Source organism: Pseudomonas reactans (assembly GCF_013387025.1).
Taxonomy (GTDB): domain Bacteria; phylum Pseudomonadota; class Gammaproteobacteria; order Pseudomonadales; family Pseudomonadaceae; genus Aquipseudomonas; species Aquipseudomonas reactans.
Map to the genome: position 1 here is coordinate 234,206 of NZ_JACAQP010000006.1, position 57,671 is coordinate 291,876.

Genomic DNA, 57,671 nt, shown 5'->3' on the forward strand with positions numbered 1-57,671 from the left:
GGCAAGGCTGCACAAGAATTGAAGAAGGTATGAAGATGTCCCAGGCAGCAAAAATCATCATTGCCGACGCCCCGCTGCGCTGGCAGGACGTCGTCGCCGTGGCCCGCCACGGCGCGGTGCTTGAACTCTCGGGCCAGGCCTGGGGGCGCATCGACAATGCCCAGGCCATCGTGCAACGCATCGTCACCAGCGGTGAGCGCGCCTATGGCGTGAACACCGGCCTGGGCGCGCTGTGCAATGTGTCGCTCAAGGGCGAACAACTCAGCCAGCTGTCGCGTAACACCTTACTGAGTCATGCCTGCGGCGTCGGCCCGGCGCTGAGCGACGAGCAGACCCGCGCGATCATCTGCGCGGCGATCATCAACTACAGCCACGGCAAATCTGGCTTGCATCCGCAGGTGGTGCATTCGTTGCTGGCGCTGCTCAACCACGGCATCACACCGCAAGTGCCGTCCCAGGGCTCGGTGGGTTACCTGACCCACATGGCTCATGTGGGCGTGGCCTTGTTGGGCGTGGGCAATGTGAGTTACCGAGGCCGCATCGTTCCGGCTCAAGAGGCGTTAAGCGCGGAAGGTTTGCATCCGGTCGTGCTCGGCGCCAAAGACGGCCTGTGCCTGGTCAACGGCACGCCGTGCATGACCGGCCTGAGCTGCCTGGCCCTGGCTGACGCCCATCACTTGCTGCAATGGGCCGACGTGATCGGCGCCATGAGCTTCGAGGCACAGCGCGGGCAGATCGACGCGTTTGACGAGGAAATCATCGCCCTCAAACCTCATCCAGGCATGCAGCAAGTCGGCATCAACCTGCGTGCCTTGCTCGATGGCAGCGAAGTGATCGCCAGCAGCAAAGGCCTCCGCACCCAGGACGCGCTGAGTATCCGTTCGATCCCGCAGATCCACGGCGCGGCCCGCGACCAGGTGGAACACGCCACGCGTCAGATCGAGACCGAACTCAACAGCGCCACCGACAACCCGCTGGTACTCGGCACGCCGGACCATTACCGCGTGGTGTCCCAGGCCAACCCCCACGGACAATCCGTGGCTCTGGCGGCGGACATGCTGGCGATTGCCATGGCCGAAATCGGCTCGGTGGCCGAGCGTCGCCTGGACCGCCTGATCAACCCGCACGTCAGCGGCTTGCCGGCGTTCCTGGTGAGCAACCCTGGGGTCAACTCCGGGATGATGATCGTGCAGTACGTCGCCGCCTCGCTGTGTGGGCAAAACCGCCAGTTGGCGCAACCGGCGGTGCTCGACAACTTCGTCACCTCGGGCCTGCAGGAAGACCACCTGAGCATGGGCACCAATGCCGCGCTCAAGCTGCACCAGGTGTTGGCCAACGTGACGCAGATCCTCGCTATCGAGTACTTGCTGGCGGCCCAGGCGTTCGAGTTCCTCAAGGACCAACGCTTTGGCGCCGGCACTGACCGTGCCTGGCGCCTGTTGCGTGAAGTGGTCCCGGCCTACGAGCAGGACCGCTGGCTGGCGCCGGACATTGCGGCCGCTGCCCAACTGCTCAAAGAAACCGACTTACCGAATTTGCACTGAAGACTTATTCAAAAGAACAATTCAAAAGGAGTATGAATGTGACTGCGCTAAACCTGATTCCAGGCCAACTGAGCCTTGCCCAACTGCGAGCCATCTACCAGCAGCCGGTAACCCTCAGTCTGGATGACAGCGCCACGGCGCAGATCGAAGCCAGTGTTGCCTGCGTGGAGCAGATTCTCGCCGAGAACCGCACCGCCTATGGCATCAACACTGGTTTCGGCCTGCTGGCCTCGACCCGCATCGCCAGCGAAGACCTGGAAAACCTCCAGCGTTCCCTGGTGCTGTCCCACGCCGCCGGCGTCGGTGAGCCGATCAGCGATGCGCTGGTGCGGCTGGTCATGGTGCTCAAGGTCAACAGCCTCAGCCGTGGGTTCTCCGGAATCCGCCGCCAGGTAATCGACGCGCTGATCGCGCTGATCAACGCCGAGGTGTACCCGCATATCCCGTTGAAAGGTTCGGTCGGTGCTTCCGGTGACTTGGCGCCATTGGCGCACATGTCCCTGGTGCTGCTGGGCGAAGGCAAGGCGCGCTACAAGGGCGAATGGCTGGAAGCCACCGAGGCGCTGAAAGTCGCCGGCCTGACGCCGTTGACCCTCGCCGCTAAAGAAGGCCTGGCGCTGCTCAACGGCACCCAAGTGTCCACCGCGTACGCCCTGCGTGGCCTGTTCGAAGGCGAAGACCTGTTCGCCGGCGCCCTGGCGTGTGGCGCACTCACCGTGGAAGCGGTGCTGGGTTCGCGCTCACCGTTCGACGCACGCATTCATGCCGCACGCGGCCAGCGTGGGCAGATCGATTCGGCGGCGGCCTATCGTCACCTGCTGGGTGAAAGCAGCCAGGTGTCGCAGTCGCACCAGAACTGCGACAAGGTGCAGGATCCATACTCGCTGCGCTGCCAGCCACAAGTCATGGGCGCGTGCCTGACCCAGTTCCGCCAGGCCGCCGAGGTGCTGGTGGTAGAAGCCAACGCCGTGTCGGATAACCCGCTGGTCTTTGCCGCCGAAGGCGACGTGATTTCCGGCGGCAACTTCCACGCCGAACCAGTGGCCATGGCCGCCGACAACATGGCGCTGGCCATCGCTGAAATCGGCTCGCTCAGCGAGCGCCGTATCTCGCTGATGATGGACAAGCACATGTCGCAACTGCCGCCGTTCCTGGTGGGCAATGGCGGTGTGAACTCCGGCTTCATGATCGCCCAGGTGACCGCCGCCGCGCTCGCCAGCGAAAACAAGGCGTTGGCCCATCCCCATAGCGTCGACAGCTTGCCGACTTCGGCCAACCAGGAAGACCACGTTTCGATGGCCCCCGCTGCGGGCAAGCGCCTGTGGGAAATGGCCGAGAACACCCGTGGCGTTCTCGCCGTGGAATGGCTGGCCGCGTGCCAGGGCCTGGACCTGCGCGAAGGCCTGAAAACCTCGCCTGCGCTGGAAAAAGCGCGCGGGATTCTGCGCGACAAAGTGGCGTTCTATGAAAAGGACCGATTCTTCGCACCGGACATCAACGCCGCCAGCGAGTTGTTGGCCAGCCGCTGCCTGAATGAGCTGGTGCCGGCCAAGCTGCTGCCAAGCCTGTAACCGCAACACCGCTTCCACTGTAGGAGCGAGCTTGCTCGCGAAAATCGCCAACGATGACGCGGGTAGCCTTGCACCCCTTGGCGTTCTCAGGTTCTTCGCGAGCAAGCTCGCTCCTACAGAGGCATCCCGTTTTTCTCAGGATAAGAATAATTAGGGAAGAGAAATGCACCAGCAAGAAAAGGGTTTGAAACGCGGGCTCAGCGCCCGACATATTCGCTTCATGGCACTCGGTTCCGCGATCGGCACCGGGCTGTTCTATGGCTCTGCCTCCGCCATCCAGATGGCCGGCCCCGCCGTGCTGCTGGCTTACCTGATCGGCGGCGCCGCCGTGTTCATGGTGATGCGCGCCCTCGGCGAAATGGCCGTGCACAATCTGGTTTCCGGCTCCTTCGGCCAGTACGCCAGCACTTACCTTGGCCCTATGGCCGGGTTTGTCCTCGGGTGGACCTACGCGTTTGAAATGATCATCGTCTGCCTGGCCGACGTGACCGCCTTCGGCATCTACATGGGCTTCTGGTTTCCCGAAGTCGCACGTTGGGTCTGGGTGCTCGGCATTGTGTTTTTGATCGGCGGCCTGAACCTGTGCAACGTCAAAGTGTTTGGCGAAATGGAGTTCTGGCTGTCGCTGCTCAAGGTCGGCGCCATCGTGGCGATGATCCTCGGCGGGTTTGGCATCATGTTGTTCGGTATTCATTCTGCCGGTGAAACCCAGGCCAGTGGGCTCAGCAACCTGTGGGCCCACGGCGGCTTCATGCCTAATGGCATCGGCGGCCTGATCGCCTCGTTCGCGGTGGTGATGTTTGCCTTTGGCGGCATCGAAATCATCGGCATCACCGCCGGTGAAGCCAAGGACCCCCAACGCGTGATCCCCAAGGCGATCAACGCGGTGCCGCTGCGCATCCTGTTGTTCTACGTGCTAACCCTGTTTGTGCTGATGGCCATCTATCCGTGGCCGCAGATCGGCAGCCAGGGCAGCCCGTTCGTGCAGATCTTCAGCAACTTGGGCATCGGCTCGGCGGCGACCATTCTCAATATCGTGGTGATCTCGGCGGCCGTTTCGGCGATCAACAGTGACATCTTCGGCGCCGGCCGCATGATGTACGGCCTGGCCCAGCAAGGGCAGGCGCCTAAAGGCTTTGCGCAATTGTCCAAACACGGCGTGCCGTGGATGACTGTGGTGGTGATGGGCGCAGCGCTGCTCGGCGGCGTAGTGCTCAACTACCTGATCCCGGAAAACGTGTTCCTGTTGATCGCCTCGATTGCCACCTTCGCCACCGTGTGGGTGTGGCTGATGATCCTGTTCACCCAGGTCGCCATGCGTCGTTCTATGACTAAAGAGCAGGTGGCCGAACTGAAATTCCCCGTGCCGTTCTGGCCCTACGCGCCGGCGGCCGCCATTGTGTTCATGCTGTTCGTGTTTGGCGTGCTGGGTTACTTCCCGGACACCCAGGCCGCTTTGCTGGTCGGTGCTGTGTGGATCGTTCTGCTGGTGGTGGCTTACCTGCTGTGGGTCAAGCCCGCTGCCGGGCAAGCGGCCAAGGTCCATTACGACCCGGCTTTGTCTCATCGTTAATCTAGGGAGGCGTTGATGAAAACGCTTTGGCAACACTGCCACGTCGCAACCATGGCACAGGGCAAATACTCGATCATCGAGGATGCCGCCATGGTGACCGTCGGTTCGCTCATCGAGTGGATCGGCCCCCGCAGCCAGGCACCCACGGCAGATTACGCCCAGGTGCATGACCTGCAAGGCGCGTGGGTCACCCCCGGGCTGATCGACTGCCACACCCACACGGTGTTCGGCGGCAACCGCAGCGGCGAATTCGAGCAGCGCCTCGAAGGCGTGAGCTACGCCGAGATCGCGGCCAAGGGCGGCGGTATTGCCAGCACTGTGCGTGCCACCCGTGCGGCGACGGAAGATGAACTGTTTGCCAGCGCTGAAAAACGCCTGCGCAGTCTGCTACGTGATGGCGTGACCACCGTGGAGATCAAGTCCGGCTACGGCCTGGACTTGGCCAACGAACGCAAGATGCTGCGCGTCGCCCGTCGCCTCGGCGAAGCACTGCCGGTCAGCGTGCGCGCCACGTGCCTGGCGGCCCACGCGTTGCCGCCGGAATACAAGGACCGCGCCGACGACTACATCGAGCACATCTGCGCCGAAATGCTGCCGGCCTTGGCGGCGGAAGGGCTGGTGGACGCGGTGGATGCCTTCTGCGAATACCTGGCGTTTTCCACCGAACAGGTGGAGCGCGTGTTCAAAGTTGCCCAGCAACTCGGCCTGCCGGTGAAGCTGCATGCCGAGCAACTCTCGTCGCTGCACGGCTCCAGCCTGGCGGCGCGTTACCAGGCGCTGTCGGCGGACCACCTGGAGTTCATGACCGAAGAAGACGCCATCGCCATGGCCGCCTCCGGTACCGTCGCGGTGCTGCTGCCGGGCGCGTTCTACTTCCTGCGCGAAACCCAGTTGCCGCCGATGGACGCCCTGCGCAAGCATCGCGTGAAGATCGCCATCGCCAGCGACCTCAACCCCGGCACCTCGCCGGCGCTGTCGGTGCGCCTGATGCTGAACATGGCTTGCACGCTGTTCCGCATGACCCCGGAAGAGGCTTTGGCGGGCGCCACTCAACATGCGGCGACCGCACTGGGCATGGGCGACAGCCACGGCTCCCTGGAAGTGGGCAAGGTTGCGGACTTCGTCGCCTGGCAGATTGATCGTCCTGCCGACCTGGCCTATTGGCTGGGCGGCGAGCTGGATAAACGCGTCGTACGCCATGGCGTCGATGTCACTGTTTGAGGAGTACTGTTCGTGGATAAGGTTCTGAACTTCAAACAAGGCCGTGTGCCGCTGCTGATCAGCATGCCCCACGCCGGTCTGCGCCTGACGCCTGCGGTCGAGGCGGGGTTGATCCCCGAGGCGCAAAGCCTGCCGGACACCGACTGGCACATCCCCACGTTGTATGACTTTGCCGAAGAGCTGGGTGCCAGCACCTTGGCGGCCGAGTACTCGCGGTTCGTCATCGACCTTAACCGCCCCTCCGACGACAAGCCGCTGTACGCGGGCGCCACCACCGGCCTGTACCCGGCCACGTTGTTCGACGGCGTGCCGTTGTTCCAGGAAGGCCTGGAACCCAGCGAGACCGAACGCGCCAGCTACTTGCAAAAGGTCTGGGGCCCGTATCACCGCACGCTTCAAGAAGAGCTGGCGCGGCTCAAGGCCGAGTTCGGCTACGCCTTGCTGTTCGATGCGCACTCGATCCGCTCGGTAATCCCGCACCTGTTTGAAGGCAAGCTGCCGGACTTCAACCTCGGCACTTTCAATGGCGCCGCCTGTGATCCGGAGTTGGCCAGCCAACTGGAGGCCATTTGCGCGGCACACCCGCAGTACAGCCATGTGCTGAACGGGCGTTTCAAGGGTGGCCATATCACCCGGCATTACGGTGACCCGGCCCAGGATATCCACGCGGTGCAGCTGGAGTTGTGCCAGAGCGCCTATATGGAAGAGTTCGAGCCGTTCCGTTATCGACCGGATCTGGCCGAGCCGACGAGGGTGGTGTTGAAGCAATTGTTGCAAGGTTTGTTGGCGTGGGGGCAGAAGCGCTACGGCTGACCGTCTGTCGCCTGGGTGCAAAACCCGGTCGCCACAGGTCGCTTTTATCGAGGTCTCGCTGGGTAAGGTTGTGGATACGGCGCGTCAGACGCCACTCCTACAATAAAGCTGCCGAGTGAGACCTCTTCCATGAAAAAACTGTTGTTGACCCTCACCGGCGCCGCGTTGCTCAGCGCCAACGTCATGGCCGCCGAACCGGCCTCCTGCAAGAACATCCGCATGGGCGTGGTCAGTTGGACCGACGTGGTCGCCACTTCCGGCATGGCCGACGTGTTGCTCAATGGCCTCGGCTACGACAGCAAACAGACCAGCGCCGTGCAGCAGATCATCTTTGCTGGCATCCGCGACAAGCGCCTGGATATTTTCCTCGGTTACTGGAAGCCGGCGATGGACAACAATATCGCGCCGTTCCTGGCGGCCAAGCAGGTCAAGGTGTTCGATACGCCCAGCCTCGCCGACGCCCAGGCCACCCTGGCCGTGCCGCAATACGTGGCCGACGCGGGCTTGAAGACTTTCGCCGACATCGCCCGCTTCAAGGACAAGCTGGGCGGCAAGATCTATGGTATCGAGCCAGGCAGCGGCGCGAACACCGATATCCAGAAAATGATCGACACCAACCGCTTCGGCCTTGGCGGCTTCAAGCTGGTGGCCTCCGGTGAAGCGGGGATGCTGGCGGCGGTGCAGCGGGCGGTGAATCGCAAGGAGTTTGTGGTGTTCGTCGGTTGGACCCCGCACCCGATGAACATCAATATGAAGATGGCCTACCTCACCGGCAGTGAAGACGTGTTCGGCCCCGACGAAGGCCGCGCCACCGTCTCCACCGTCACCGCGCCGGATTTTGCCGAACGCTGCCCCAACGCGAATCGCTTGTTGGAGAACCTCACCTTCACCGCCGCCCAGGAAAGCCAGTTGATGGTGCCGATCATGGAGCGAAAGTCGCCGCAGGATGTGGCCAAGCAATGGTTGCGTGACCATCCCGAGGATTTGCAGCGCTGGCTGGCTGGGGTCAAGGCGCTTGATGGCAGCGATGGGGCGGCGGCGGTGCAGGCGAGCCTGAAATGAGTCGATACCCTATTTCGCCTGAGCTGGCAGCGTTCGTGGAGAAGACGGAGTCCTTCACCAGCGACGACTCGTCGCTGGCGGGGTTGCGCCGAAACTATGACCGCATGTGCCGGGCATTCACCCCGCCGAAACCAGAAAACTTGCAGGTCGAGGACTTCGCCTTGGCCGGCGTAGGCGTGCGCAGTTATCTGCCGGCCGCGCCGATGCCTCCTGACGGTTGGCCATGCCTCCTTTATATGCACGGCGGCGGCTGGGTGGTCGGCGACCTGGATTCCCACGATTTCATCTGCTTCGAACTGGCCACGGTCTTGCAAGTCTTGGTGATCGCCATCGATTATCGGCTGGCGCCTGAACACCCGTTCCCGGCCGCCTACGAGGATTGTCGTACCGTGTGGCAAGCAATCCTGACAGGGCAGGTGCCGCATGCCATCGACGTGCAGCGTTTGGTGGTCATGGGCGACAGTGCGGGCGGCAACCTGGCGGCAGCATTGTGTACGGGGTTGCGTGACGACGGGCAACCGTTGCCGCGAGCCCAGGTCTTGATTTATCCGGGGTTGGGCGGCCCCTCCGACTTGCCATCGCGGGGTGACTGCATGGACGCGCCCCTGCTCAGCAGCGCCGACACCGACTGCTACCTGGCGCTGTACCTGCAGGGCAGCGGCAAACCGTCGCCCTACGCCATGCCGCTGCTGGCCGCAGACTTCAGCGGTTTGCCCAAGGCCTTCATCGCCGTGGCCCAGTTCGACCCGTTGCGCGACGACGGCATGCTTTACGCTGAACGCCTGCAAGCGGCGGGCGTAGCCACCGTGCTGTATCCCGGCAAAGGCCTGGTGCACGGCTGCCTGCGGGCGCGGCGGCAGGTGCCGGAAGTGGATCGGCTCTACGAGTACTTGCTGGACTACCTGGGGAGCGAAGCGCTGACACAGGTCTAAGTGCTCTAGGACATGCTCATTGCACAATTCGGGTTTATAGTGCCAGACGGCAAAATAAAAGACGTCCCCCCAGGGATGAACCCGACCCCTTACGGAGCGCGCAATGCAGACTTGGTTCCCGCAGATCAAACCCCACGCCCGGCACGATCTGGCTGTCGATGACACCCACACACTGTACGTCGACGAAAGTGGCTCCCCCGAAGGTTTGCCCGTTGTCTTCATCCATGGTGGCCCTGGTGCCGGTTGTGATGCCCAGAGCCGCTGCTATTTCGACCCGAACCTGTACCGCATCGTCACCTTCGACCAGCGTGGCTGCGGCCGCTCTACCCCGCGCGCCAGCCTGGAGAACAACACCACCTGGGACCTGGTCGCCGACCTTGAGCGCATCCGCGAGCATCTGGGCATCGACAAATGGGTGCTGTTCGGCGGCTCCTGGGGCTCGACCCTGGCCCTGGCCTACGCGCAAACCCACCCGGAGCGTGTACACGGCCTGATCGTTCGCGGCATTTTCCTGGCACGCCCGCAGGACATTCACTGGTTCTATCAGGAAGGGGCGAGCCGCCTGTTCCCGGATTACTGGCAGGACTACCTCGCGCCGATCCCGCCAGAAGAGCGCCACGACATGATCGCGGCCTACCACAAGCGCCTCACCGGCAATGATCAGATCGCCCAGATGCATGCGGCCAAGGCCTGGTCCGGCTGGGAAGGGCGCATGCTCGGCCTGTGCCCGAGCCCGCAGCATGTGGAGCGGTTTTCCGAGCCGCAACGCGCCCTGTCCATCGCGCGGATCGAGTGCCACTACTTCACCAACAACTCTTTCCTGGAGCCCAACCAGCTGATCCGCGATATGCACAAGATCGCCCATCTGCCTGGCGTAATCATCCACGGGCGCTACGATATGATTTGCCCTTTGGATAACGCTTGGGAGTTGCACCAGGCGTGGCCCAACAGTGAGTTGCAGGTGATTCGCGAGGCCGGCCATGCCGCGTCCGAGCCCGGCATCACCGATGCCTTGGTGCGGGCGACCAGCCAGATGGCACGTCGCTTGCTCGACCTGCCGCCCGAAGAAGCATGAAGGGCCTGCTGCAACGGGTGCGCGGCGCCCAGGTCGAGGTGGCGGGCGAAATCGTCGGCGCCATCGACCAGGGTTTGCTGGTGCTGGTGGCCGTCGAGCCTGCGGATACGCCGGAGAGTGCCGATAAGCTGTTACACAAGCTGTTGAACTATCGGGTGTTCAGCGACGATGAAGGCAAGATGAACCTGTCGTTGAAGGATATCGACGGCGGTTTGCTGCTGGTGTCGCAGTTTACCCTGGCGGCCGATACCAAGAGCGGGCTGCGGCCGAGCTTCTCAACAGCGGCTCCGCCGGCCCTGGGAGCAGCGCTTTTTGATCACTTGCTGTTACAAGCGCAACAATTGCATGGCAAGGTGGCGTCAGGGCGTTTTGGCGCCGATATGCAGGTGCATTTGGTCAATGATGGCCCTGTGACCTTCCTCTTGCAGACGTGAATGTATTAAAAACGACTTTTAATGCCTAAAAACGCAGGGTTTCGCTACAAATACTTCGTTATCCCTGATGCGTTGTTTCGCGGGCTACTAGATAATCGCGCGCTACGGGGATCAGCGTTGTTTGGTCCATTTTTGACTTAGGTAGAGACTTGTCCGACAACCAATGGGGAATCATTTTGCCCCAGGGGAGTCGGAACAATGCTCGCCAACCTGGCATATAGATAGCTGGCCGTTGGTTTTTTGATCTGTTTTCGGCGAGGGTTGCTCGTGATTGTTAGTCCCTGTAATGCACCAAAATTGTCTGCCAAACGGTTACGAAACGCACTGGTGACGGGCTCCGCCCTGTTTTGCCTGTTCGGCGCGGGTCAACTGTGGGCATTCAGTCTGGATGATGTGTCGGCCAAGGCAAAAGAGCTGGCCGGGCAGAAATACGAAGCTCCGCGCAGCAATCTGCCGAACGAATTCCGTGAAATGAAGTTCGCGGACTACCAGAAGATTCGTTTCCGCAACGAAAAAGCCGAGTGGGCCGATCAGAACACCCCGTTCAAGCTGTCCTTCTATCACCAGGGTATGCACTTCGATACACCGGTGAAAATCAACGAAGTCACCGCCGACAGCGTCCAGGAAATCAAGTACGACCCGACGCGCTTCGATTTCGGCGACGTGAAGTTTGATCCCAAAGCTACCGAACAGCTGGGTTATGCCGGCTTCCGTGTGCTTTACCCGATCAACAAGGCCGACAAGCAAGACGAAATCATGACCATGCTGGGCGCGAGCTACTTCCGCGTGGTTGGCAAGGGCCAGGCGTATGGCCTGTCTGCCCGTGGCATGGCGATCGACACCGCGTTGCCGTCCGGCGAAGAATTCCCGCGGTTCACCGAGTTCTGGATCGAGCGTCCAAAGCCGGGTGAGAAACAACTGGTGATCTTTGCCCTGCTGGACTCCCCACGGGCTACCGGCGCGTATCGCCTGATCCTGCGTCCGGGCACCGACACCATTGTCGACGTGAAATCCCAGATGTTCCTGCGCGACAAGGTCAGCAAACTGGGCGTTGCCCCGTTGACCAGCATGTACCTGTTCGGCGCGAACCAACCGTCCAAAGTGCTGAACTACCGTCGTGAACTGCACGACTCCAGCGGTCTGTCGATCCATGCCGGCAACGGCGAGTGGATCTGGCGCCCACTGAACAACCCGAAACACCTGTCGGTCAGCAACTTCACCGTCGAGAACCCGAAAGGTTTCGGCCTGCTGCAACGCGGTCGCGACTTCAGTCACTACGAAGACCTTGACGACAACTACGACAAGCGCCCAAGCGCCTGGATCGAGCCTGAGGGCGACTGGGGCAAAGGCACCGTCAACCTGGTGGAAATCCCGACCGCCGACGAAACCAACGACAACATCGTTGCGTTCTGGAGCCCGGCCGAGCTGCCTGAAGTCGGCAAGCCACTGGACGTTTCCTACCGCCTGCACTGGACCATGGACGAGAAGTCCCTGCACCCGAGCGACAGCGCGTGGGTCAAGCAAACCCTGCGTTCTACCGGTGACGTGAAGCAATCCAACCTGATCCGCCAGCCTGACGGTAGCGTGGCCTACCTGGTGGACTTCGAGGGCCCATCCCTCAAGGCCCTGCCATCGGATGCCCCGGTGCGCAGCCAAGTGAGTGTCAGCGACAACGCCGAACTGGTTGAAAACAGTGTGCGTTACAACGAACACACCAAAGGCTGGCGCCTGACCCTGCGCATGAAGATCAAGGACGCAGGCAAACCGACCGAAATGCGCGCCGCGCTGGTGCAGGACGTTCCGCCACCCGCTCCTGAGCAGGACTCGAGCCACGTGCTCAAGGCTGACAAGGTCCTGGCCAAGCAGCACGAGAAACAGGCCAAGAAAGATGCGAAAGACAAGGAAGCCAAGCAGCCAGAAGCTGCCCCAGCCACACCGGAGCCGATCAAGACCGAGCAAGTCCTGACCGAAACCTGGAGCTATCAGTTGCCTGCCGATGAGTAATTCTCAAGTCCAGCCAGAAACTCTGCAGGAGTATCTGGCGCATCTACCGATGACCGCTGAGCAGCGCGCCGAACTGGCGGGCTGCACATCCTTCACCGAGTTGCACGAACGCTTGTCGTCGTCCACCTTCGACGCACCGGTCGATGCCGCCCAGGCGTCGGTTGGCACGCGGTTGACCCTCAACACGGCCGAAGAGCTGCAAGACGCCGAAATGCTGGCGGTCGACGCCGCCGGTCGCGTGTGCCTGAAGGCCACGCCGCCGATCCGTCGTACCCGCGTGGTGCCGGAGCCGTGGCGCACGAATATCCTGGTGCGCGGCTGGCGCCGTATCACCGGGCGCAGCAATCCTCCGGCGCCGCCGAAGGATGAGCGTGTATTGCCGGCCGCGCGCTGGCGTACCGTCGGTTCGATCCGTCGTTATATCCTGCTGGTGCTGATGCTCGGCCAGACCATCGTTGCCGGTTGGTACATGAAAGGCATCATGCCGTACCAGGGTTGGTCGCTGGTCGACTTCGACGAAATCCGCAACCAGACCCTGCTGCAAACCGCTACCCAGGTACTGCCTTACGCCCTGCAAACCAGCATCCTGATCATGTTCGGGATCCTGTTCTGCTGGGTGTCGGCCGGCTTCTGGACCGCGTTGATGGGCTTTCTGGAGTTGCTCACCGGTCACGATAAATACCGGATCTCCGGTAAAAGTGCCGGTGACGAGCCGATTCCGAAAGACGCCCGTACCGCGCTGGTGATGCCGATCTGCAACGAAGACGTGCCTCGGGTATTCGCCGGTTTGCGTGCCACCTTCGAGTCGGTCGCCGCCACCGGTGACTTGGACCGTTTCGATTTTTTCGTGCTCAGCGACAGTAATGACGCCGACATCTGCATCGCCGAACAGCAAGCCTGGCTTGACGTGTGCCGCGAAGCCGGTGGCTTCGGCAAGATCTTCTATCGCCGTCGCCGCCGTCGCGTAAAGCGCAAGAGCGGCAACCTCGACGACTTCTGCCGTCGCTGGGGCGGTGACTACAAGTACATGGTCGTGCTCGACGCCGACAGCGTGATGAGTGGCGAATGCCTGACCAGCCTGGTACGCCTGATGGAAGCCACGCCGGATGCCGGGATTATCCAGACCGCGCCGCGTGCGTCGGGCATGGACACCCTGTATGCGCGCATGCAGCAGTTCGCTACCCGCGTGTACGGCCCGCTGTTCACCGCCGGCCTGCACTTCTGGCAGCTGGGTGAATCCCACTACTGGGGTCACAACGCAATCATCCGCATGAAGCCGTTCATCGAGCACTGCGCCCTGGCGCCGTTGCCGGGCAAAGGCGCGTTCGCCGGTTCCATCCTGTCCCACGACTTCGTTGAAGCGGCGCTGATGCGCCGTGCCGGCTGGGGCGTGTGGATTGCCTACGACTTGCCGGGCAGCTACGAAGAGCTACCGCCGAACCTGCTGGACGAACTCAAGCGTGACCGTCGCTGGTGCCACGGCAACCTGATGAACTTCCGCCTGTTCCTGGTGAAGGGCATGCACCCGGTGCACCGTGCGGTGTTCCTGACCGGCGTGATGTCCTACCTGTCGGCGCCGTTGTGGTTCCTGTTCCTGGTGTTGTCCACGGCGTTGCTGGCGGTGAACACGCTGATGGAGCCGCAGTACTTCATGGCACCACGCCAGTTGTACCCGCTGTGGCCGCAATGGCATCCGGACAAGGCGGTGGCGCTGTTCTCCACCACCATCGTGCTGCTGTTCCTGCCGAAACTGCTGAGCATCATCCTGATCTGGGCCAAGGGCGCGAAAGAGTTCGGCGGCAAGTTCAAGGTGACCTTGTCGATGCTGCTGGAGATGCTGTTCTCCATGCTGCTGGCGCCGGTGCGGATGATCTTCCACACCCGCTTCGTGCTCGCCGCGTTCCTCGGCTGGGCCGCGACCTGGAACTCACCGCAGCGTGACGACGACTCCACCCCATGGAGCGAAGCGGTCAAGCGCCACGGTCCGCAAACCGTGCTGGGCTTCCTGTGGGCCCTGCTGGTGGTGTGGTTGAACCCGAGCTTCCTGTGGTGGTTGGTACCGATCGTGGGGTCGCTGATGCTGTCGATCCCGGTGTCGGTGATCTCCAGCCGTGTCGGACTGGGCCTCAAGTCCCGCGACGAGAGCCTGTTCCTGATCCCCGAGGAATACAATCCGCCGCAGGCCTTGCTGTCGACCGAGTTGTACACCCACGAAAACCGTTGGCACGCGCTGAACGATGGCTTCGTGCGCTCGGTGGTCGACCCGCAGCAGAACGCCCTGGCCTGCGCCTTGGCGACTTCGCGTCACCGTGAAGCGGAGCCGATCGAGTACCTGCGCACCGAACGTGTGCGTCACGCGTTGAAAGTCGGCCCGGCCGGCCTCAACAACGGTGAACGCCTGGCTCTGTTGAGCGACCCGGTCGCCCTGGCGCGCCTGCATGAGCACGTCTGGAACGAAGGCCATGCAGAGTGGCTCGCCGCCTGGCGTGACTCGATCAAGGCTGATCCGCACGCGCCGTTGCTGCCGCTGCAACCGCTGTCGTCCCAGGCCCAAACGGCCTGATTCAGACGCCCCCGAGGGTTCTCCTCGGGGGCGTTCCAAGCGCTAATCCTACAGCGTTTTCCCCTTCTTCCTCCCTTGCGCCAAGCCCTTGTTTTTTCGAAACAAAAGACCCTTGTTCGAGGCGTATTGCCGTGCCTGTGACTGAGTTAGCATCGCCCCGGATTTGGACTTGCCACTGGGGTATTCATGAGCAAAGGCTATTGTTCGGCGCTGCTGCTAAGCGCTGTCGCATTGATTCACATGGGGCTGGCGCAGGCCGGCGCGGTTGATGATGCCGTTCGACGCGGCGTATTGAAAGTCGGCACCACGCCCACCTATGTGCCCTTCGAAATGACCGACAAACAGGGGCGTATCGTCGGTTTTGAAATCGACCTGCTCAACGTCATGAGTCAAGCGCTGGGCGTGGAACTTGAGTTGGTCGCAGTGCCCTACACCGAGTTGGTGGCGGGGTTACAGGCGAAGAAATTCGACCTGATCGGCAGCGGCATGACCGTCACCCAGGAGCGCAACCTCAAGCTGAACTTCAGCGACTCGTTCATCGTGGTCGGCCAGTCCGTGCTGTTACACCCAAGCCTGGCGGGCAAGGTCAGCAGTGTGGAAGACCTGGACGACGCTAGCTACCGGATCGCTGCCACGCAAGGCACTACTGGCGAAGCGGCGGCGCGACGGTTTCTAGGAGCAGCCCGACTCAGCAGTTTCTCAACACCGGAGGAAGGGGTACGCCAAGTGGTACAAGGCAAGGCCGATGCCTTTATTCATGACGCGCCCTACAACCTGATCGCCTTGAGCCGCCCGGAGAACGGCACTCTACTGGCGCTTGAGCAGCCTTTCACATTTGAACCTCTGGCGTTTGGTTTGAAAAAAGGCGATTTCGACAGCCTTAACTGGATCAATCACTTCCTCAACCAGATTGCCCAGGATGGGACCTACGATCGTCTTCACGATAAGTGGTTCAGGGACACCGAGTGGTTGTCGGAAATCGACTGAAAGTCATAACTGCTTACACATCAATCTGTTGCCACTGCCCTCAACGCGCGCGTCTACGTCTGCCCTCTGCTGCACGGTTGTGGGGCTTTTCCGACATACGCCGACAACAAATAGCCGTGAAACCTTTGTGACAGCAGGCGAGTGGGTTAGGATCGCACCCCGAAATGGTGCAGCCGTTTGCGCGCCGACCTTATAAGAATCGTTCAGGGGACTTGATGATGAAAAAGTATCTTTCGATGCTGCTGCTAGGCGTCACCGCGCTGGTCGCGGTCAATGCGGCCCAGGCCGGCGCCATCGATGATGCGGTCAAGCGCGGCACGCTGAAAGTCGGCATGGACCCGACCTACATGCCGTTCCAGATGACCAACAAGCGCGGCGAAATCATCGGTTTCGAAGTGGACATCCTCAAGGCCATGGCAAAGTCCATGGGCGTCAAGTTCGAGCCGATCTCTACCGGCTACGACGGCATCATCCCGGCCCTGCTGACCAACAAGTTCGACATGATCGGCAGCGGCATGACCCTGACCCAGGAACGCAACCTGCGCCTGAACTTCAGCGAACCCTTCATCGTCGTCGGCCAGACCCTGCTGATCCGCAAGGAGCTGGAAGGCACCATCAAGTCCTACAAAGACCTGAACGACGAGAAATATCGCCTGACCTCCAAGCTCGGCACCACCGGTGAGATGGTCGCCAAGAAGCTGATCTCCAAGGCCAAGTACCACGGCTACGACAACGAGCAGGAAGGCGTGCTGGACGTGGTCAACGGCAAGGCCGATGCCTTTGTGTATGACGCGCCGTACAACGTGGTGGCCGAGAAGAAAGTCGGTAACGGCAAGCTGGTGTACCTCGAAGAACCCTTCACCTTCGAACCCCTGGCGTTCGGCCTGAAGAAAGGCGACTACGACAGCATCAACTTCATCAACAACTTCCTGCACCAGATCCGCAACGACGGCACCTACGATCGCATCCATGACAAGTGGTTCAAGAGCTCCGAGTGGCTCAAGGACATGGAGTAAGGCTTTAGACCGAGTTGCCTGTATCGCAGGCAAGCCAGCTCCCACCTTTGACGGTGTTCACAAATCAAAATGTGGGAGCGGGCTTGCCCGCGATGGCGGCCTCACAGGCAACACAAATCGCGGAAAGTGAAATGAAACAGAAAAAAGCCCAATGGCCCTGGCACCTGCTGACCGTGGTCGTGCTGGTCGGCCTGGCTGGCGCCTTGTACTACGCCACCTCGTTGATGTCCTACGAGTGGCGCTGGAACCGCGTGCCGCAATACTTCGCCTACCAGGCTGAAACGTCCCAGCGCGCCGCTGACATCTCCACGGTTGTCGAGTTGGTACGCAAAGGCGATGTCGCCGAAGTGACCCTGCGCAACGACGCGGGTGCCGAGCAAAAGCTGACCGTTGCCGACAACAGCTTGCAAGTGGCGCGTGGCGACGATGTGGCCGAAGGCGACGTGGTCGGCGTGACCCGCCATTGGGCGTTGGGCCCGTTGATGTGGGGGTTGTGGACAACGCTGTGGCTGTCGGTGGTGTCGGGCATCCTGGGCCTGGCGATCGGTTTGGCGACCGGCTTGTGCCGGTTGTCCAGCAACCCGACCTTGCGGGATCTGTCGACGATCTACGTCGAACTGGTGCGCGGCACGCCGCTATTGGTGCAGATCTTCATTTTCTACTTCTTTATCGGCACGGTGCTCAACCTGTCCCGGGAATTTGCCGGGATCGCCGCGCTGTCGCTGTTCACCGGCGCTTACGTGGCGGAAATCGTGCGTGCTGGCGTGCAGTCCATCACCCGTGGCCAGAACGAAGCCGCGCGGTCTTTGGGTCTGAGCGCGAGCCAGTCGATGCGCCATGTGGTACTGCCGCAAGCGTTCAAGCGCGTGCTCCCGCCGTTGGCCGGGCAATTTATCAGCCTGGTGAAAGACACTTCGCTGGTCTCGGTGATTGCGATTACCGAACTGCTCAAAAGCGGCCGCGAAGTGATCACCACCTCGTTCTCGCCGTTTGAAATCCTGTTCTGCGTCGCAGGCCTGTACCTGCTGATCAACCTGCCGCTGTCGAAAATGGCCAGCCGGCTTGAGCGGAGGCTCGCGCAAAGTGATTGAAGTCCGCGATCTGGTAAAAGTCTTCGACACCCGCGGCCATGTGGTCCGTGCGGTCGACAACGTGACCACCCAGGTGGCCAAAGGCGAAGTGCTGGTGGTAATCGGCCCTTCCGGCTCCGGCAAGTCCACCTTCCTGCGTTGCCTCAATGGCCTGGAAGAATTCGACTCGGGTTCGGTGAGCATCGATGGCCTGCAACTGGCTGACCCGAAGACCGACGTGAACGCCTATCGCCGCGAAGTCGGCATGGTGTTCCAGCACTTCAACCTGTTCCCCCACATGACGGTGCTGGAAAACCTGTGCCTGGCGCAAAAAGTCGTGCGCAAGCGCAGCAAGAAGGAACGCGAGGCCAAGGCCCTGGCGTTGCTGGAAAAGGTCGGAATTGCGCAGAAGGCCAACGAGTTTCCATCACGCTTGTCCGGGGGGCAGCAGCAGCGCGTCGCGATTGCCCGGGCCCTGGCGATGGACCCCAAGGTCATGCTGTTCGACGAGCCCACTTCGGCACTCGACCCGGAAATGGTCGGCGAAGTGCTGGACGTGATGAAGACCCTGGCCCTGGAAGGCATGACCATGGTTTGTGTCACCCACGAAATGGGCTTTGCCCGTGAAGTGGCCGACCGGGTGCTGTTCTTCGACCATGGCAAGTTGCTGGAAGATGCCGCCCCGGCCGAATTCTTTGATGCGCCGAAAGACCCGCGGGCCCAGGCCTTCCTGCGTCAGGTCCTATAGCCTGAATTTGCCCACCAGCGCCTGTAGATCCAGGCTCAACCGGGTCAACTGAACACTCGCCGCCGCCGTCTCCTCACTGGCTGCGGCGGTTTGTTCGGATACATCGCGCACCTTCAGCACACTGCGATTGATCTCCTCCGCCACCGCGCTTTGCTCCTCGGCGGCAGCGGCGATCTGCGGGTTCATTTCCTGGATGATCGAGACGGTGCGGATAATCGCCGCCAAGGCATCGCCCGCGTCGCGGCTCAGGTCGACGCTGTAGTCAGTCAGCGCGCGGCTGCCGTCCATGATATCGGCCACCTGCTGGGTGCCGGTGTGCAAGCCGAGTATCAGCCCCTCGATCTCTTCAGCGGATTCTTGCGTGCGTAAAGCCAGGCTGCGCACTTCATCGGCGACCACGGCGAAGCCTTCGCCTGCCGAGCCAGCACGCGCGGCTTCAATCGCGGCATTCAGGGCGAGCAGGTTGGTCTGCTGCGACACGGACTTGATGACGTCCAGCACCCCCCCGATCTTTTGGCTCTCCTGTTGCAAGGCAATCATCGCCTGGCCGGCGCGCGCCATTTCGTGGGCCAGATGGCCAATCTGCTCCACGGCCTGCCCGACAACCTTGTCCCCGGCAGTGGCTTGTTCATCGGCCTCATTGGCCGCCGCCGAGGCTTGTTCGGCATGTCGCGCAACTTCCTGGGCGGTGGCGAGCATTTCATTCATCGCGGTGGCGACTTGGTCGGTCTCGTCCTTCTGGTTGTTGATGCCTGCACGGGTTTGCTCCGTCACCGCCGACAGCTGTGTAGCGGCACTGGCGATCTGCCGGGCGCTGTCACCAATGCCGCTGATCAGGCTGCGCAGGTTGCTGGTCATGTCGCCCATGGCCTGTTGCAGTTGACCCAACTCATCGCGGCGTTCCACCTGGGTGTCGTGACTGAGATCGCCCTGGGCGATGCGGTTGGCGGATGTCAGCACTTGGCGCAGCGGCAGCGCGATCTGCCGGGCGATCCACCAGGCAGCCAGGGCGCCGAATAGCAACGCAGCCACCGTGACGCTGATGAGCAGCGTCCGAGTGTGGTCCGCTTCGGTGTCGCGTTTGAGTGTCTGGCCTTGGCTGACGGAATCGCTGTGTTCGAGCAACTGGTTGAGCTGCTGTTCGAACTGGTTCTGTGCAGTTTCGGTGGTGAGTTGAGCGTCCTTGAGCTTTATCAACTGTATGCGATAGTTCGCCAGATCGGTTTTAAGCAGGCTGGAATTCACTGGCAGGCTAGTCACGGCGGCCTGGGCGATGTCCAGGGCGTCGAGTGCTTTGCCGAGAGCTTCGGCATAGGCTTGCAGTGACTCGGCCGCCCAGGCGGGGCTCTGGGCACGATCCTCGGCTCGCTCCATGGCCTGGCGCAGGTTCTCAATGGCATCCAGCGCCTGCTCGTCTTGCTGGTCAGGCAAGTCGCTGGCCAGCTGTGTGAGCGTGTCACTGGCTTGCAGTGCTGCCGAATGGAGTGGGGGGCGGGTTTTTTCGCGCTGTTCGAGCAACGGTGGCAGTTCCACCAGGACGGCTTTGAAGCGGGTCACCAAGCGCTGCGCTTGCACGATGTGTTGTAGGTCAGCGGGATCTTTCAGGTGGGTCGCCAGGTAGCTGAGGTGTTGATCGATTTGTGCAATCTGCAGCTTCATTTTGCCCAGGCTTGCGGTGTCCGCAAGCGTTCGATAAACGATACGGTCCGCGCGCAGGGCCTCAGAAACAACCGCCAGTTGGTTCAAGGCCGTCAGATTGCTTGAGCGGAACAGCACGGTGTTCAGTGCTTGCCAGCCGGTCATGGCAATGATGAAGCTGAGTATCAGCACCTGTCCAAAACCCAGGGCGAGCTTGAGACGGACGCTGGCATTGACCAGCAAGCGGGTCAGCCGAGAAAACATGATGAACCTCCGAATCTGAAGAAGCGTTTCGCAACTAAGGAAACGCTAATTCGATTCGGCGTAATGCTGGGCTGATAACTACGTAGGACGTTTCATAAAGTGTGAGTTAGATCCGAAAGCGCCCCACCAGCGTTTGCAGGTAAATACCCAGGCGGGCCAACTCGGCACTGGATGCGGCGGTCTCTTCACTGGCCGAAGAGGTCTGTTCCGACACATCGCGCACGTTCAGCACGCTGCGGTTGATCTCTTCAGCCACGGCGCTTTGCTGCTCGGCGGCGGTGGCGATCTGCGAGTTCATCGCCTGGATGGTCGAGACTGTCCGGGTGATGCTCGCCAGGGCGCTGCCGGCACGGCGGGTCAGTTCGACGCTGCTGTCAGTCAGCCCGCGGCTGTTGTCCATGATGGTCGCCACTTGCTGCGTGCCGCTTTGCAGGCCGACGATCAGCTCTTCGATCTCTTCGGTAGACTTCTGCGTGCGCTGGGCCAGGCTGCGCACTTCGTCCGCCACCACGGCGAAGCCACGCCCGGCCTCACCGGCGCGCGCGGCTTCAATCGCGGCGTTGAGGGCCAGCAGGTTGGTTTGCTGGGCCACGGACTTGATCACATCGAGCACGCTGCCGATCTTGTCGCTTTCGCGCTTCAGATCGCCCATGGCGACCGTGGAGTGGCCCACCTCGGTGGCCAGGCGTTCGATCTGGGCGATGGCTTCGCCGACCACCTTGTCGCCTTCTCGGGCCTGTTGGTCAGCCGCCACGGCGGCTTCAGAGGCTTCCTCGGCGTTGCGCGCGACTTCCTGCACAGTGGCGGCCATTTCGTTCATGGCGGTGGCGACCTGGTCGGTCTCGACCTTCTGGCTGTTGACCCCGGCACTGGTCTGCTCGGTCACGGCCGACAGTTGCTCGGCGGCGCTGGCGATCTGGGTGACGCCATCGCTGATACCACCGATCAGCTCGCGCAGGCCGACGGTCATGCTTTGCATGGCGCGTTGCAGCTGGCCCAGTTCGTCCTGGCGCGTGGAGGTCAGGTTGTGGCTCAGGTCGCCGGAGGCGACGCGCTCGGCCACCTTGAGGGTCTGATTCAGCGGGATGACGATCTGGCGTGTGATTGCCCAGGCGGCCACCAGGCCGAAGATCAGCGCCAGCACGGTCGCCAGCAGCAAGAGTTGTTTGGCCTGCGCGGCGTCGGTGTCGCGCACCACGGTTTGCGAGGTGGTGAGTTTTTCGCTGTGGGCCTGGAGAAGGTCGCCCTGAGCGCTCATGATCTTCAGTGCTTCGGCGGCGGCGGTCTGGGAGTCACGGTACTGGCTGACGGCCGCGCGGTAGGCCTGCAGCGAGGTGCTGGCCTGCTGCAGGTTGGCCTGGTACTGCGCGGGCAGTTGGCCTTCCAGTTCGGTGATCTTCTTGATGGCGTTTTCAATGGCATCGAGGGCCGGCTGTTCAGCCTCGACCTTGGCGCTGTAGGTGTAGCCACGCACCTGGAAGCGCGCTTGCTGAATCAGTTTGCTCAGGTCGACCACGCTGTTGAATTGGGTGACGCTGTCGCCTTGCAGCAGGCTTTTTTCGACCTCGCTGACCTTTGCCACGGCGTTGTCGGCGGTGTCGCCCAGTTTGCTGCGGGCACCTTCACGCTTCAGGCCGGCCTGGACCATGGCGGCAAAGGCCTTTTTGTATTGGTTCAAGGCGTCTTGTTGCTGTTCGACCAAGGCCTTGTCGTCGGGTTGCTCGATCAGGTCGGCGGCGGTTTTCAGGCCACTGTCCAGTTTGGTGATCAGGTTGTTGACCGCGTCGGTGCCTTGTTCGCCGCGCCGCATTTCGAAGTCCAGGCGCGCCAGGCGCAAGTCCTTGGTCAGGCCGTTGAGGCTGGAGATATAGCCCAGCTTGTCACCGCGACTGATCACATCGCCCAGGCCGGTCCAGCCGGTGAAGGTAATCAACAACGTCAGGATCAACACTAAGCCAAAGCCTACGCCCAGCTTGCGATTGACACCCACATTCCCCAGTTTCTCGGCTAACCAACGATACATGCTGCGAACTCCCCTGGAACAAGGCTTGGACTTATTCAAAGGTTATCGGCGGTTACAGACTTTTCTGTAGGAGCGAGCTTGCTCGCGAAAAACGTAAGGACGACGTGTTCATCTAGGATGGACGTGTAATCGTTAACGACCTTCGCGAGCAAGCTCGCTCCTACAGGAGGGCGGGCCCCGTTAGAAGAGCCTGGCGAGCAGGGCGGTGACGGCGGTTTCGACGCGCAGGATGCGCGCGCCCAGTTGAACGGGTTGCAAGCCAGCCTTTGTCAGCAGGTCCACTTCATACGGAATCCAGCCGCCTTCCGGGCCGATCGCCAGGGTCACCGGCTCATCGAGCCCGCGCGGGCAGGCCGGGTAATCACCGGGATGACCGATCAGGCCCAGGGTGCCCGCCGTCATGGCTGGCAGGCGGTCTTCGACGAAGGGTTTGAAGCGTTTTTCGATGATGATCTCGGGCAACACCGTGTCCCGCGCCTGTTCCAGGCCGAGGATCAGTTGTTCGCGAATCGCTTCGGGTTCCAGGAACGGGGTTTGCCAGAAGCTCTTTTCGACGCGGTAGCTGTTGAGCAGCACCACCTTGGGCACGCCCATGGCGGCCACGGTCTGCAGCACCCGACGTAGCATCTTCGGGCGCGGCAGCGCCAGCAGCAGGGTCAGCGGCAGTTTGGCCGGCGGCGGTTGGTCGAAGCTGACGTGCAGTTCGGCTTCAGCCGCTTCCAGGCGCAGCAGCTGGGCATTGCCCATTTGCCCGCCGATGCGGCCGACGCGCAGGCTGTCGCCGACGGCGGCGCGGTGGACTTCCTGCATGTGCACCAGGCGTCGATCACGCAGCACCACACGGTCGGCCGCGATGAAGTCGGCCTCTTCAAGGAGCAGCAGGTTCACGGCTGGGTCGCTGGCGGCTGGTCGTCGTCGGGCTGGTCATCCGGGTGTTCGCCGCGCTTGCTGATCAAGCCGCTGAACAGGATGCCGATCTCGAACAGCATCCACATCGGCACGGCCAGCAGGGTCTGGGAGAAGATGTCCGGTGGCGTAAGGATCATGCCGACCACGAAGCAGCCGATGATCACGTACGGGCGGATCTTCTTCAGGTACGCCACGTTGACCACGCCGATCCATACCAGCAGCACCACGGCCACCGGGATTTCGAAGGCCACGCCAAAGGCGAAGAACAGCGTCATCACAAAGTCGAGGTAGCTGGTGATGTCGGTCATCATTTCTACACCGGCCGGGGTGGCGGCGGCGAAGAATTTGAAGATCAGCGGGAACACCAGGAAGTAGGCGAACGCCATGCCGGTGTAGAACAGCAGGATGCTCGACACCAGCAACGGCACGGCGATGCGCTTCTCATGCTTGTACAGGCCCGGCGCGATAAAGCCCCAGATCTGGTGCAGGATCACCGGGATCGCCAGGAACAGCGAGACCATCATGGTCAGCTTCAACGGCGTGAGGAACGGCGACGACACGTCGGTGGCGATCATCGTCGCGCCGGCCGGCAGGTACTGGCGCAGCGGCGTGGAGACGAAGGTGTAGATCTGCTGGGTAAAGGCGAACAACCCGGCAAAGATGATGAAAATGGCCGCTACGCAACGCAGCAGGCGGGTACGCAGCTCGGTGAGGTGCGAGACCAGCGGCATATGCTGGTCGTTTTCCGGTTTATCAGCGCTCATGGGGCTCGCGGCGGCAATGTAGGGTCATGGGGCGCGGGCGACGCGATGGGCGTCGGCGCAGGCTCGGTGGGCGCGATCGGTGCCACGGGGGCTGCATCGACAACAGGCGCGATGCTGTTTTCAGCCACAGGCGCCGCGGGTTTGGCGGGTTCCTGCAGCGGCGACAGAATTTTGCGGGCTTCTTGCTCCAACGACAGGATGTGCTCGTTGTGCAGTTGCCGGCGGATCTCGTCGGCGCCGATTTCCCGTTCAACTTCCTGTTTGATGGCGTTGAAACTGCGTTTCAGGCGCCCGATCCACAGGCCGGCCGTGCGTGCGGCACCGGGCAGGCGTTCCGGCCCCAGTACCAGCAGGGCCACGAGGCCGACGAGCAGCAGTTCAGAGAAGCTGATACCAAACATTAGTCAGTGCTCACGAGTCTTTGCGGGTCGGCTCTTCGACTTTCTCAGCCTGCACGTCGAAGGTGCGACGCTCGGTGATCGGCTGGGTGGCCTGCGGGTGCACAGGCTGCGCCGGTGGCACCGGGTTGGCGGCTTGGTCGGCGGGTTTCTCGTCGTCATTCATGGCTTTGCGGAAGCCCTTGATCGACTCGCCCACGTCGGTGCCCAGGTTCTTGAGTTTCTTGGTGCCGAACACCAGTACCACCACCACCAGAATGACGATCCAGTGTTTCCAGTCAAAAATGCCCATGCTGCAAATCCTCAAGTCTTAGTTATTCAGGCGGACGGGCGCGAGGCTTTCTCGGCATGCCCGGACAAGCCGAAGCGTCGGTCCAGTTCATCCAGCACAGCCTGCGGATGCTGCCCCAGTTGGGCAAGCATGACCAGGCTATGGAACCACAAGTCAGCGGTCTCATAGATTACATCGCTGTAATCACCGCTGATTTGCGCGTCCTTGGCCGCAATGATGGTCTCGACGGATTCTTCGCCGAGCTTTTCCAGGATCTTGTTCAAGCCCTTGTGGTACAGGCTGGCGACGTAGGAACTGTCGGCGTCCGCGCCTTTGCGGTCTTCCAGTACCTGGGCCACGCGGTTCAGGGTATCGCTCATGTCTAGTGTCCTGCCGAGTAGATGGCGTGCGGGTCTTTGAGCACCGGCTCCACCACTTTCCATTCGCCGTTCTCGAACACGCGATAGAAGCAACTGTGACGGCCGGTGTGGCAGGCGATGTCGCCGATCTGCTCGACCTTGAGGATCACCACGTCGGCGTCGCAGTCGATGCGCATCTCGTGCAGGGTCTGCACGTGCCCGGACTCTTCGCCCTTGCGCCACAGTTTGCCACGCGAGCGTGACCAATAGATGGCGCGCTGCTCAGTGGCGGTGAGGCCCAGGGCCTCGCGGTTCATCCAGGCCATCATCAGCACGCGCCCGGTCTTATAGTCCTGGGCAATGGCCGGCACCAGGCCGTCACTGTCCCACTTGATCTCGTCCAGCCAGTCTTTCATGTTCGGCTCCGGCAATTTGCGACAGTGTATAACCGGATTGGCTATCGACGCACGATCAGATAAACACCCACGGCGACCATGATGCCAGCCGGCCAGTGGCCCAGTTGGTTCAGCGGGCCACCGATGGCCAGCATCACCCCGCCGACCAGGTGCGCAGCGCCCAGCAGGCGCAGGAACCAGTCGTCCTTGCGCTGCTTCCAGGGCGGCGCCGGGTCCTTGGCGTGGGGCTGGGACATACGCTCCAACAGGTCGCGGGTCATGTTGGCCAGGTGCGGCAGTTGTTCCATCTGGCTATGCAGGTTGCCCAGCACGGTTTTCGGGCTCATGCGTTCGCGCATCCAGCGTTCCAGGAACGGCTGGGCGGTGTTCCACAGATCGAGGTCCGGGTACAGCTGGCGGCCCAGGCCTTCGATGTTCAACAGGGTTTTTTGCAGCAATACCAGCTGTGGCTGCACTTCCATATTGAAGCGTCGCGCGGTCTGGAACAGGCGCATCAGCACTTGGCCGAATGAAATATCTTTTAACGGTTTTTCGAAGATTGGCTCGCACACGGTGCGGATCGCCGCTTCGAATTCGTTGAGCTTGGTTTCCGCCGGCACCCAGCCTGAATCAATGTGCAACTGCGCCACACGGCGATAGTCGCGCTTGAAGAAGGCGAACAGGTTGCGGGCCAGGTAGTCCTGGTCTTCCGGGGTCAGGCTGCCGACGATGCCGCAGTCGATCGCAATGTACTGCGGGCTCCAGGGGTTCACGGTGCTGACGAAGATGTTGCCGGGGTGCATGTCGGCGTGGAAGAAACTGTCGCGGAACACCTGAGTGAAGAAGATCTCCACGCCGCGCTCGGCGAGCATCTTCATGTTGGTGCGCTGGTCGGCCAGGGTCGCGAGGTCGGTGACCTGCACGCCGTAGATGCGCTCCATCACCAGCACTTTGGGGCGGCACCAGTCCCAATACACTTGGGGCACGTACAGCAGGGGCGAACCTTCGAAGTTGCGCTTGAGCTGGCTGGCATTGGCGGCTTCGCGCAGCAGGTCGAGTTCGTCGTAGATAGTTTTTTCGTAGTCGGCGACCACGTCCACCGGGTGCAGCAGGCGCGCATCGGCCGAGAAACGCTCGGCGGCACGGGCGAGGATGAACAGCCACGCCAGGTCCTGGCCGATGATCGGCTTGAGGCCGGGGCGGATCACCTTAACCACCACCTCTTCGCCGGTCTTGAGCTGCGCCGCGTGCACTTGGGCGACGGAGGCCGACGCGAGAGGCTCGACGTCAAAGCGGCTGAAGACTTCGCTGATCTTTTTGCCCAGTTGCTCTTCGATCAACGCCATCGACTGTTGGGAGTCGAACGGAGGCACGCGGTCCTGCAGCAGCATCAGCTCGTTGGCGATGTCTTCGGGTAGCAAGTCGCGGCGGGTCGAGAGGATCTGCCCGAACTTGATGAAGATCGGCCCCAGGTCCTGCAACGCCAGGCGCAGGCGCGCGCCACGGCTGAGCTCCAGCTTCTTGCGCGGGAACCAGCGCCACGGCAGCACATAGCGTACTGCCAGCAGGAACCACGGCAGGGGCAGGGCGAACAGCAGGTCATCGAGTTGGTAGCGGATTACGACGCGCTGGATACGAAACAAACGGCGGACGGCGAGCAGCTTCATGCGTTATCGCTTGGATCAAGGGAACGGCTCAGGCGCTCGAAGCGGGCCTCAAGGCGTTCCAGGTCGATTTTGGCCTTGTCGAGCTCACGAAAGCGCGCTTGCGCCTCACGTTCTCCGACCAGGGTGCGCGATTCTTCGCTCAGGTATTCGGCGAGGTTCTGGTTGAGGCTGGCGAACCCCTGCTGGTACCAGCGCGAACGGCTGCGCAGGTGCCCGCTGATCAACTGGGTGGCCACCGGGCCGATCCAGCGTGACAGCTCATATTCCCAGTCCAGTTCCAGGTCCTGCAGCACGGCAGCCAGGTCCATCAGCACCGAGCTGTCGCCTTCCAGCGCCACTTCAGCGCTGTGCAGGATGGCGGTCTTGTTGCGGCTTAGGGCCAGGTGCAACAGGCTCGACGCCGGCGCACGCAGGGTGCAATCGGCGTCGGCGGCCCATTGGGCCGCGAGCATCAGGCCTTCATCGCTGGGCAGGATAAACAGCTGCAAGGCGGGGCTGCGGCAGTCGACGGCAATGACTTTGCCATTGAGGTGCGCAAGCCGCGCCAGGGCGGTGCTGTCCAGGCGCAGCACACGGTTGAGACCGTGTTCAACGCTGGCGAGAAGGCCGTTGAGCAGCATCAGGGCTTGATGCCGCGGTGCAGGGCAACGATACCCGAGGTCATGTTGTGGTAGGTCACGCGGTCGAAACCGGCCTCTACCATCATCGACTTCAGGGTTTCCTGGTCGGGGTGCATGCGGATCGATTCGGCCAAGTAGCGATAGCTGTCCGGGTCGTTGAGCACCAGCTTGCCCACCAGCGGCATGAAGGCGAAGGAGTAAGTGTCGTAGACCTTGGACATCACCGCGTTGGTCGGCTTGGAGAACTCCAGCACCAGCAAACGGCCACCCGGCTTGAGCACGCGCAGCATCGAACGGATCGCGTCTTCCTTGTGGGTGACGTTGCGCAAGCCGAAGGCGATGGTCACGCAGTCGAAGTGGTTGTCCGGGAACGGCAGCTTCTCTGCGTCGGCCTGGACGAACTCGATATTGCCGGCCACGCCTTTATCCAGCAGGCGATCGCGCCCGACCTTGAGCATCGAGCTGTTGATGTCGGCCAGTACTACTTGGCCAGTCGGGCCCACCAACTTGGAGAACTTGGCCGCCAGGTCACCCGTGCCGCCGGCGATGTCCAGCACACGGTTGCCAGGGCGAACACCCGACAACTCGATGGTGAAACGCTTCCACAGGCGGTGCATGCCGCCCGACAGTACGTCGTTCATCAGGTCGTACTTGGCCGCGACGGAGTGGAACACCTCAGCGACTTTTTCCGCTTTCTGGCTTTCCGGGACGTTCTTGAAGCCGAAGTGAGTGGTGGGTTCGGCATCGTTGCCTTTGCGCTGATCAGTCATATCGCTGTCACCAAAAGAGAATGCGGGACATGATAATCCCCAAGGCCTGCTTTGTCTTGGCAAGGCTGCAGGTAAGATGGGTGGTCACCGAGACCTTTTGCCGCATCGAAGGTATCTCCATCCCTATAAAGAGGAGTCATTGCAATGGCCCGTATAACCGTTGAGCGTGCACATTCCCTGGGTAAAGAAGGCGCACGGGCAAAGGCCGACAAGTTGGCGCACAAACTCAAAGAACAATATGGCCTGGAGCCGTCGTGGTCCGGCGACACCTTGAACCTCAAGCGTTCGGGGGTTAAGGGCACAGTAGTCGTCGCCGATGATTCGTTACGCATCGATGTGGAACTGGGCCTGTTGATGTCGGCCATGAGTGGCACCATCAAGTCCGAAATCGAAAAAGCCTTGGATAAGGCGTTGGCGTGATCCGCCTGTTCTTAGGGTGCCGATTCTAATTTTCCAGCCTACTTTGTGCCCAAGCCCTCAACTCCTGTGGGCCGTTCCTCCACCCTATTCTGCGTGAGGTGCACCATGGCCAAAGTTATCCTGAAGAAAAAAATCGACGCCCAGATCACTACCCTTAGCGAGGTTAAATCCTACGCCCGCAAGATCTGGCTGGCAGGACTTGGCGCTTATGCCAAGGTCGGAAGCGAGGGCAGCGAGTACTTCAAAGAGCTGGTTAAGACCGGTCAACATGTTGAAAGTAAAGGTAAAAAAGTTGCAGTTGAACAACTTGAAGCCGCCAACAGTCAGATTGACCAAGTAAAGAGTAATGTCTCCGCCGTCAAAGGTCTGGTAGAAGTTCAGCTTGATAAAGTTGAAAAAGCTTTTGACACTCGTGTGGCCAGTGCCTTGAATCGAATCGGCATTGCGTCTAAACATGACGTTGAGACACTCTCTGCTAAGCTCGAAGAGCTGACGACATTGCTAGAACGTGTCGCGCGTAAACACTAAGGAGACATCGGGATGGCTGTTAAAAAGACTACTCAGAAAGAAGGCAGCTCGTGGGTCGGGGAAGTTGAAAAATATTCCCGTAAGATCTGGCTTGCTGGTTTAGGCGTGTACTCGAAGGTTAGCAGTGACGGCGGCAAATACTTCGAGACTTTGGTCAAGGACGGCGAAAAGGCCGAGAAGTTGACCAAAACCACAGTGGGTAAAAAAGTTGAAGCCGCCAAGGCAACTGCCGGTTCAGCCAAGTCGAGCATTTCTGACACGTGGGGCAAGTTGGAAGAAACTTTCGACAAACGCCTCAACAGTGCCATTTCGCGACTGGGCGTACCAAGTAAGGCAGAGCTGAAGACGCTGCACAGCAAGGTCGATACCTTGACCAAGCAAATCGAAAAACTCACCGGCGCTAAAGTGGCACCCGCGAAAACGGCTGCTGCAAAACCGGCGGCCAAGCCAGCGGCTAAAACCGCAGCGGCCAAACCGGCTGCGAAACCTGCGGCCAAGCCTCTGGTAAGAGCTGCCGCCAAGCCGGCTGCAAAACCTGCTGCCAAGGCTGCTGCTAAACCAGCCGCCAAGCCAGCGGCCAAAACCGCTGCCGCCAAACCGGCCGCCAAACCCGCTGCTAAACCAGTGGCCGCTAAAGCCGCTGCCAAGCCTAAGCCAGCCGCAAAACCTGCAGCCAAGGCCGCTGCCAAACCAGCCGCCAAGCCTGTGGCCAAAACTGCTGCAGCAAAACCCGCTGCCAAACCCGCCGCAGCGAAACCTGCAGCCAAGCCGGCGGCCGCGAAACCAGCAGCCAAACCTGCTGCAGCCAAGCCAGCGGCAAAACCCGCCGCCGCGAAGAAGCCAGCGGTAGCGAAAAAACCAGCAGCGCCCAAGCCTGCTGTTGCGGCCAAGCCTGCTACTGCGCCAACCGCTTCCACAGCCAACTCGGTGTCCGCACCGACTCCTGCTGCTGTGACCCCGACTGCAACGCCGGCAACCCCGACGCCATCCAGTCAGTCCTGATTTTTCTCAGGATACAAAAAATGCCCGGCCTGCAAAGGTCGGGCATTTTTTATGGGGTGTGATCTACATACTTGAGGGCAAAGCGCTCAGTCGCCTGCCGCGCCGGCGGCAGCAAATGCGGCGCCACCAGCATCATGATCTGGTAAACCACCACCTGCACCTCACCTTCGCGGTCAAGAATCCGCTGGTAATCCAACGAAAACAGCAAGGTCATGGTGATCTGCTCCACCAGTTGCCCCAGGGCCTGGGTGCTGCTGACCAACTGCCCCGCCGCCTTCAGTCGCGCCAGCAAAGACGCCAGGGTCCGCTTGAGTGCTGTCAGCAGGTTGCGAATCCCCTTGGCCAGCTTCGGCAAACGCCCCGCCAGGTTTGACAAGTCCTGGAACAAGAACCGGTAATGCGCCATGCGCTCGACGATCAGGTGCAGGAACAGCCAGTAATCCTCGGCTTCCAGTTGCGCGTCCGCCGGTGGGTCGAGCAGGGGCGCCAGCTCATTCTGGAAGCGCTCGAACAACCCGAGTACCAACGGCTCCTTGCCATGAAAGTGGTAGTAGAGGTTGCCGGGGCTGATCCCCATTTCGTTGGCCACCTCCATGGTCGACACGTTCGGCTCGCCCTTCTGGTTGAACAACTGCAGGGCACATTCAAGGATACGGTCGCGGGTCTTCATCCAGTCTTCTTAATGTGATCGTTGAGCTCAGCGCACGCGCACATAGGTGCCGGGTGCCGCTTCCATCGGTGGGTAATTCTGGTTGCCCAGGGCGGTGAGGGTTTCCCGTTGCACGCCGGAGCGCTGCTGGATCCACGCCAGCCACTGCGGCCACCAACTGCCTTCGACGTGGTTGGCGTCGTAGTACCAGGCACGCGGGTCGCTGCTCAGCTTGGGGTTTTCGACGTAGTTGGCCTTGGGGTTGCCCGGCGGGTTGAGGATGCTCTGGATATGCCCGCTGTTGGACAGCACGAAGCGCCGCTCGCCGCCGAGCAATTGGGTGGAGCGATACACCGCGTCCCACGGCGTAATGTGGTCGTTGATGCCCGCCACACTGAAGCTGTCCACCGTGACCTTCTGCAAATCGATCGGCGTGCCACACACTTCCAGGCCACCGGGATGGCTGAGCGGGTTGTGCTTGAAGAAGTCCAGCAGGTCGCCGTGCAGCGCGGCGGGCAGGCGCGTGTTGTCGTTGTTCCAGTACAGGATGTCGAAGGCCGGCGGTTCCTTGCCCAGCAGGTAGTTGTTGATCCAGTAGTTCCAGATCAGGTCATTGGGGCGCATCCAGGCGAACACCTTGGCCATGTCGCGGCCGTCCAGCACGCCTTGCTGATAGGAGCGGCGCTTGGCGGCTTCCAGGGTCTGCTCGTCGGCGAACAGGGTGGCGGGGCTGTCGATCTGGCTGTCCAGCAGGCTCACCAGGTAACTGGCGCTGGAGATGCGGCGCAACTGGCGCTTGGCCTGCAGGTGACCTTGCAGCGCGGCGATGGTCAGGCCGCCGGCGCAGGCGCCCATCAGGTTGACCTCACGGGCGCCGGTGATCGCGCGGCACACGTTGAGTGCTTCCTCCAACGCAGCGACGTAGGTGGACAAGCCCCATTCGCGATGGCGCACGTCCGGGTTGCGCCAGCTGACCATAAAGGTTTGCAAGCCGTTTTTCAGGGCGTACTGCACAAAACTGTTGGCCGGGCTCAGGTCGAAAATATAGTACTTGTTGATTTGTGGCGGCACGATCAGCAGCGGCTTGGCGTACTGCTTTTCGCTCATGGGCTTGTACTGGATCAGCTCCAGCAGCTCGTTGCGAAACACCACGGAGCCGGGGGTGGTGGCGACCGTCTTGCCCACCTCGAAGGCGTGCTTGCTCACCTGGCGCGGCAGGCCGTTGTTGTGCAGAAGGTCTTCGAACAGGTTGGTCACGCCGCGCACCACGCTGTTGCCGCCGGAGTTGAGCAGCTCCTTGATCGCCAGCGGGTTGAGCAGGGTGTTGGAAGGGGAGACCGCATCGTTGATCAACGAGAAAGCAAAATGCGCACGGGCGCGGTCATCGGCGCTCAGGTTGCTGTCATCGATCCAGTGACGGGTCTGCTTCTGCCAGCTCAGATAGGCTTGCAGGCTGCGTCGGTACAGTGGGTTGAGCTTCCAAGTGGGGTCGGTGAAGCGGCCGTCGTTGGGGTTGGGTTCGTGCACGGTTTCACCGAGCAGCACGCGACCCAGTTGACCGCTCAACGCCCAGGCATGCCGAACGGTATGCACCGGGTTGCGCAAGCCATGGGCGGCCACGCTGCGCAGGGTCGACAGCAGGTCCCGACCGCGCAGGCCGGTGATCGCATTTTGCGCATTGATGAACGCGGCAGGGGTGGGCGCCGGGTTCGTCACGGGTCTTTCTCGCATGAGCCAACACTCCTTCGTCAAGCCATCAAACAGGCACGCCAATTCAGAACCATAGCCGGTTCCTGGCAAGTTGCGCGGCGGTGTGGTCCTTACACGGCCGGTCGCGGATGGATCACCGCGCGCATGCGCTCCTCTTCCAGAAACTTCATGATGATCGGCGCCACGGCCTCCGCCCGGGTGATCAGGAACAGGTGGCCGTCATCGATGATGTGCAACTGTGCGTTGGGAATGCGCCAGGCCAGCATGCGCATGTTGATCAGCGGGATCAGCGGGTCGTCGTCCCCCGCCAGCACCAGGGTGGGTTGGCGGATCTTGTGTAGCCAGTGGATGCTGGTCCAGCCCAACCCGGCGAACAGCTGCCAGTAGTAACCCAGCTTGCCGGCCGAGCGCACTTTGCTCGCGTGTTCGGCGGCCAGTTTCGAGTCGCGGCGGAACGAACCGCCGTAGATCATCGGTGCAATGCGCACCACATGGGACGGTTGAATGTAACGGCGCGGACTTGCCATCAGCCACAACACTTTCGGTTTGCCCGGCACCATCACCGCACCTGCCGCCGTGGCCGCCAGGATCAGCTTCTTGCAGCGTTCCGGGTAATCGTAGGCAAACTGCTGCGCCAACGCGCCGCCCCAGGACACGCCCACCGCGTTCACTTGGCCATAGTCCAGATAATCGAGCATGCGTGCAGTGAGCTTGGCCAGGCCGGGAAAGCGGTATGGCCGATTGGGCGTAGATGAACCGCCCACTCCGGGCACATCGAACGCGATCACTTCCAGGTCCGGGTCCAGCGCCTGGACGAACGGAAACACCAACTCAAGGTTGGCGCCGATGCCATTGAAGATCAGCAGCGGCGTCAAGTGAGGCTTGCCCGGGCGCACCGCCGTGCGGATGGTCTGGCCATCCAGGTCGATGGTGCGGAAGATGAACGGTTGCGGCATGCTCAAGCCCTGTGAAGTGTGACAGCCGGAATGCGGTCTAAATGTGGGAGCGGGCTTGCTCGCGAAAGCAGTGTGTCAGTCAGCACATTTGATACTGATGGACCGCGTTCGCGAGCAAGCCCGCTCCCACATTTGGATCTCATTTCAATCTAGCGTTCATGTACGTATGTGCCCGGTGCTGCTTCGGCTGCGGCGTACGTTTTATTACCCAGCGCCGTAGGCGCTTTCTTCAACTTCCCCGCCCGCTCCGCCTGCCACGCCTGCCAATGCAGCCACCACGAATCGGTGTGCTTGGTGGCATTCTCCTGCCAGTCCAGCGGTTTCGCCGTCAGGCTGTCGCTGGTCTGGTAACGCGCCTTGGGGTTGCCCGGCGGGTTGAGGATGCTTTGGATATGCCCGCTGCTGGACAGCACGAACTCGACCTTGCCACCGAACAACTGCGCCGACTTGTAGCACGACTGCCATGGTGTGATGTGGTCATTAGTGCCGGCCAACGAATAGATATCGGCGGTGACCTGCTTGAGGTCGATGGGCGTGCCGCACACTTCCAGGGCGTTGGCTCGCACCAATGGGTTGTTCTTGAACAGCTCGATCAGATCGCCGTGGAAGGCCGCCGGCAAACGTGTGGTGTCGTTGTTCCAGAACAGGATGTCGAATACCGGCGGCTCGTTGCCCAGCAGGTAGTTATTGACCCAGTAGTTCCAGATCAGGTCGTTGGGACGCATCCAGGCGAACACCTTGGCCATGTCGCGGCCTTCCAGCACGCCGGCCTGGTAGGAATGGCGCTTGGCCGCTTCCAGGGTCTGTTCGTCAACGAACAGCGCTACCTGGGTATCCAGCGTGGTATCCAGCACACTCACCAGCAGGGTCAGGGCGTTGACCTTTTTCTCCCCCAGCGCCGCGTAGTGGCCAAGCAGGGCGGTGCAGGTGATGCCGCCGGAACAGGCGCCGAGCATGTTCACATCTTTGCTGCCGGTAATCGCCGTGACTACATCCACCGCTTCCTTGAGCGCCTCGATATAGGTCGACAGGCCCCACTCGCGCTGAGCCTTGGTTGGGTTGCGCCAACTGACGATAAAAGTCTGCTGGTTATTGCGCAGGCAGAAGCGCGCCAGGCTCTTCTCCGGGCTCAGGTCGAATACATAGAACTTGTTGATCTGCGGCGGCACCACCAGCAGCGGGCGTTCGTGCACCTGTTCGGTGATCGGCTTGTACTGGATCAGCTCCAGCACGTCGTTGCGAAACACCACGGCGCCTTCGGTGGTGCCCAGGGTCTTGCCCACTTCAAAGGCACCCATGTTGACCTGGCTCGGCATGCCGCCGTTATGCACCATGTCCTTGGCCAGGTGGGACAGGCCATCGAGCAGGCTCTTGCCGCCAGTTTCAAAGAAACGTTTGACCGCCGCCGGGTTGGCCGCGCTGTTGGTGGGGGCCATGGCTTCGGTCATCAGGTTGATCACGAAGTGGCCGCGGCTGATGTCTTGTTCCGACAGATTGCTGTCGCCGATCCAGTCGTGCAGTTCCTTGCGCCACGCCAGGTAGGTTTGCAGATAGCGTTTGTAGAGCGGGTTCTGGCTCCAGGCCGGGTCCTGGAAACGACGGTCGTCGCTCTCGGGTACCAACGCGGATTTGCCGAACATCACGTTCTTCAACTCGACGCCAAAATGCGCGACGTGCTTGACGCTGTGCAGCGGTTGTTTGATGGCTTGGGTCAGCACCATCTTCGCCGAGGCGAGTAAATCCTTTTTACGTAACGCGATGATCGGGTTGAGCCCCAGGGTGTTTTCCGAGGCCTGGCGTTTCAAGTCATCGTTGTTCTTGTTACTCATCTACGACGCTCCATTGTCCGAAAGACGAGTACCGGGGACCGCTGCGCACCCAGTTTCGATACACAACACAAGCCTGGTACTGCGACTCGGGTGACCGTTGATACCGCATCGTCAAATGCAGGGAACTTGCCAGTTCCATTGGTTACCCGAGTTTAATTTTTTTCGCAAGCGGACCAATCGTTGGTCACGCGACAGGGCATTCAAGCAGATGAAATTAGAAAATGCCCTCTAAAGAGCAAGAGGCTTGGGCTAGAGCATCAGCCGCACGACCGATTGATCCGGATCGCGGGTTTTGCCGGCTGCTTTGAGTTCGGCCAGATAATCGGCCCACAACGCGTCCTGACGCACGGCCAGTTGATAGAGGTAGTCCCAGGTGAACAATCCGCTGTCATGGCCGTCGTCGAAGGTCAATTTCAGTGCGTACTGGCCGGCCGGTTCTACCTTGATCAACTTCACGTTGAGCTTGCCGAATTGCAGGATGGGTTTGCCATGCCCCTGGACCTCGGCGGAAGGCGAGTGGGTGCGCAGCAGTTCGGCGGGGAGTTGGTACACCTCGTCGGGCCCGTAGGTGAGGCCGAGGGTGTTGGAGGTTTTGTGCAGGTTTACGGCAGTGGGGAATTTGGTCATAGGAAATGATCCTGAAGAAACCGGCTCAAAAATGTGGGAGCGGGCTTGCTCGCGAATGCGGTGTGCCAGTCACACAAGTATTGACTGATACACCGCATTCGCGAGCAAGCCCGCTCCCACAATAAAGCAAAGCGGTCCTGCGTGAGGCTTACAGGATATAACGAGACAAGTCTTCGTTCTGCGCCAATTCGCCCAAGTGGCTGTTGACGTATTCAGCGTCGATCTTGATCACCTCGCCATTCTGCGCGCCAGCCAGGTCGCCCGCACTGAAGGACACTTCCTCCAGCAGACGCTCCAGCAAGGTGTGCAAACGACGGGCACCGATGTTCTCGGTCTTTTCGTTGACCTGCCAGGCGATCTCCGCCAGACGCTTGATGCCGTCCGCTTGGAACTCGATACCCAAGCCTTCGGTTTTCAACAGCTCACGGTACTGCTCGGTGAGCGAAGCGTGTGGCTCGCTGAGGATGCGTTCGAAGTCGCCTGGGGTCAGCGCCTTGAGTTCCACGCGGATCGGCAGGCGGCCTTGCAGCTCCGGCACCAGGTCGCTTGGCTTGCTCAGGTGGAACGCACCGGAGGCGATAAACAGGATGTGGTCGGTCTTGACCATGCCCAGCTTGGTGTTCACGGTGCAGCCTTCGATCAGCGGCAGCAGGTCGCGCTGTACGCCTTCGCGGGACACATCGACGCCGCCGGAATTGCCGCGCTTGGCGACCTTGTCGATCTCGTCGATAAACACGATGCCGTGCTGCTCGACCGCTTCCAGGGCCTTGGCCTTGAGTTCTTCCTCATTCACCAGGCGCCCGGCTTCTTCATCGCGGACCAGCTTCAGTGCGTCCTTCACCTTGAGCTTGCGGCTTTTCTTCTTGCCCTTGCCCATGTTGGCGAACAGGTTCTGCAACTGGCTGGTCATTTCTTCCATGCCAGGCGGAGCGGAGATGTCGACGCCGGAGACTTCAGCGATTTCGATCTCGATTTCCTTGTCGTCCAACTGACCTTCACGCAGGCGCTTGCGGAACAGCTGGCGGGTGTTGGAGTCCGAGGCCGGCGCGGCGTCTTCGTTGAAACCCATGCGTGCCGGTGGCAGCAGGGCGTCGAGGATGCGTTCTTCGGCGGCGTCTTCGGCGCGGTGGCTGACCTTGGTCACTTCCTGTTCGCGCAGCATTTTCAGGGCGGCGTCGGCCAGGTCACGGATGATCGACTCGACGTCGCGGCCCACGTAGCCCACTTCGGTGAACTTGGTGGCTTCGACCTTGATGAACGGCGCATTGGCCAGCTTGGCCAGGCGACGGGCGATTTCGGTTTTACCGACGCCTGTAGGACCGATCATCAGGATGTTCTTGGGTGTTACTTCAACGCGCAGTTCTTCGGGCAGTTGCATCCGGCGCCAGCGGTTACGCAGCGCAATGGCTACGGCGCGCTTGGCATCGTCCTGGCCGATGATATGGCGGTTGAGTTCATGGACGATTTCGCGGGGAGTCATGGACATAGTGTTTGGCGGCCTCAAGCGGAATAAGCCTACGGCTTACTCGGCGAGGTCCTGCTCCTCAATGGTCTGGTTGTGGTTGGTGAACACGCAGATATCACCGGCGATACCCAGCGCGGTCTCGACGATTTCGCGAGCCGACAGATCGGTTTTCTTCAACAGTGCGCTGGCTGCCGCTTGGGCATAACCACCACCGGAACCCATGGCGATCAGGCCATGTTCAGGCTCAACCACATCACCGTTGCCGGTGATGATCAATGAGGCGTCTTTGTTGGCGACGGCCAGCATGGCTTCCAGGCGGCTGAGGGAGCGGTCGGTGCGCCATTCTTTGGCGAGTTCAACCGCAGCGCGCACCAGGTGACCCTGGTGTTTCTCAAGTTGGCCTTCGAAACGTTCGAAAAGGGTGAAGGCGTCGGCGGTAGCGCCGGCAAAGCCCGCGAGAACCTGGCCGTGGTACAGGCGACGCACTTTCTTGGCGTTGCCTTTCATCACGGTATTACCCAGGGAAACCTGGCCGTCGCCGCCCATGACGACTATGCCGTGGCGACGTACTGAAACGATGGTGGTCAAGGGGAGAGTCTCCACGCAGCGGGGCGAAAATGCCCTGATGAAAACTCATATGGGGGTGGCGGGGGGGATTTCAACCGTAGGAAGGGTGTGCAGACGAGTGGCAGAAGGTCACTGTAGGAGCGAGCTTGCTCGCGAAGGTCGTCAACGATGACGCGGGGAACCTGGTGCCCCGCGGTGATTTTGAGTGCTTCGCGAGCAAGCTCGCTCCTACAGGGCTGCGTATTCAGCGGCTCTGGCGTTGTTGTAACAACAGGTTGCTAAAGCCCGCGCCAGCCAGTTGTTTCTGCGCCACGGTCAGCTGTTCACGGTTGCTGAACGGCCCCACCAGCACGCGATACCAGGTCGCATCCTTCACTGTGCCGGACTCCACCGTCACCGACTGGCCCAGCAGAATGATCTGCGCTCGCACGCGGTCCGCATCCGCCTGTTTCGGGAACGAGCCCGCTTGCAGGAAGAACTTGGTCACCGGCGCGGCTTTGGTCGCGGCAACCGGTGGTGCGGGTGGTGGCGTGATCCCGGCCAGCGCGGCTTGGGCGCGCGCCGTGTCGATTTTCGCCGCTTCCGCCGGGGTGACTGGCGTGGTCGGCACCTGTGGCGTCGGCAGGGTTTTCTCCGGCACGGCGTCAGGCGGCACGATCACTTCCGATTCTGGCAGCAGCGTGTAGAAGTCGTACTTCGGCTTCACCGGTGCCGTCGGGCTTGGCGCCGTCTTGTTGGCTTCGGCCATTTTCGTGGCCTTCTGCTGCTCCTGCTTGACCCGCTTGACGTCATCGCCCTTGCCCGGATCGAGCTTCATCAGGAACACGATAAACGCGCCGACGGTGAGGCCGATCGCCATCCACAACCAGCCCGGGATCGGCTTCTTCGCCGGGGCCTGGTAGCGGCTGGCGCCGCGCTTGGGTGCAGGTTTTTTCTTGGCAGCCAACTTACATACGCTCCAGAGTTTCCAGGCCCAACAGTTCCAGGCCTTGCTTGAGGGTCCGTCCAGCCAGGGCGGCGAGGCGCAGACGGCTTTGCTTCTGGGCTTCGTCGTCGGCGGTCAGGATCGGGCAGTTCTCGTAGAAACTGGAGAACAGGCCGGCGACTTCGTACAGGTAAGTGCACAGGATGTGCGGCGTGCCTTTCTCGCCGACGCTGTTCAGCACTTCGCCGAATTGCGCCAGTTTGGCGGCCAGTTCCTGTTCGTGCGGGGCGTCCAGCACGATCTGGCCTTCAACTTCGCTGAAATCCTTGCCCAGCTTGCGGAACACGCCGGCCACACGGGTGTAGGCGTATAACAGGTACGGCGCGGTGTTGCCTTCGAAGTTGAGCATCAGCTCGAAGTTGAAGCTGTAGTCGCTGGTGCGGTGCTTGGACAGGTCGGCGTATTTCACCGCGCCAATCCCCACCACGCGGGCGATGTTGCGCAGGTCGGCCTCGGCCAGCTCCGGGTTCTTTTCCTTCACCAGGTTGTAGGCACGTTCCTGGGCTTCGGTCAGCAGGTCGATCAGCTTCACGGTGCCGCCGTCGCGGGTCTTGAACGGGCGGCCATCGGCGCCGTTCATGGTGCCGAAGCCCATGTGTTCCATGTGCATCGGGTGAGTGACGAAGCCTGCGCGACGCGCCACTTCGAACACCTGCTGGAAGTGCAGGGCCTGGCGCTGGTCGACGAAGTACAGCGCGCGATCGGCCTTGAGCACGCCGCTGCGGTAGCGCACGGCCGCCAGGTCGGTGGTGGCGTAGAGGTAGCCGCCATCGGCCTTGACGATGATCACCGGCAGCGGCTCGCCGTCAGCAGTCTTGAACTCTTCGAGGAACACGCACTGTGCGCCGTTGCTCTCCACCAGCAGGCCCTTGGCCTTGAGGTCGTTGACCACGTTGATCAGGTCGTCGTTGTAGGCGCTTTCGCCCATCACGTCGGCCATGGTCAATTTGACGTTGAGCAGCTCGTAGATTTCCTGGCAGTGGGACAGGGAAATCTCACGGAAGCGGTTCCACAGCGCCAGGCATTCCTCGTCACCGGCTTGCAGCTTGACCACCAGGCCACGGGCGCGGTCGGCGAACTCTTCGGATTCGTCGAAGCGCTTCTTGGCGGCGCGATAGAAGTTTTCCAGATCCGACAGCTCGTTGCTGGTGATCGGGTTTTCCTGCAGGTAGGCCATCAGCATGCCGAACTGGGTGCCCCAGTCGCCCACGTGGTTCTGGCGGATCACGGTGTCACCGAGGAATTCAAGCACCCGTGCCACGCCGTCGCCGATGATGGTGGAGCGCAGGTGGCCCACGTGCATCTCTTTGGCCAGGTTCGGTGCCGACAGGTCAATCGCCACGCGTTGCAGCGGGCCGGCCTTGCGCACGCCGATCTTGGCGTCGGCCAGGGCAGCGTCCAGGCGCGAAGCCAGGGCCTGGGTGTTCTGGAAGAAGTTGATGAAGCCAGGGCCGGCGATTTCAGCCTTGGTCACGCTTTCGTCGGCAGGCAGCGCGGCGATGATTTTCTCTGCCAGGTCGCGCGGCTTCATGCCCGCAGGCTTGGACAGCATCATTGCGATGTTGCTGGCGAAGTCGCCGTGGGTCTTGTCGCGGGTGTTTTCCACCTGGATCGCCGGCGTCAGGCCTTCAGGCAACACACCTTCGTTGACGAGTTGGGTGAGGGCTTGTTGGATCAGCTGGCGAATGGTGTCTTTCATGGTGTTCTCTTTCGACCGCAAGCGGCGGCGCGCGATGCGCAGGTGGAAAAACTGGGCATTATCCGTGGCGAGGGCGGGCTTGCCAACCTTCGCGGGACCTATGGCCAGGCTTAATACAAATCTACCGGGTCTACATCCAATGACCATCGCACTTGCCGGCCGCTGGGCATTTGCTCCAGGGCAAGCAACCAGCTACTTAATAGCCGATGCAGGGGGGCGCGCGAGGTTGCCTGCAAGAGTAGCTGAGCGCGATAACGTCCGGCGCGGCGCTCCATCGGGGCGGGTACCGGGCCGAGCAGTTCGATGCCGCTCAGACCCAGTTCGCCGAGTAAACGTTCGGCGGCGCTGCAGGCTTCATCCAGGAAACCTTCGGCCTGCCCCGGTTTGTGGGCTTCGGCGCGCAACAGGGCCAAATGGGAAAAAGGCGGCAGGCCGGCGGCGCGACGTTCACTCAGCGCCTGTTCGGCGAAGGCAAAATAGCCTTGTTCGGTCAGTTGGATCAGCAGCGGATGGTCGGCCAGGTGAGTCTGGATGATCACCCGGCCGGGCTCTTCGGCACGCCCTGCGCGGCCAGCGACCTGCACGATCAACTGCGCCATGCGCTCGCTGGCGCGGAAATCCCCGGAGAACAGCCCGCCGTCGGCATCCAGGATCGACACCAGGGTCACCCGTGGAAAGTGGTGCCCTTTGGCAAGCATCTGCGTGCCGATCAGGATGCACGGGTGGCCTTTCTGGATGGTGGCGAACAGCTGGTTCATCGCATCTTTGCGCGAGGTGCTGTCGCGGTCGACCCGCAAAACCGGGTAATCCGGGAACAGAATGCCCAGGCGCTCTTCAGCCCGTTCGGTGCCAGCGCCCACCGGTCGTAGGTCGACTTTGCCGCACTGTGGGCAGTGGCGCGGTACGCGTTCCACATGGCCGCAGTGATGGCAGCGCAGTTCGCCGTAGCGCTGGTGCACGGTCATGCGCGCGTCGCAACGCTCACACTCGGACATCCAGCCGCAGTCGTGGCACAGCAGTGTCGGTGCAAAGCCGCGGCGGTTGAGAAACACCAAGACCTGTTGGCCAGCGGCGAGGGTCTGGCCGATGGCTTGTTGCATCGGCCCGGAAATCCCGCTGTCCAGCGGGCGGCTTTTAACGTCCAGGCGCAGGAATTTTGGTTGCTTGGCGCCGCCTGCACGCTCATTGAGGCGTAGGAGGCCGTAACGCCCCGTGTAGGCGTTGTGCAAGCTCTCGAGTGATGGCGTGGCCGAGCCCAGCACAATCGGGATGTCTTCCTGGCGCGCACGCACCAGTGCCAGGTCGCGGGCGTGGTAACGCAAGCCTTCCTGCTGTTTATAGGAGCCGTCGTGCTCCTCGTCGATGATGATCAGCCCGGGATTCTTCATCGGGGTGAACAGCGCCGAGCGGGTGCCGATAATAATGTCGGCCTCGCCATCCCGTGCGGCCAGCCAGGATTCCAGGCGCTCACGGTCGTTGACGGCGGAGTGCACCAGGGCGATGCGCGCATTGAAGCGCTGTTCGAAGCGCGCCAGGGTCTGCGGGCCCAGGTTGATCTCGGGGATCAGCACCAGCGCCTGTTTGCCGGCCTGTAGGGTCTCGCGGATCAACTGCAGATAGACTTCGGTCTTGCCGCTGCCGGTGACGCCGGCCAGCAGGAAGGCATGGAAACTATCGAAGCCGGCGCGAATCGCTTCATAGGCGGCGCGCTGCTCGGGGTTCAGCGGCAATTCCGGTTGGGCCAGCCAGTGTTCGTGGCGGGCATCGGGGGCGTGCTTGCGGATTTCCACCTGCACCAGGCCCTTGGCGAGCAACAGGTCGAGGCTGTCTTTGCTCAGCATCAGCTTGCTTAATAGCTGATGCGCCACGCCATGGGGATGCTGGGCCAGTGTCGCCAGGGCTTCACGCTGGCGCGGGGCGCGGGCGATGCGCGGGTCGTCGAGACGTGCGCCGGGTGTCATCGACCAGAAACGTTCCTGACGCGCTTCGGCCAGTTCGCCCTGGCGCAACAGTACCGGCAGCGCCCAGCTCAACGTGTCGCCAAGGCTGTGCTGATAGTACTGGGCGGTCCACAGGCACAGCTTGAACAACGCCGGCGGCAGTGGCGGGGTGGCGTCGAGCATGGCCAGCGCGGGCTTGAGTTTTTCCGCAGGGACTTCGCTGTGATCGGCGACCTCTACCAATATGCCGATCATTTCCCTCCGACCAAAGGGCACCCGCACGCGCATGCCGGGTTGCAACTGCGCCCGCAGCACGCCGGCCGGGGCCCGGTAATCGAACAGGCGGCGCAGGGGCGAGGGCAGGGCGAGGCGCAAAATGGCGTCGGGCACGCGGGGGGTCTCATATAAAGGCAGGCGGTGGCGCAGGGGCGGGAGCCTAGCAGACAGGGGAGGGCTTGGGTATGCCACGGTTTTCTGATGAAAGGAGGTTTTCAGCCGGATACGCGGCTTGCGCGATTAAAAAGGTCTGGTAGAATCCGCGGCCTAATTACGTGCGGTATTCGACAATAGTGTCGAGTGGCGGCACGCTAGCCCGAGGAAGTGCCATGAAAGCCGATATCCATCCAGCGTACGAAACCATCGAAGTCACCTGCAGCTGCGGCAACAAGTTCGAAACCCGTTCGAACCTGTGCAAGCCACTGGGTACTGACGTATGCAACGAGTGCCACCCGTTCTACACCGGTAAGCAGAAAACTCTGGACACCGGCGGCCGTGTACAGCGCTTTGCTGACCGTTTCGGTGCTTTCGGTGCCAAAAAGGCCTAAGGCCGATCAACTTGGGAGGCCGTTACGGTTTTTCCATGCTGATGAAAAAGGCGTCCCTTGTGGGCGCCTTTTTTGTGCCTGGCATTTGGCTCTCGGTTGCCCAGGCTGAGGGGTTCTGCCCCGCGCCGACCACGTTGGCCCGCGTGGAGGTGCTGCGCGTGGTGGATGGCGACACCGTGCGTCTGAAGGACGGCCGCAGTGTGCGGATGATCGGCCTCAATGCCCCGGAAACCGGCAAGAAGGGTCGCCCCGACGAGCCTTACGCAGTCGCCGCCCGCCAGCGTTTACGGGCATTGGTCGACGCGAGCGAAGGCCGCGTCGGCTTGGTGCCTGGGCGCGAGAGCAAGGACCGCTACGGCCGCACGTTGGCCCACCTCTATGGCGCGGACGGCGAGAATCTTGAGGCGCAATTGCTGGCTGAAGGCCTGGGGTTTCAGGTTGGAGTTGCGCCCAATACCGATCTTGTCGCCTGTCAGCAGGCCGCTGAAAACACCGCACGTGATGCGCGGTTGGGCCTTTGGCGGCAATCGCCGGTACAAAATGCGGCGCAGCTCAAGCAGTCTGGCTTTGCTCTGGTCAGTGGCCAAGTGAGCAAGATCAAACGCAATCGCGGCGGAATCTGGATCGAAGTTCAGGGGGCAGTGGTATTACGCATTGCGCCCGACCTCGTCAAACAATTCGACTCTGCAATGCTCAGTGGTCTGCAAGGCAAGACAATCGAGGCCCGTGGCTGGGTGCTGGATCGCGCCAAGCGCGGCGGCCTGAAAAACGGCCAGGCACGCTGGATGCTGCCAGTGACCGACCCCGGCATGCTCAAATCGATTGATTAAGAAAAAATTGTAGACATTTTTTTAATCGATTGTGAACAGTTGAGCCCTTGTATCCCGTGGCTCTTGGCCGAAAGTCGTAGCGCAGGGCCCTTGACACCTGTGACTGCCCAGTCTTGTAGGGACTTTGCGACACGCGTATCCTCGGCGGTCCGTCGACCAACAGTAAAAGCGGAATGCCGATATGTCTGATTTGAAAACTGCCGCTCTCGAATATCATGCCCATCCTCGTCCAGGAAAGCTGAGTGTAGAGCTCACCAAAGCCACTGCCACCGCTCGCGATCTGTCGCTGGCCTACAGCCCTGGTGTTGCCGAGCCCGTACGTGAAATCGCCCGCGACCCTGAACTGGCGTACAAGTACACCGGCAAAGGCAACCTGGTTGCAGTGATTTCCGATGGCACCGCGATTCTGGGCCTGGGCAACCTCGGCCCATTGGCTTCCAAGCCAGTCATGGAAGGTAAAGGCGTGCTGTTCAAGCGCTTTGCCGGCATCGACGTTTTCGACATCGAAGTCGATTCCGAAAGCCCGCAGGCTTTCATCGACACGGTCAAGCGCATTTCCATCACCTTCGGTGGCATCAACCTGGAAGACATCAAGGCGCCTGAGTGCTTCGAGATCGAAAAGGCCCTGATCGAACAGTGCGACATTCCGGTATTCCACGATGACCAGCACGGCACCGCGATCGTTACCGCGGCCGGCATGATCAACGCCCTGGAAATCGCTGGCAAAACCCTGGCTGACGCACAGATCGTCTGCCTGGGCGCCGGCGCTGCGGCCATCTCCTGCATGAAGTTGCTGGTGAGCATGGGCGCCAAGCTGGAAAACATCTTCATGGTCGACAGCAAGGGCGTGGTCCAGTCCGAGCGTACCGACCTGAACCAGTACAAGGCGATGTTTGCCCACGCGACCGACAAGCGCACCCTGGCTGACGCCCTCGACGGTGCAGACGTGTTCGTTGGCCTGTCCGGCCCGAACCTGCTGAGCGCTGAAGGCCTCAAATCCATGGCGGCCAACCCGATCGTATTCGCCTGCTCCAACCCTGATCCAGAAATCTCTCCGGAACTGGCGCACGCCACCCGTAGCGACGTGATCATGGCGACCGGTCGTTCGGACTACCCGAACCAGGTCAACAACGTACTGGGCTTCCCGTTCATCTTCCGTGGCGCCCTGGACGTTCGCGCCAAGCGCATCAACGAAGAGATGAAAGTGGCTGCCGCCAACGCCCTGCGTGAACTGGCCAAGCTGCCGGTCCCTCAGGAAGTGTGCGACGCCTACGGCGGTATCAAGCTGGAATTCGGTCGTGAGTACATCATTCCGAAACCAATGGACAAGCGCCTGATCACCCTGATCTCCGATGCCGTGGCCAAAGCCGCCATCGAGACCGGCGTTGCGACCCTGCCGTATCCGAAGCACTACCCGCTGCAAAGCGTGGATGATGTGTTCAACGGCTAAGCCGTTGTAGCGCACCAACAAAAAGCCCCGGCTCTCGCGAGTCGGGGCTTTTTTGTGGCGAATCATTTTGTGCTGGGCAGGCTCTTGTGGTGAGCCGGCTCACCACAGCAGTCCCTCCCTCACAGCGTTCTCGCGTTAGAAGAGATCTATCGGCGCAGCCTCATCCGCCGGCAACGGACTGCCTGGCACAACGCCATTGCCCAGCTCGTTGACCGACGGCGGCGTGTCTTCGCTCTTGAACAGTTCGAAGTACGCATTCGGCGTGCTTGGCGACGCTGCACGACCACTCACCGGGTCGATGCGCAGGCTGAGGATACCTTCCGGCTCCGGCTGGGTGTGCGGTGGCTTGTCCTTCAGTGCCGCGCCCATGTAGCTCATCCAGATCGGCAGCGCGACAGTGCCACCAAACTCACGGCGACCCAGGCTTTCAGGCTGGTCATAGCCGGTCCACACGGTGGTCACGTAATCGGCGTTGTAACCGGAGAACCAGGCATCCTTGGATTCGTTGGTGGTACCGGTCTTGCCCGCAATATCCGGACGGCCCAGGGCCAGGGCGCGGCGGCCGGTGCCCTTCTTGATCACGTCTTCCAGGATGCTGTTGAGGATGTAGGTGGTACGGCCATCCACGATGCGCTCGGCCACGGCAGGCGCCTGCGGTTCGGTGGCGGCAGCGTTGGCGGCAGGTGCAGCACCTGGCGTCGGCTCGATGGTGATACCGCCATTGCTCGGTGCCGCCAGGCCATCCGTCGCCGCCACGCCGTTGACCACATCACCCGGCACTCGCGGCGGGTTGGCGGTGAACAGGGTGTCGCCGTTACGGCTTTCAATCTTGTCGATCAGGTACGGCGCGATCTTGTAGCCGCCGTTGGCAAAGGTGCTCCAGCCGGTGGCGATTTCCATCGGCGTGAGGGTCGCGGTGCCCAGTGCCAGGGACAGGTTTGGCGGCAGGTCCGACTTGTTGAAGCCAAAGCGCGTCATGTAGTCGATGGTCTTGCCGACGCCCATGGCCTGCAGCAAGCGGATCGATACCAGGTTACGCGACTTGTACAGCGCCTCGCGGATACGGATCGGGCCGAGGAAGGTGTTGGTGTCGTTCTTTGGGCGCCAGACCTTGTCCAGGTACTCGTCGACAAATACGATCGGCGCATCGTTGACCAGGCTGGCGGCGGTGTAGCCATTGTCCAGCGCGGCGCTGTAGATGAACGGCTTGAAGCTCGAACCCGGCTGGCGCTTGGCCTGGGTGGCGCGGTTGTAGTTGCTCTGCTCGAAGGCGAAGCCGCCGACCAGCGCGCGGATCGCACCGTTCTGCGGGTCCAGGGACACCAGGGCGCCTTGGGCCAGCGGCACTTGGCTGAACTTGAGGCTGTCGTCTTTCTGGCGTTGCACGCGGATCAAGTCACCCACCTGGGCCACGTCAGACGGCTGCTTGGGCAGCGCGCCCATGCTGTTGGTGTTCAGGAACGGGCGTGCCCATTTCATGCTGTCCCATGCCACATGGGCTTCGCCGGTGCGGGTTAGTACCTGCACGCCGTCTTTCTTCACCTGGGTGACGATGGCCGGTTCCAGGCCGCTGATTGCACGTTGCTTGCCCAGCTCGGTGGTCCACGCGCTCAGGGTCTTGCCCGGTAGCCGCGACTCAGGGCCGCGATAGCCGTGGCGCTGGTCGTAGGTGATCAAGCCGGAATGTACCGAGTCATTGGCGATTTCCTGCAGGTTGCTCGGCACCGTGGTGGTCACCCGGAAACCTTCGGTGTAGGCCTCGCTGCCGTAGCGGCCGACCATCTCGGCGCGCGCCATTTCGGCGATATAAGGAGCGCTCACTTCTGGCGTCGGCACGTGGTAGCTGGCGTTCAGCGGCTCGGCAATGGCGCTTTCGTAAGCGGCCTGATCGATTTTGCCCAGCTTGTACATGCGGCCCAGGATCCAGTCGCGGCGTTCTTTGCTGCGCGCCGGGTTGGCCAGGGGGTTGAAGCGCGAAGGCGCCTTGGGCAGGCCGGCAATCATCGCCATCTGCGCCAGGCTGGCGTCACGGATGGACTTGCCGTAGTAGACCTGCGAAGCCGCCTCGATGCCGTAGGCACGGTTGCCCAGGTAGATCTTGTTGACGTACAGCTCAAGGATCTCGTCCTTGGTCAACTGGCGTTCGATCTGCAGCGCCAGGAGGATCTCGGTGGCTTTACGCGAAAAGCTGCGCTCGCTGGTAAGGAAGAAGTTCTTCGCCACCTGCATGGTGATGGTGCTGCCGCCGGACTGAATGTGTCCGCTTTTTACCAGTTGTGTCGCCGCACGCACCAGGCTGCTGGGGTCGACGCCATAGTGGTTGGCAAAATTATCGTCTTCGGCCGACAGCAGGGCGCTGATGAAATTGGGTGGAATATCGGCAAAACGGATCGGTGTGCGGCGCATTTCGCCGAACTCCGCGATCAGTTTTTCATCGCTGCTGTAGACCCGCAAAGGAATCTGCAACTGGATACTTCTGAGGGCCTCTACCGAGGGCAAACCCGGACTAAGGTAGAGGTAGGCCCCGCTGAGCACGAGCAGCAGCCCGCAAACGATGGCGACAATGGAGTACCCGAAAAACTTCAGCAGACGAATCAAGGCTTTTGGATTTCCAGAGAAAAGAATGAGTTAGGCGTCGGGGCATGCATGGCAAACGATGGATCGACCCGAGCTGCAGATAAAAAGCGGAAAAAAACGCTGGGCATTAAAGCATTTTTCGACTTGGGACGTCATTCGCACCTGTTCAACAAGTCGACCGAGTGCATGGCGCCCAGCGGCAATCAGGCGGTATGACAGGCAAAGCTTTAGGGAGTTTTATGGGAAAGGGATTTTTCACGGGAAAAGCCGGCACCTTGCTGGGTGTCGACATCAATGACACGGCCATTCGCTTGATCGAACTGGGTCGTTCAGCTTCAGGCTACAACGTTCAGGGCTACGTGACGCAGACACTGCCAGCGCAAGCGGTAGTCGACGGCACACTCCTTGATCTTGAGGGCGTAGGGCGCGCCCTGCGCAGTGCGTGGTTGCGGTTGTCGACATCGGTTCGTGGTGCTGTCGCCGCCGTTTCCGGGCCCTCGGTGATCACGCGGATGATCGAGATGGACGCTGGGCTCTCAGATGATGAGATGACCTGGATGATCCAGATGGAGGCGGACCAGTACATTCCCTATCCGCTGGATGACGTGGCTATCGACTTTCAAGTACGCGGGCCGACGGCCCTGGATCCGAATCGGGTCGAGGTATTGCTGGCCGCATGCTTGAAGGAGCACGTAGAAGCCCGCGAGGCAGTTTTGGCCCTGGCGGGGCTGGTGCCGAAGGTGATCGATATCGAAGCGTTTGCATTGGCGCGCGCTTGCCGTCAGGATTTCGCCAGCTTCACGCCGAGCCATCGCGTCGATGGTGCACAATGGGCCGTGGATGCCGAGGGGATGGGAATTGCTTGCGGGTTGGCCCTGAGGAGTTTCGCTTGAAGACACGAATCAACTTACTGCCTTGGCGCCAGGCGCTGGCAGAACGGCGCCGCAAGTACTTGCTGGCGTGCTTGCTGGCGTTCGCCTGTGCGGCGCTCGCGGCCGTGTGGCTGGCGGACCAGGTCATCGACCAAGCCATCGATCGTCAAGTGACCCGCAATGACCATTTGGGCAGGGAAGTCGCCCGCCTGGATTCAAGCATCAGGACCATCGATGATCTGCAGGAGCAAAGCCAGCAACTGGCGCAACGCATGAAGGTCGTGCAAGACCTGCATGATGCCCGCTCGTCCGGTGCTCAGTTGTTGGACCAACTGGCACGGGCGGTACCCGACGGTGTACACCTGCATGAAGTGGTGGCCAAGGGCGATACGGTCAGTATCAGTGGCAGCGCTGAGTCCAGCCAGGACATCGCCCAGTTGATGCGTCGCCTGGAAGCGACGGAAGGTGCGCATTCCACGCGTCTGCAGCATGTGCGAACGGATGGCGCGCGCGGCAACAATGAATTCCAGATGATGGTGCGTCAGGGAGAGTCCTCCGAGGCTCAACCTTGAGCCTGCCAAGGCTCAATCTTTCCGCTCTCACTCACAACACCGCAAAATGGCCCCTACCTGGCAAGGCCCTGTTGGGCTGTGCGCTGGCGGGCGTGGTGTTTGTGGTGGGCGACCTTGTGTACCTGAGCCCTTCGCGGGAGCGGTTGCGTCAGGTCGAGGCGCGGGAAGTGGCCCAGCAACAGCAAATCGCGCACAAGACTGGCCAGGCCGCCAGCCTTGAAGCGCGCACGCGGCAGCTTCAACGGATGCAAGTGAAGGTCGATGAACTTTTGCGGGCGTTGCCTGGCGAGTCCGGAATGCCTGGCTTGCTGGAGGACATCGCGTCTCTGGCACTGGCCAATGGCTTGCTGGTCGAGAGTGTCACGCCATTGGATGAGCAGTCTCGACCGTTCTTTCGCGAACAACCCGTGCAAGTCGGCGTCATGGGCGCTTATCACGACCTGGCCATGTTCCTGGCGGGCCTGGGCAGCCTGTCGCGCATCGCCACGGTGCACGATTTGGCCCTGCGGCGTGATGGCGGGCTGTTGCGCCTTGACCTGTTGGCCAAGACTTACTGGCATGCGCAGGGCGGTGGGCGAGCTGTACAGAGGCAGTCTTTTGTCTACGACTCGTCCGGGGTGCGTGATCCATTTCAACTGTTCGCGGTACAGGTTGCCCCCCTGAAGGGGCGACCGGCACCTGCGCCGGACCTCGCACGACCACGTGGCGTTCTGGAGAGCCTCGCGGTGGGCCAGTTCGAAATGGTCGGCACGCTGTCCCGCGGCGGGCAGGTTTTTGCCCTGCTACGTGCTGCCTCCAAGGTGCATCGCCTGGCGGTCGGGGACTACCTGGGGCCGGACCATGGGCGGGTCACGGTCATCCATGAGCGCGCCATAGAACTGGTAGAACTGTTTCCCGATGGTCAGGGGGCATGGCTGGAACGCCCGCGAACCCTGTTGTTAAACATCAACTCATAACGGAATCGAACAATGAAAAGGACTTTCTCGTCCTTCGGTGTGGCGCTATGGATAGCGTTCACGGCACCGATGGCTGCTGCTGTGCCCAATCGTGTGGATCTGATCCAGTTGCCGCCTCCCGGCGTTGCCACACTGAGCGCCTACACAGGCGACAAGCTCACCCTCAACTTCCAGAGCATCGAGTTGCGCACGGCATTGCAACAAATTGCCGATGTGGCGGGCCTCAACCTGGTTGCCAGTGACGATGTGCAGGGCTCGATCACTCTGCGTCTCAAGGATGTTCCCTGGGATCAGGCGCTGGACCTGGTGCTGCAATCCAAGGGCTTGGATAAGCGGCTAAAGGCTGGCGTGTTGCTGGTGGCGCCGGCCGAGGAACTGGCCGCGCGTGAGCTGCTCACGCTGGAATCGCGCAAACAGATGGCTGAGTTGGCGCCGTTGCGCCGGGAGCTGCTGCAAGTCAATTACGCCAAGGCGGCGGACCTGGCCAAGCTATTTCAGTCTGTCACCGGCCTTGAAGGCGTGACGGATGAGCGCGGTTCGGTGGCGGTGGATGATCGCACCAACAACATCATCGCCTACCAGACCGGGGAGCGGTTGGAGGAACTGCGGCGGATCGTGGCGCAACTGGATATTCCGGTGCGTCAGGTGATGATCGAGGCGCGGATCGTCGAGGCCAATGTCGATTACGACAAAAGCCTGGGCGCGCGCTGGGGTGGGCGGCTCAATCGCGGCAACTGGGGCGCGGGAGGCATTCCGAAACCTCAGCCTGAAGGCGCGGAACCGCCGGAAAACCCACCCAGTTCACCCTTTGTGGACCTGGGATCACTCACAGGCACCTCGGGCCTGGGCATCGCCTACATCACCGACAACCTGCTGCTGGACCTGGAGCTCACTGCCATGGAGAAAACCGGCAACGGCGAAATCGTCTCGCAACCCAAGGTGGTCACGTCCGACAAGGAAACCGCACGGATCCTCAAGGGCACCGAGATCCCCTACCAGGAATCCAGCTCCAGCGGTGCCACCTCGGTGTCGTTCAAGGAGGCCTCGCTGTCCCTGGAGGTCACCCCGCAAATCACCCCTGACGGCCACGTGATCATGGAGGTCAAGGTCACCAAGGATGAACCCGACTACCTGAACAAACTCAACGACGTGCCGCCGATCAAGAAGAACGAGGTCAACGCCAAGGTGTTGGTCAAGGATGGCGAGACCATCGTTATCGGCGGGGTTTTCTCCAATACCCAAAGCAAAGTGGTAGATAAAGTGCCATTTTTGGGCGATGTGCCGTATCTTGGCCGCCTTTTCCGGCGCGATGTGCTGGCGGAGAAAAAATCCGAGCTGCTGGTATTCCTGACTCCGCGTATTATGAATAACCAGGCGATTGCTGTGAGTCGTTGATTCTGTGCGAAATTTGATTCTTGTAGGACCGATGGGCGCTGGAAAAAGCACCATCGGCCGTTTGCTGGCCAAAGAGCTGCGCCTGCCGTTCAAAGATTCCGACAAGGAAATTGAATTGCGCACGGGTGCCAATATCCCATGGATCTTCGATAAGGAAGGCGAACTGGGCTTTCGTGACCGCGAGCAGGCGATGATCGCCGAACTGTGCGGCCTCGACGGCGTGGTATTGGCCACCGGCGGCGGCGCAGTGATGCGCGAAGAAAACCGCCGCGCGTTGCATGCCGGTGGTCGGGTGGTCTATCTGCATGCGTCGGTCGAGCAGCAGGTGGGCCGCACTGCCCGCGATCGCAATCGCCCGTTGCTGCGCACGGCCAACCCGGAAAAAACCCTGCGGGACCTGCTCACGCTGCGCGATCCCCTGTATCGGGAAATCGCCGACCTGGTGGTAGAAACCGATGAGCGGCCACCTCGGATGGTGGTCCTCGACATTCTTGAGCGCCTGCAACGGCTGCCACCCCGTTAAAGCCCGGCTCGAAATGCGCTATTCTCGGCGGCGCGCTATCACCCTGTGGGGTGTGGCGTAGAGCCATCAGGTGACGTCAGAACGTGACGTCATCGGTCGTCACACCATCTCTAACGCGGGGACACATGCAGACACTTAAGGTCGATCTAGGCGAGCGCAGCTACCCGATCCATATTGGCGAAGGCCTGCTGGACCAGCCAGAGTTGCTCGCACCGCATATTGCCGGGCGGCAGGTGGCGATCATCTCCAACGAAACGGTCGCGCCGCTGTATCTTGAGCGTCTGAGCCGCAGTCTGTCGGCTTATTCGGTGATCTCCGTGATCCTGCCCGACGGCGAAGCCCACAAGAACTGGGAAACCCTGCAACTGATCTTTGATGGCCTGCTGACCGCACGTCATGACCGCCGCACCACAGTGATCGCCTTGGGCGGCGGTGTGATCGGCGACATGGCCGGCTTTGCAGCGGCCTGCTACCAGCGTGGCGTGGACTTTATCCAGGTGCCGACCACCTTGCTCTCCCAGGTCGATTCGTCGGTGGGCGGCAAGACTGGCATCAACCACCCGCTGGGCAAAAACATGGTGGGCGCGTTCTACCAGCCTCAAGCCGTGCTGATCGACACCGCGACCCTCAACACCTTGCCGCCGCGAGAGTTGTCGGCGGGCCTGGCGGAAGTCATCAAGTACGGGTTGATCTGCGACGAGCCGTTCCTGACCTGGCTGGAAGAACACGTGGATGCCCTGCGCAACCTCGACCAGGCGGCACTCACCGAAGCGATTTCCCGCTCCTGCGCCGCCAAGGCGCTGGTGGTGAATGCCGACGAACGGGAGTCCGGTGTACGGGCCACCTTGAACCTGGGCCATACCTTCGGCCATGCGATCGAAACCCACATGGGCTATGGTGTGTGGTTGCATGGGGAGGCCGTAGCGGCTGGCACGGTGATGGCACTGGAGATGTCGCAGCGCCTGGGCTGGATCAGCGCCCAGGAGCGTGATCGTGGCATCCGCTTGTTCCAGCGCGCCGGCTTGCCGGTCATTCCGCCGGAGGAGATGACCGAGGCGGATTTCCTCGAACATATGGCAATAGACAAGAAAGTGATCGACGGTCGACTGCGACTCGTTCTGCTGCGCCATATGGGTGAAGCGGTGGTGACCGACGATTATCCGAAAGAGATTTTACAGGCCACGCTGGGAGCGGATTACCGCGCCCTGGCCCAGCTTAAAGGTTAATAAGATCCCGATGACTAGTTTGCATGCCGACGAGGCGTTCCTCGGCCATTACCAGTTAAGCCACGACCCTTTTGCTCCACGGGTGCCTGGCTTCAAATTTTTCCCGGCCCAGCGCAAGCCAGTGCTCGGTCAGTTGCACCACTTGGCGCGCTACAGCCAGCTATTGCTGGTGGTGACCGGCCCGTTGGGCAGCGGCAAGACCCTGCTGCGCCAGGCCCTGGTGGCCAGTACCAACAAGCAGTCGGTACAGAGCGTGGTGGTGTCGGCCCGTGGTGCCGGTGATGCGGCGGGCGTGTTGCGCCAGGTGGCGCAGGCGTTGGACGTGACCAATGCCGAGCCGAACGCGATCCTCAAGCAAGTGGTGCAACTGGGCCTGACCGGCCAGGAAGTCTACCTGCTGGTGGATGACGCCGAGCAGCTCGACGAATCCGCCCTGGAAGCGCTGCTGGCGCTGGCAGCGGGTACGCCGGAAGGTCGCCCGCACGTGTTCCTGTTCGGTGAGTCGTCGCTGATCGCCGAGCTGGAGCAGATCAGCGGTGACCAGGAGCTGTTCCACGTCATCGAGCTGCAGCCTTACGAAGAGGAAGAAACTCGCGAATACCTGGCTCAACGCCTGGAAGGCGCAGGGGCCGGTATCGAACTTTTCTCCGCTCAGCAGATCTCTGATATTCACGAAAGCTCCGACGGCTGGCCTGGCACCATCAACCAGGTTGCCCGCGATGCGATGATCGAAGCCATGATTGCCAGCCGCACTGCGGTAAAGCGTCCAAAGATGGGGTTCACTATGCCTAAGAAACACGTATTGGCTATTTCCGCCGTTGTCGTGGTCGCTGTTGCCGCCGCCTGGTTGATCCCAGGCCGCAGCAAGGCACCGACGACTGCCGGCGCGCCAACCGAACAGGCGCAGTTGCCACTGGGCAAACCCACGCCAAACGTCGAGTTCGCCAACTCCGGCCAGCCGACCAACCTGCCGATGGTCGGCCAGCCGGTGATGCGCGGTCCGCTTGCCGAAGAAGCCGGTGGCATCTCCGAAGGCGACGACGGCGTGCCGGTGGAAGGCTCCAGCGCCACTCCACCAACCGTGACCACCACTGCGCCGCCTGCGGGCGTGCCAGCCGGTCAGCCGGCTGCGGTTGCCAAGCCGACCCCGGCACCGACTGTAGCCACTGCCAAGCCTGCGCCTGTGACCAAGCCGGTCGCGCCTGCGCCAGTCGCCAAGCCAGCCCCGGCTCCAGCGGCCAAACCGGCTGAAAAACCGGCCGCCAGCGTTGCCAAGGCCGGCGCCGCTGGCAGCAGCTGGTACGCCAGCCAGCCAACCGGCAACTTCGTGGTGCAGATCCTCGGCACCAGCTCCGAAGCCAACGCCCAGGCGTTCGTGAAAGAGCAGGGCGGCGAGTACCGTTATTTCAAGAAAGTGCTCAACGGCAAGCCTCTCTACGTGATCACCTACGGCAACTTCTCCAGCCGTGCAGCCGCCGATTCTGCGATCAAAACCTTGCCAGCGAAGGTCCAGGCTGGTAAACCTTGGCCTCGCACTGTTGCCAGCGTTCAACAAGAACTCGCAACAACTCGCTGAAGGTCCGGCGGCCTTACCCAGGCCGCCCTCCCGGCACCTCAAAAAATAACCGCAAGTGCGTGCAGTCTCTAGAGACCGCGCGCTTTGTGGTGTCTGCGTCACAGTAGCTTTTGAGTCGTAGCGGTCAGAATTAAAAAAGTTTTGACTAGCACAGCATATCGCTTTAAACCTTTCATAAATGCGACATAGATTTGCGACATTTCGTCGCTAAATTTGTGAGCGTCTGTGTCGGTGTGTACAATGACCTCCCTTTTGCCCCCGCTAAGCCGGCGTACGTTCGGCGTGGAAGGTAACCGGTTGAATTGAAAAGAAATTTGCCTCGATATAAGAGGCAGCCTGGTGAGAAAGTGTCTATGAAAGCAGGTCTGTACCAACCCGATGAATTCAAGGATAACTGCGGTTTCGGCCTGATAGCCCATATGCAGGGCGAGCCCAGTCATACCCTTTTGCAAACGGCCATCGAGGCCCTGACCTGCATGACCCACCGCGGTGGGATCAACGCCGACGGCAAGACCGGTGACGGTTGTGGCTTGCTGATTCAAAAGCCCGACCAGTTCCTGCGCGCTGTCGCAAAAGAGCAATTTGCGGTCGACCTGCCCAAGCAGTACGCCGTGGGCATGGTGTTTTTCAACCAGGACCCGGTCAAAGCCGAAGCCGCTCGCGAGAACATGAACCGCGAGATCCTGGCCGCCGGCCTGCAACTTGTCGGCTGGCGCAAAGTGCCGATCGACACCAGCGTACTTGGCCGCCTGGCCAACGAGCGCCTGCCGCAGATCGAACAAGTGTTCATCGCCGGCGAAGGCCTGAGCGACCAGGACATGGCGATCAAGCTGTTCACCTCGCGTCGTCGTTCGTCGGTGTCCAATGCCGCCGACACCGACCACTACATCTGCAGCTTTTCCCACAAGACCATCATTTATAAAGGCCTGATGATGCCGGCGGACCTCACCGCCTTCTATCCAGACCTGAGCGATGAGCGCCTGCAAACCGCAATCTGCGTGTTCCACCAGCGCTTCTCCACCAACACCCTGCCGAAATGGCCGCTGGCCCAGCCATTCCGCTTCCTCGCCCACAACGGCGAGATCAACACCATCACCGGCAACCGCAACTGGGCCGTGGCCCGTCGCACCAAGTTCGCCAACGACCTGATGGATCTGGAAGAGCTTGGCCCGCTGGTCAACCGCGTGGGCTCCGACTCTTCCAGCATGGACAACATGCTCGAATTGATGGTCACCGGCGGCATCGACCTGTTCCGTGGCGTGCGCATGATCATCCCGCCAGCGTGGCAGAACGTCGAAACCATGGACCCGGACCTGCGTGCATTCTACGAGTACAACTCGATGCACATGGAGCCGTGGGACGGCCCGGCCGGCGTGGTCATGACCGACGGTCGCTACGCAGTCTGCCTGCTCGACCGTAACGGTCTGCGCCCGGCGCGTTGGGTCACCACCACCAACGGTTTCATCACCCTTGCGTCGGAAATCGGCGTGTGGAACTACAAGCCCGAAGACGTGATTGCCAAAGGCCGCGTTGGCCCTGGCCAGATCTTGGCCGTGGACACCGAAACCGGGCAGATCCTCGACACCGACGCCATCGACAACCGTTTGAAATCCCGTCACCCGTACAAGCAATGGCTGCGCAAGAACGCCCTGCGCATCCAGGCGACCATGGAAGACAACGACCACGGTTCGGCTTTCTACGATGTCGACCAGCTCAAGCAATACATGAAGATGTACCAGGTCACGTTCGAAGAGCGCGACCAGGTGCTGCGTCCGCTCGGCGAGCAAGGCTACGAGGCGGTC

Annotated in this window: 50 protein-coding genes and 2 pseudogenes (1 of these 52 cut by a window edge); 29 read left to right on the forward strand and 23 right to left on the reverse strand. The window is 61.4% G+C overall.

Annotated elements, in window-relative coordinates:
• Nucleotides 1-35: 35 nt before the first annotated feature.
• From hutH (HX793_RS07535) to HX793_RS07605, 15 genes are all read left to right on the forward strand, one after another.
• Entirely contained in the window at nt 36-1,544 is a 1,509-nt protein-coding gene (hutH, locus tag HX793_RS07535; protein WP_177061770.1) for a histidine ammonia-lyase, read from the forward strand.
• 32 nt (nt 1,545-1,576) lie between these two features.
• Nucleotides 1,577-3,115: a histidine ammonia-lyase gene (gene hutH / locus HX793_RS07540; RefSeq protein ID WP_016979148.1), complete on the forward strand. Its 1,539-nt coding sequence runs from the start codon at nt 1,577-1,579 to the stop codon at nt 3,113-3,115.
• 163 nt (nt 3,116-3,278) lie between these two features.
• Nucleotides 3,279-4,688, forward strand: coding sequence for an amino acid permease (locus tag HX793_RS07545; RefSeq protein WP_177094581.1), 1,410 nt, complete (start codon nt 3,279-3,281; stop codon nt 4,686-4,688).
• 15 nt (nt 4,689-4,703) lie between these two features.
• Nucleotides 4,704-5,909, forward strand: a complete 1,206-nt coding sequence (hutI, locus tag HX793_RS07550) for an imidazolonepropionase (protein WP_177051688.1) — start codon at nt 4,704-4,706, stop codon at nt 5,907-5,909.
• Between the two features lie 12 nt (nt 5,910-5,921).
• Nucleotides 5,922-6,722: an N-formylglutamate deformylase gene (gene hutG / locus HX793_RS07555; protein WP_177051687.1), complete on the forward strand. Its 801-nt coding sequence runs from the start codon at nt 5,922-5,924 to the stop codon at nt 6,720-6,722.
• Nucleotides 6,723-6,851: 129 nt separating this feature from the next.
• Complete coding sequence (locus tag HX793_RS07560; RefSeq protein ID WP_016979152.1) at nt 6,852-7,784, forward strand: choline ABC transporter substrate-binding protein; 933 nt, start codon at nt 6,852-6,854, stop codon at nt 7,782-7,784.
• Nucleotides 7,781-8,716: an alpha/beta hydrolase gene (locus HX793_RS07565; RefSeq protein ID WP_177094584.1), complete on the forward strand. Its 936-nt coding sequence runs from the start codon at nt 7,781-7,783 to the stop codon at nt 8,714-8,716. Before HX793_RS07560 ends, HX793_RS07565 begins: the two co-directional genes overlap by 4 nt.
• Nucleotides 8,717-8,819: 103 nt before the next feature.
• Entirely contained in the window at nt 8,820-9,791 is a 972-nt protein-coding gene (pip, locus tag HX793_RS07570) for a prolyl aminopeptidase (RefSeq protein ID WP_177051685.1), read from the forward strand.
• Nucleotides 9,788-10,225: a D-aminoacyl-tRNA deacylase gene (gene dtd, locus HX793_RS07575; RefSeq protein ID WP_177094586.1), complete on the forward strand. Its 438-nt coding sequence runs from the start codon at nt 9,788-9,790 to the stop codon at nt 10,223-10,225. The genes pip and dtd overlap by 4 nt, the downstream gene beginning before the upstream one ends.
• Before the next feature lie 267 nt (nt 10,226-10,492).
• A complete protein-coding gene (locus HX793_RS07580) occupies nt 10,493-12,229 on the forward strand; it encodes a glucan biosynthesis protein G (RefSeq protein WP_028615395.1) in 1,737 nt (578 codons plus the stop codon).
• Nucleotides 12,222-14,792: a glucans biosynthesis glucosyltransferase MdoH gene (gene mdoH / locus HX793_RS07585; RefSeq protein ID WP_177051684.1), complete on the forward strand. Its 2,571-nt coding sequence runs from the start codon at nt 12,222-12,224 to the stop codon at nt 14,790-14,792. The genes HX793_RS07580 and mdoH overlap by 8 nt, the downstream gene beginning before the upstream one ends.
• Before the next feature lie 186 nt (nt 14,793-14,978).
• The gene (locus HX793_RS07590) at nt 14,979-15,779 is read left to right on the forward strand and encodes a transporter substrate-binding domain-containing protein (RefSeq protein WP_177051682.1); all 801 of its coding nucleotides are present in this window, start codon (nt 14,979-14,981) and stop codon (nt 15,777-15,779) included.
• Between the two features lie 218 nt (nt 15,780-15,997).
• Complete coding sequence (locus HX793_RS07595; protein WP_025999974.1) at nt 15,998-16,795, forward strand: transporter substrate-binding domain-containing protein; 798 nt, start codon at nt 15,998-16,000, stop codon at nt 16,793-16,795.
• Between the two features lie 131 nt (nt 16,796-16,926).
• Nucleotides 16,927-17,886 (forward strand): amino acid ABC transporter permease, encoded by a 960-nt coding sequence (locus HX793_RS07600; protein ID WP_028615398.1) that lies wholly within the window; start codon nt 16,927-16,929, stop codon nt 17,884-17,886.
• The gene (locus tag HX793_RS07605; protein WP_016979161.1) at nt 17,879-18,613 is read left to right on the forward strand and encodes an amino acid ABC transporter ATP-binding protein; all 735 of its coding nucleotides are present in this window, start codon (nt 17,879-17,881) and stop codon (nt 18,611-18,613) included. Before HX793_RS07600 ends, HX793_RS07605 begins: the two co-directional genes overlap by 8 nt.
• Here the strand turns inward: HX793_RS07605 and HX793_RS07610 are convergent.
• The 12 genes and pseudogenes from HX793_RS07610 to ubiE all read right to left on the reverse strand — a co-directional run bounded on the left by HX793_RS07610 (nt 18,608) and on the right by ubiE (nt 28,691).
• Nucleotides 18,608-20,515: a methyl-accepting chemotaxis protein gene (locus HX793_RS07610; RefSeq protein ID WP_177094596.1), complete on the reverse strand. Its 1,908-nt coding sequence runs from the start codon at nt 20,513-20,515 to the stop codon at nt 18,608-18,610. The genes HX793_RS07605 and HX793_RS07610 overlap by 6 nt on opposite strands.
• A gap of 106 nt (nt 20,516-20,621) precedes the next feature.
• Entirely contained in the window at nt 20,622-21,494 is an 873-nt protein-coding gene (locus HX793_RS31980; protein ID WP_438810835.1) for a methyl-accepting chemotaxis protein, read from the reverse strand.
• Nucleotides 21,480-22,538 (reverse strand): annotated as a pseudogene (locus tag HX793_RS31985) (methyl-accepting chemotaxis protein); the annotation flags it as partial. The gene HX793_RS31980 and the pseudogene HX793_RS31985, both read right to left, overlap by 15 nt.
• Nucleotides 22,539-22,718: 180 nt before the next feature.
• Entirely contained in the window at nt 22,719-23,426 is a 708-nt protein-coding gene (locus HX793_RS07620; protein ID WP_177051678.1) for a 16S rRNA (uracil(1498)-N(3))-methyltransferase, read from the reverse strand.
• Nucleotides 23,423-24,211: a twin-arginine translocase subunit TatC gene (tatC, locus tag HX793_RS07625; RefSeq protein ID WP_010213805.1), complete on the reverse strand. Its 789-nt coding sequence runs from the start codon at nt 24,209-24,211 to the stop codon at nt 23,423-23,425. Before tatC ends, HX793_RS07620 begins: the two co-directional genes overlap by 4 nt.
• Nucleotides 24,208-24,612: a Sec-independent protein translocase protein TatB gene (tatB, locus tag HX793_RS07630; protein WP_177094598.1), complete on the reverse strand. Its 405-nt coding sequence runs from the start codon at nt 24,610-24,612 to the stop codon at nt 24,208-24,210. The genes tatC and tatB overlap by 4 nt, the downstream gene beginning before the upstream one ends.
• A 10-nt stretch (nt 24,613-24,622) precedes the next feature.
• A complete protein-coding gene (locus HX793_RS07635) occupies nt 24,623-24,901 on the reverse strand; it encodes a twin-arginine translocase TatA/TatE family subunit (protein ID WP_177051674.1) in 279 nt (92 codons plus the stop codon).
• Nucleotides 24,902-24,927: 26 nt separating this feature from the next.
• Complete coding sequence (locus tag HX793_RS07640) at nt 24,928-25,260, reverse strand: phosphoribosyl-ATP diphosphatase (RefSeq protein WP_003187881.1); 333 nt, start codon at nt 25,258-25,260, stop codon at nt 24,928-24,930.
• Nucleotides 25,261-25,262: 2 nt separating this feature from the next.
• Nucleotides 25,263-25,655: a phosphoribosyl-AMP cyclohydrolase gene (hisI, locus tag HX793_RS07645; RefSeq protein ID WP_177051672.1), complete on the reverse strand. Its 393-nt coding sequence runs from the start codon at nt 25,653-25,655 to the stop codon at nt 25,263-25,265.
• Between the two features lie 41 nt (nt 25,656-25,696).
• A complete protein-coding gene (gene ubiB / locus HX793_RS07650; RefSeq protein ID WP_177094600.1) occupies nt 25,697-27,301 on the reverse strand; it encodes a ubiquinone biosynthesis regulatory protein kinase UbiB in 1,605 nt (534 codons plus the stop codon).
• Nucleotides 27,298-27,921 (reverse strand): ubiquinone biosynthesis accessory factor UbiJ, encoded by a 624-nt coding sequence (locus tag HX793_RS07655; protein ID WP_177051668.1) that lies wholly within the window; start codon nt 27,919-27,921, stop codon nt 27,298-27,300. Before HX793_RS07655 ends, ubiB begins: the two co-directional genes overlap by 4 nt.
• Nucleotides 27,921-28,691 carry a bifunctional demethylmenaquinone methyltransferase/2-methoxy-6-polyprenyl-1,4-benzoquinol methylase UbiE gene (gene ubiE, locus HX793_RS07660; RefSeq protein ID WP_016979169.1) on the reverse strand — a complete coding sequence of 257 codons (771 nt, stop codon included), beginning with the start codon at nt 28,689-28,691 and terminating at the stop codon, nt 27,921-27,923. The genes HX793_RS07655 and ubiE overlap by 1 nt, the downstream gene beginning before the upstream one ends.
• Nucleotides 28,692-28,835: 144 nt before the next feature.
• Here ubiE and HX793_RS07665 point away from each other — a divergent pair, with 144 nt between their 5' ends.
• From HX793_RS07665 to HX793_RS07675, 3 genes are all read left to right on the forward strand, one after another.
• Nucleotides 28,836-29,111: a polyhydroxyalkanoic acid system family protein gene (locus tag HX793_RS07665; RefSeq protein WP_016979171.1), complete on the forward strand. Its 276-nt coding sequence runs from the start codon at nt 28,836-28,838 to the stop codon at nt 29,109-29,111.
• Between the two features lie 105 nt (nt 29,112-29,216).
• Nucleotides 29,217-29,639 (forward strand): phasin family protein, encoded by a 423-nt coding sequence (locus HX793_RS07670; protein WP_095014374.1) that lies wholly within the window; start codon nt 29,217-29,219, stop codon nt 29,637-29,639.
• Nucleotides 29,640-29,651: 12 nt separating this feature from the next.
• Nucleotides 29,652-30,641: a phasin family protein gene (locus tag HX793_RS07675; RefSeq protein ID WP_177051666.1), complete on the forward strand. Its 990-nt coding sequence runs from the start codon at nt 29,652-29,654 to the stop codon at nt 30,639-30,641.
• 49 nt (nt 30,642-30,690) lie between these two features.
• Here the strand turns inward: HX793_RS07675 and HX793_RS07680 are convergent, their stop codons facing one another.
• The 10 genes from HX793_RS07680 to HX793_RS07725 form a co-directional block, all read right to left on the reverse strand.
• Complete coding sequence (locus HX793_RS07680; protein WP_095014376.1) at nt 30,691-31,311, reverse strand: TetR/AcrR family transcriptional regulator; 621 nt, start codon at nt 31,309-31,311, stop codon at nt 30,691-30,693.
• Between the two features lie 27 nt (nt 31,312-31,338).
• Nucleotides 31,339-33,021: a class II poly(R)-hydroxyalkanoic acid synthase gene (gene phaC / locus HX793_RS07685; RefSeq protein WP_177051664.1), complete on the reverse strand. Its 1,683-nt coding sequence runs from the start codon at nt 33,019-33,021 to the stop codon at nt 31,339-31,341.
• 89 nt (nt 33,022-33,110) lie between these two features.
• Nucleotides 33,111-33,956, reverse strand: coding sequence for a poly(3-hydroxyalkanoate) depolymerase (gene phaZ, locus HX793_RS07690; RefSeq protein ID WP_016979176.1), 846 nt, complete (start codon nt 33,954-33,956; stop codon nt 33,111-33,113).
• Between the two features lie 149 nt (nt 33,957-34,105).
• A complete protein-coding gene (gene phaC / locus HX793_RS07695) occupies nt 34,106-35,785 on the reverse strand; it encodes a class II poly(R)-hydroxyalkanoic acid synthase (RefSeq protein WP_016979177.1) in 1,680 nt (559 codons plus the stop codon).
• Nucleotides 35,786-36,034: 249 nt separating this feature from the next.
• Nucleotides 36,035-36,412, reverse strand: coding sequence for a gamma-butyrobetaine hydroxylase family protein (locus HX793_RS07700; RefSeq protein WP_016979178.1), 378 nt, complete (start codon nt 36,410-36,412; stop codon nt 36,035-36,037).
• Nucleotides 36,413-36,560: 148 nt separating this feature from the next.
• The gene (hslU, locus tag HX793_RS07705) at nt 36,561-37,898 is read right to left on the reverse strand and encodes an ATP-dependent protease ATPase subunit HslU (protein WP_177051660.1); all 1,338 of its coding nucleotides are present in this window, start codon (nt 37,896-37,898) and stop codon (nt 36,561-36,563) included.
• A 36-nt stretch (nt 37,899-37,934) separates the two neighbouring features.
• Nucleotides 37,935-38,465, reverse strand: a complete 531-nt coding sequence (gene hslV / locus HX793_RS07710) for an ATP-dependent protease subunit HslV (RefSeq protein ID WP_177051658.1) — start codon at nt 38,463-38,465, stop codon at nt 37,935-37,937.
• Between the two features lie 223 nt (nt 38,466-38,688).
• On the reverse strand, nt 38,689-39,390 hold the full coding sequence (locus HX793_RS07715) for an SPOR domain-containing protein (RefSeq protein ID WP_095014381.1): 702 nt from the start codon (nt 39,388-39,390) through the stop codon (nt 38,689-38,691).
• 1 nt (nt 39,391) lies between these two features.
• Complete coding sequence (gene argS, locus HX793_RS07720) at nt 39,392-41,128, reverse strand: arginine--tRNA ligase (protein ID WP_177051656.1); 1,737 nt, start codon at nt 41,126-41,128, stop codon at nt 39,392-39,394.
• Between the two features lie 110 nt (nt 41,129-41,238).
• Nucleotides 41,239-43,458: a primosomal protein N' gene (locus tag HX793_RS07725; RefSeq protein WP_028615415.1), complete on the reverse strand. Its 2,220-nt coding sequence runs from the start codon at nt 43,456-43,458 to the stop codon at nt 41,239-41,241.
• A 215-nt stretch (nt 43,459-43,673) separates the two neighbouring features.
• Between HX793_RS07725 and rpmE the strand changes: the two genes are divergently transcribed.
• The 3 genes from rpmE (at nt 43,674) to HX793_RS07740 (ending at nt 46,172) form a co-directional block, all read left to right on the forward strand.
• Nucleotides 43,674-43,892, forward strand: coding sequence for a 50S ribosomal protein L31 (gene rpmE / locus HX793_RS07730; RefSeq protein ID WP_010213765.1), 219 nt, complete (start codon nt 43,674-43,676; stop codon nt 43,890-43,892).
• A 35-nt stretch (nt 43,893-43,927) separates the two neighbouring features.
• On the forward strand, nt 43,928-44,722 hold the full coding sequence (locus tag HX793_RS07735) for a thermonuclease family protein (protein ID WP_177094603.1): 795 nt from the start codon (nt 43,928-43,930) through the stop codon (nt 44,720-44,722).
• Nucleotides 44,723-44,903: 181 nt separating this feature from the next.
• Nucleotides 44,904-46,172, forward strand: coding sequence for a malic enzyme-like NAD(P)-binding protein (locus HX793_RS07740; protein ID WP_016979185.1), 1,269 nt, complete (start codon nt 44,904-44,906; stop codon nt 46,170-46,172).
• 135 nt (nt 46,173-46,307) lie between these two features.
• On the opposite strand, the gene HX793_RS07745 is transcribed toward HX793_RS07740, so the two are convergent.
• Nucleotides 46,308-48,767 (reverse strand): penicillin-binding protein 1A, encoded by a 2,460-nt coding sequence (locus tag HX793_RS07745; protein WP_438810836.1) that lies wholly within the window; start codon nt 48,765-48,767, stop codon nt 46,308-46,310.
• A gap of 221 nt (nt 48,768-48,988) precedes the next feature.
• Between HX793_RS07745 and pilM the strand changes: the two genes are divergently transcribed.
• The 8 genes and pseudogenes from pilM to gltB form a co-directional block, all read left to right on the forward strand.
• Nucleotides 48,989-49,642, forward strand: coding sequence for a type IV pilus biogenesis protein PilM (pilM, locus tag HX793_RS07750; RefSeq protein ID WP_177051650.1), 654 nt, complete (start codon nt 48,989-48,991; stop codon nt 49,640-49,642).
• Complete coding sequence (locus HX793_RS07755; protein ID WP_177051648.1) at nt 49,639-50,193, forward strand: PilN domain-containing protein; 555 nt, start codon at nt 49,639-49,641, stop codon at nt 50,191-50,193. Before pilM ends, HX793_RS07755 begins: the two co-directional genes overlap by 4 nt.
• Entirely contained in the window at nt 50,190-51,149 is a 960-nt protein-coding gene (locus HX793_RS07760; RefSeq protein ID WP_177094604.1) for a pilus assembly protein PilP, read from the forward strand. Before HX793_RS07755 ends, HX793_RS07760 begins: the two co-directional genes overlap by 4 nt.
• Nucleotides 51,150-51,287: 138 nt before the next feature.
• Nucleotides 51,288-52,544 (forward strand): annotated as a pseudogene (locus tag HX793_RS07765) (type IV pilus secretin PilQ); the annotation flags it as partial.
• A 4-nt stretch (nt 52,545-52,548) separates the two neighbouring features.
• Nucleotides 52,549-53,067, forward strand: a complete 519-nt coding sequence (gene aroK, locus HX793_RS07770) for a shikimate kinase AroK (protein ID WP_016979191.1) — start codon at nt 52,549-52,551, stop codon at nt 53,065-53,067.
• A 125-nt stretch (nt 53,068-53,192) separates the two neighbouring features.
• Nucleotides 53,193-54,293 (forward strand): 3-dehydroquinate synthase, encoded by a 1,101-nt coding sequence (gene aroB / locus HX793_RS07775; RefSeq protein ID WP_028615423.1) that lies wholly within the window; start codon nt 53,193-53,195, stop codon nt 54,291-54,293.
• Between the two features lie 10 nt (nt 54,294-54,303).
• The gene (locus tag HX793_RS07780) at nt 54,304-55,869 is read left to right on the forward strand and encodes an SPOR domain-containing protein (protein WP_177051644.1); all 1,566 of its coding nucleotides are present in this window, start codon (nt 54,304-54,306) and stop codon (nt 55,867-55,869) included.
• A gap of 353 nt (nt 55,870-56,222) precedes the next feature.
• Nucleotides 56,223-57,671, forward strand: the 5' end (the start) of a protein-coding gene (gene gltB, locus HX793_RS07785; RefSeq protein WP_028615425.1) for a glutamate synthase large subunit. It continues 2,997 nt past the right edge of the window; only the first 1,449 of its 4,446 coding nucleotides appear in the window; its start codon is at nt 56,223-56,225; its stop codon lies off the right edge, out of view.

What these genes read in the sequence shown, in the direction of transcription:
- hutH (WP_177061770.1), top strand. Translation starts at nt 36, where the DNA reads ATGTCCCAGGCAGCAAAAATCATCATTGCCGACGCCCCGCTGCGCTGG.
- hutH (WP_016979148.1), top strand. Translation starts at nt 1,577, where the DNA reads ATGAATGTGACTGCGCTAAACCTGATTCCAGGCCAACTGAGCCTTGCC.
- HX793_RS07545 (WP_177094581.1), top strand. Translation starts at nt 3,279, where the DNA reads ATGCACCAGCAAGAAAAGGGTTTGAAACGCGGGCTCAGCGCCCGACAT.
- hutI (WP_177051688.1), top strand. Translation starts at nt 4,704, where the DNA reads ATGAAAACGCTTTGGCAACACTGCCACGTCGCAACCATGGCACAGGGC.
- HX793_RS07560 (WP_016979152.1), top strand. Translation starts at nt 6,852, where the DNA reads ATGAAAAAACTGTTGTTGACCCTCACCGGCGCCGCGTTGCTCAGCGCC.
- HX793_RS07565 (WP_177094584.1), top strand. Translation starts at nt 7,781, where the DNA reads ATGAGTCGATACCCTATTTCGCCTGAGCTGGCAGCGTTCGTGGAGAAG.
- pip (WP_177051685.1), top strand. Translation starts at nt 8,820, where the DNA reads ATGCAGACTTGGTTCCCGCAGATCAAACCCCACGCCCGGCACGATCTG.
- dtd (WP_177094586.1), top strand. Translation starts at nt 9,788, where the DNA reads ATGAAGGGCCTGCTGCAACGGGTGCGCGGCGCCCAGGTCGAGGTGGCG.
- mdoH (WP_177051684.1), top strand. Translation starts at nt 12,222, where the DNA reads ATGAGTAATTCTCAAGTCCAGCCAGAAACTCTGCAGGAGTATCTGGCG.
- HX793_RS07590 (WP_177051682.1), top strand. Translation starts at nt 14,979, where the DNA reads ATGAGCAAAGGCTATTGTTCGGCGCTGCTGCTAAGCGCTGTCGCATTG.
- HX793_RS07595 (WP_025999974.1), top strand. Translation starts at nt 15,998, where the DNA reads ATGAAAAAGTATCTTTCGATGCTGCTGCTAGGCGTCACCGCGCTGGTC.
- HX793_RS07600 (WP_028615398.1), top strand. Translation starts at nt 16,927, where the DNA reads ATGAAACAGAAAAAAGCCCAATGGCCCTGGCACCTGCTGACCGTGGTC.
- HX793_RS07610 (WP_177094596.1), bottom strand. Translation starts at nt 20,515, where the DNA reads ATGTTTTCTCGGCTGACCCGCTTGCTGGTCAATGCCAGCGTCCGTCTC.
- HX793_RS31980 (WP_438810835.1), bottom strand. Translation starts at nt 21,494, where the DNA reads ATGCAAAGCATGACCGTCGGCCTGCGCGAGCTGATCGGTGGTATCAGC.
- tatC (WP_010213805.1), bottom strand. Translation starts at nt 24,211, where the DNA reads ATGAGCGCTGATAAACCGGAAAACGACCAGCATATGCCGCTGGTCTCG.
- tatB (WP_177094598.1), bottom strand. Translation starts at nt 24,612, where the DNA reads ATGTTTGGTATCAGCTTCTCTGAACTGCTGCTCGTCGGCCTCGTGGCC.
- HX793_RS07635 (WP_177051674.1), bottom strand. Translation starts at nt 24,901, where the DNA reads ATGGGCATTTTTGACTGGAAACACTGGATCGTCATTCTGGTGGTGGTG.
- HX793_RS07640 (WP_003187881.1), bottom strand. Translation starts at nt 25,260, where the DNA reads ATGAGCGATACCCTGAACCGCGTGGCCCAGGTACTGGAAGACCGCAAA.
- hisI (WP_177051672.1), bottom strand. Translation starts at nt 25,655, where the DNA reads ATGAAAGACTGGCTGGACGAGATCAAGTGGGACAGTGACGGCCTGGTG.
- ubiB (WP_177094600.1), bottom strand. Translation starts at nt 27,301, where the DNA reads ATGAAGCTGCTCGCCGTCCGCCGTTTGTTTCGTATCCAGCGCGTCGTA.
- HX793_RS07655 (WP_177051668.1), bottom strand. Translation starts at nt 27,921, where the DNA reads ATGCTGCTCAACGGCCTTCTCGCCAGCGTTGAACACGGTCTCAACCGT.
- ubiE (WP_016979169.1), bottom strand. Translation starts at nt 28,691, where the DNA reads ATGACTGATCAGCGCAAAGGCAACGATGCCGAACCCACCACTCACTTC.
- HX793_RS07665 (WP_016979171.1), top strand. Translation starts at nt 28,836, where the DNA reads ATGGCCCGTATAACCGTTGAGCGTGCACATTCCCTGGGTAAAGAAGGC.
- HX793_RS07670 (WP_095014374.1), top strand. Translation starts at nt 29,217, where the DNA reads ATGGCCAAAGTTATCCTGAAGAAAAAAATCGACGCCCAGATCACTACC.
- HX793_RS07675 (WP_177051666.1), top strand. Translation starts at nt 29,652, where the DNA reads ATGGCTGTTAAAAAGACTACTCAGAAAGAAGGCAGCTCGTGGGTCGGG.
- HX793_RS07680 (WP_095014376.1), bottom strand. Translation starts at nt 31,311, where the DNA reads ATGAAGACCCGCGACCGTATCCTTGAATGTGCCCTGCAGTTGTTCAAC.
- phaC (WP_177051664.1), bottom strand. Translation starts at nt 33,021, where the DNA reads ATGCGAGAAAGACCCGTGACGAACCCGGCGCCCACCCCTGCCGCGTTC.
- phaZ (WP_016979176.1), bottom strand. Translation starts at nt 33,956, where the DNA reads ATGCCGCAACCGTTCATCTTCCGCACCATCGACCTGGATGGCCAGACC.
- phaC (WP_016979177.1), bottom strand. Translation starts at nt 35,785, where the DNA reads ATGAGTAACAAGAACAACGATGACTTGAAACGCCAGGCCTCGGAAAAC.
- HX793_RS07700 (WP_016979178.1), bottom strand. Translation starts at nt 36,412, where the DNA reads ATGACCAAATTCCCCACTGCCGTAAACCTGCACAAAACCTCCAACACC.
- hslU (WP_177051660.1), bottom strand. Translation starts at nt 37,898, where the DNA reads ATGTCCATGACTCCCCGCGAAATCGTCCATGAACTCAACCGCCATATC.
- argS (WP_177051656.1), bottom strand. Translation starts at nt 41,128, where the DNA reads ATGAAAGACACCATTCGCCAGCTGATCCAACAAGCCCTCACCCAACTC.
- rpmE (WP_010213765.1), top strand. Translation starts at nt 43,674, where the DNA reads ATGAAAGCCGATATCCATCCAGCGTACGAAACCATCGAAGTCACCTGC.
- HX793_RS07735 (WP_177094603.1), top strand. Translation starts at nt 43,928, where the DNA reads ATGCTGATGAAAAAGGCGTCCCTTGTGGGCGCCTTTTTTGTGCCTGGC.
- HX793_RS07740 (WP_016979185.1), top strand. Translation starts at nt 44,904, where the DNA reads ATGTCTGATTTGAAAACTGCCGCTCTCGAATATCATGCCCATCCTCGT.
- pilM (WP_177051650.1), top strand. Translation starts at nt 48,989, where the DNA reads ATGGGAAAGGGATTTTTCACGGGAAAAGCCGGCACCTTGCTGGGTGTC.
- aroB (WP_028615423.1), top strand. Translation starts at nt 53,193, where the DNA reads ATGCAGACACTTAAGGTCGATCTAGGCGAGCGCAGCTACCCGATCCAT.
- HX793_RS07780 (WP_177051644.1), top strand. Translation starts at nt 54,304, where the DNA reads ATGACTAGTTTGCATGCCGACGAGGCGTTCCTCGGCCATTACCAGTTA.